Source organism: Paenibacillus sp. FA6 (assembly GCF_051550225.1).
Classification (GTDB): domain Bacteria; phylum Bacillota; class Bacilli; order Paenibacillales; family Paenibacillaceae; genus Paenibacillus_AQ.
Genome location: NZ_CP188820.1, coordinates 4,902,068 through 4,959,738, shown reverse-complemented (window position 1 = coordinate 4,959,738; position 57,671 = coordinate 4,902,068). Strand labels below are relative to the sequence as shown.

The window sequence follows — 57,671 nt, the reverse complement described above, 5'->3', positions numbered from 1 at the left end:
GTCATACTTTTCTACCACAAAAGAAACAATGCCCGTACGTGGGGCTCCCTTATCTGGACCTAGTAACGTAATACCTGGTATGTCGACCAATCCATCCATGAGTTGTTGAGTGAGATTCCACTCATGACTATATATCCTCTTAGGGGTAAGTTCAATCACCTTCTGAACTCCTACTTTCAGACCTGCAATCCCAACCGTATTGGGTGTCCCTGCTTCATAACGATCGGGTCGAACAGAAGGCTGTTCCTTCTCCTCAGACTGACTCCCTGTTCCCCCATGAATAAGCGGCTCCAGGTCTACTTGAGGTGCGATATACAGCCCTCCAGTCCCTTGAGGCCCTAACAATCCCTTATGACCTGGAAATGCCATCATATCGATATGCATTCGCTCCACATCAATATCCAGAATTCCCGCACTCTGTGCCGCATCCACTAAGAAGAGCACGCCATGTTTGCGAGCTAATGCGCCGATCTCCTCAACAGGTAATATGCTTCCTAATAAATTAGAACTATGTGTGCATACCACCAAACGTGTGGGTTGTTTCAACGCAATTTCTACATCATTAAGATTCAATTCACCTTTGCCATTGACCTTTACGTAATCCACCGTAATCCCAAGCGTCCTCTTCAGATACTCTAACGGACGACGAACGGAGTTATGTTCCACCATCGTAGCAACGACGTGATCTCCTTCTTGTAGGATACCTTTTATCGCCATATTCAGTGCAACCGTTGTATTATTAGTAAAGGCAATGTCATTAGGATTTTTCACACAGAACAGTTTAGCCAATTGCATCCTACTTTCGAAAAGAACACGACTAGCCTTAACGGCCATCGCATGACTTCCCCTCCCAGGATTAGCAGCGGACTCCTCCATAGCAACCTGCATAGCTTGGATTACAGCTGGGGGTTTAGGCCATGAGGTGGCTGCGTGATCTAAATAAATCAATTAATTCAACCTCCTCAAGACACGGAAAGACATACCTCCTCCCTACATAAAGGAAAAAACAAGATATGTCTCTCTGCATTTACAGCATTCATAACTATTGCAACAATTCCAATAGTCTCTCTAAATCCTGCTTGCTATAATAATTCAATTCAATCTTACCTTTATCTTTATTTTGTTTAATTTTCACTGTTGTTCTAAAGCGATCTCGAAGTGATTCTTCCACATGATCAATATAAGGATCGATTTTCTTCGATGTTGGTTTTTGAGTTTCAGCAGGCTTACGATCTAAATGTTTCACCGTTTCCTCTAACTCTCTAACACTCCACTCATGCTCAACACATTGTTTGGCTAACTGTTTAATGATGTCTGTATCTTTAATTCCCACAATAGCTCTTGCATGCCCCATTGATAATGTTCCACGTGAAACATATTCCTTCACTTCCGCGGGCAACGCTAGCAAGCGCAAAAAGTTAGCAATATGAGATCTAGACTTCCCAACTTTTAATGATAGCTCCTCTTGCGTTAAAGAATACTGATCCATCAGTCCTTGATAGGCGACTGCGATCTCCATCGCATTTAAATTCTCACGTTGTAAATTCTCAATTAGGGCAATCTCCATCACTTGTTGATCGCTGAAATTGCGTACAACTGCTGGTATTGTCGGTTTACCGCAATATTGAGACGCCCGAAACCGACGCTCACCGGCGATGATCTCAAATCCCTTAAGAACTTTACGAACGATAATAGGTTGTATAACACCGTGTTGACGAATAGACTCTGCTAATTCATGAATAGCTTCCTCTTTGAATTCTTTGCGTGGCTGATACGGATTGGCACGCAACTGACTCAACGGAATCTCTACAATTTTATCATCATCATTAATAGAAAGTGATGGAATTAAAGCGTCTAATCCCTTCCCCAAGCGCTTACTCATAAGAAATCACTTCCTTTGCCAACTCTAAGTAAACTTCTGCCCCTTTAGAGCGTGGGTCATACGTAATAATCGATTGCCCATGTGATGGTGCTTCACTCAAACGGACATTTCTAGGGATAACCGTTCGATATACTTTGTCCTGGAAGTATTTCTTAACTTCCTCGATCACTTGAATTCCTAGATTCGTTCGAGCATCAAACATTGTTAATAAAACTCCCTCAATTTTTAACGAGGTGTTTAGATGCTTTTGAACTAACCGAATAGAGTTAAGTAACTGACTTAAGCCCTCTAACGCATAATATTCACATTGAATAGGTATCAATACGGAATCAGCTGCTGTAAGTGAATTGATCGTTAAGATTCCAAGTGATGGTGGACAATCAATCAGGACATAATCATACATATCTTTGACTAAATGTAATGATTTCTTCAACCTTTGTTCTCTAGAAATGGTCGGAACCAATTCTATTTCCGCTCCAGCCAATTGAATTGTAGCAGGGATAATATGTAGGCCTTCTACATTGGTATGTGCGATGGCGTCTTTAGGGTGAACTTCATTAATAATGACATCATAAATGCAATTCTCTACATCAGCTTTACTAATACCAACTCCACTTGTTGTATTCCCTTGTGGATCAATATCAACGAGAAGCACTCTTTTGCCTAATGAAGCCAAGCAAGCGCCTAGATTCACGGAAGTGGTCGTTTTCCCAACCCCACCCTTTTGATTTGCTATGGCAATAATTTTGGACACTTATTTCACCTCAATAATATATTGGACTCCTCGTGTTGGTTGTGAGATATGGGTTTGCCCTATTCCGCTTCTACCACTTATGATCTCTTAGGAATTTTAATTACAATTTCATAGTGATCATCATGGTCTTTCTCAGTCGTCTTGATCGACATTCCAGATCCGGATACCATATCAATGGATTGTCTAATGGTGTTTAATGCTAAACGAACATCTTTAGAATATGATATACGCTTTGATTTCTTAACGTGAACAGTCTCTTTATAATAAGCAACTCTAGCTTCTGTCTGCTTAACATTTAATTCTTTAGCTATAATTTCTGATAGTAATTTAAGCTGTAGTTCTTCCTTTGGAAGTGACAATAGAGCACGTGCATGACGTTCTGTTATTTTCCGTTCCATTAAAGCTAACTTTACAGTTTCAGGAAGATGTAATAACCGAACCTTATTAGCAATCGTAGATTGGCTTTTACCCAAGCGTTGAGCCAGGCTTTCCTGTGTTAATTGATGTAATTCAATGAGGTTCTGATAAGCTATAGCCTCTTCAATGGATGTTAATCCCTCACGTTGCAAGTTTTCTATCAACGCGATAGAAGCCGCCTGTGAATCGTTGAAATCCCGAACTATCGCAGGAATGGTCTCAAGTCCAAGCTTCTTAACAGCTCGCCATCTGCGTTCCCCTGCAACAAGCTCATACTTATCATTGCGGAAACGAACAACAATAGGTTGGATGACTCCTAATGTTTTAATCGTCTGACACAACTCATCTATTTTGCTATCGTCAAAAATGGTACGTGGTTGATATGGGCTAGATACGATATCCCCAACCGGGATTTGCTTCACTTCATCCGCATTATTTCGTTCGGTTAGACCAAATAACTTAGAAAATTGTTCTTTCATTCCGTATATTACCACCTAGTTTCATAATAGCACTGAATCACCGCGAGCCAATCTGTTTAATCCATTTCGCTATGCCTTCAGAGCCTTCTAAACACTACACAAAGCAGAAAAAAACACTGCACTTTGTATATTTATGGACATTCTACTTTTTTGTAAGAGTCAATCTTCCGCATTCTGTTGCATGAGATTCCTTCTAACCTATTCTATCACCTTTTCTAATATAATCCTATTCTATCAGCATCATTATTTTTCATCTTTTATTGATGTTATATATGACTATATCCCGTTAAACAAGTAGAAACGGCTTCGCCGTCCTTTTTAAAGTTTAATATTCGTCTCTGCAGAAATATAAGGAATAGAGTATTACATGTATCTTATACTTTCTTATATTTTAAAGAAAAAATATGCCTTCTCCGGTTTATGGAGAAGGCATATTTTGATTTATCTATAATGTTTCACGTGAAACATTATATTGGCTTTCTATATTAAAGGGGCCTTAGCTGCAACACCTGGACTTCTTGGATATTTCTGAGGTGTGGCAGCTCTCTTTTGCACAAAAACGATATGACGCTCAGCTTCTTCCACTGGAAGAGTGAATTGCTCAACTTTACTAAGTTTACCTTTTAATTGTTTGAAACTATACGTTGCTTCTTTAACTTCTTCTGTAGGATCACTGCCTTTCATTGCAGCAAATGTCCCATCCACACGTACAAAAGGTAGACACCATTCATTCAGCAATGCTAGCTTTGCTACTGCTCTAGCCGTTACTAAATCGAAATGATCACGATACCCCTGTTTCTGTCCCCACTCTTCTGCTCTTCCATGAATGAGTTCAACACCTGTGAGATTTAACTTCTCAACGATATTTTTAAGAAAGGATATCCTCTTATTAAGTGAATCAATAATCGTTAACTGTAGATCTGGGTAACAAATTTTAAGCGGAATACCTGGAAACCCTGCTCCAGATCCGATATCAGCCAACGTCTTTATCTTATCCATATCCATGAAGAATGCTAGAGAAATAGAGTCGTAGAAATGTTTCGTATATACGGGTTCCCGCTCCGTTATCCCCGTTAAATTCATTTTCTCATTCCAACTCACCAATTCCTTGAAATACATTTCAAATTGATCTAATTGTGTTTCATTTAACTTGATTCCATGCTCCTGGAGGCGACTGGTGAACGACTGTTGTATAGAATCCATCATCTAACCCCTTGCCGCAGTTACTCGATTATAATGTTCAAGATATATCAATAGAACAGAAATGTCCGCCGGTGTAACACCCGCAATTCGAGTTGCTTGACCAATTGAAAGTGGACGAATCTTAGCTAGCTTTTGCCGTGCTTCAATAGCAAGTCCCTTTATTTCTTCATATATGATAGAATCAGGAATTTTCTTTTTCTCCATCTTCTGTAACTTCTCCACATGCATCATTTGCTTTTCTATATAACCCGCATACTTAATTTGAATTTCAACTTGTTCCTTCATTTCATCGCTTAATTCATACGGCGACGGTGAAAGTTGCTCAATGTGACTGTAGTTAATCTCAGGTCGACGCAAAAGAACCAACATACTACTACCATCCTGAATTTGAGACGACTCCGATGCTTCCAAGAGCGCATTCACTTCACTAGGTCTCGCCTTCTCTATACGTAAACGTTCAACTTCAAGCTCAACCGTTTCCTTTTTAATTAAGAATCTTTCATATCTTTCATCTGTTATCAAACCGATCTCATGTCCAATCGGCGTAAGACGCAGATCTGCGTTATCATGACGAAGCAATAACCGATATTCAGCACGTGATGTTAATAGACGATACGGTTCGTTGGTTCCCTTAGTCACCAAATCATCGATTAATACACCAATATATCCCTGAGATCGATTAAGAACGATTGGTTCCTTCCCTTGCACTTTACGTGCAGCATTAATCCCAGCGATAACCCCTTGTGCTGCTGCTTCCTCATAGCCAGATGTTCCATTGATTTGACCCGCAGTAAACAATCCTGGCATTTTCTTCGTTTCAAGCGATGGCCATAATTGTGTCGGTACCATAGCATCGTATTCAATAGCATAACCATTACGCATGATTTCTGCTTTTTCCAAACCTGGAACAGAATGCAACATAGCAATCTGTACATCCTCTGGCATACTTGTTGACAAGCCCTGTACATAATACTCTGCTGTGCTCTTACCTTCAGGTTCTAGGAAGATTTGATGCCTTGCCTTGTCACTAAAGCGGACAACTTTATCCTCAATAGATGGACAATAACGTGGCCCTGTTCCTTCAATAAGACCGGAGTACATAGGAGCACGATCAAGATTAGCCATAATAATCGCCTGTGTCTCAGCAGTCGTATAAGTTAACCAACAAGGAAGTTGCTCATTGGTGGAAGATACCGTCTCATGGGAGAAGAACTTAGGATTCTCATCCCCTGGTTGGATCTCCGTCTTGCTGAAGTCAATCGTATCCCTATGCACACGCATTGGAGTTCCTGTCTTGAAACGTACGAGCTCGAAGCCATGCTCACGTAAATTCTCTGCTAGTTTTACTGATGGTTGTTGATTATTAGGTCCACTTTCGTAAGTTAACTCACCCATAATCACCTTGCCGCGTAAATAGGTGCCTGTCGTTAACACAATCGATTTAGCTCGGTATTCGGTACCCGTCATCGTGAGGACACCTACGCATTGTCCCTCTTCAACGATCAACTCATCAACCATTCCCTGACGCAGGGTAATGTTCGGTTCCTTCTCTAACGTTTCCTTCATTGTATGCTGGTATGAGAATTTGTCTGCTTGAGCCCGTAGTGCATGCACTGCTGGGCCCTTCCCTGTGTTTAGCATCCGCATTTGAATAAATGTCCGATCAATATTCCGACCCATTTCACCACCAAGCGCATCAACTTCCCGCACAACATGCCCCTTGGCAGGACCACCGATCGATGGATTACATGGCATAAAGGCCACCATATCTAAATTAATCGTAATAACTAATGTTTTACAGCCCATTCGAGCAGCAGCTAAGGCAGATTCTACCCCAGCATGGCCCGCTCCGATCACGATCACATCATAATTGCTTCCTATATAACTCATCGTCCTACCCCCTTTATTTACCCAAACAAAATTGTGAAAAGATTTGATCAAGCAGAGAATCCCCCGCCGTATCACCAATAATTTCTCCAAGCTGTTCCCAAGCCAAACGAACATCAATCTGAATCATATCTATCGGAATAAGTTGCTCAGCAGCATCATAGGCATCTTGTAATGACTGATTTGCATTCTTTAATAAGGAAATATGTCGAATATTGCTTACATAAGTCAGATCATTCGATTCCAATTGACCGTTGAAGAATAACTTGGATATGGCATTCTCCAATGCATCAATACCTTTTTGATCCTTTATGGACATTTGAACAATAGACGCCTCATCAAAGTAACGTTTTACTACATCTATATCTATTTGGGATTGTAAGTCCATTTTATTCATAATCACAATGCATTGTCTACCACGGATTTGTTCCATTAATACCAATTCATCCTCATGTAGAGGCTGACTTGCATCTAATACAAGCAATATGAGGTCTGCCTCATTCACAGCATTCTTAGATCGTTCTACCCCAATCTTCTCAACAACATCCATCGTATCACGAATACCTGCCGTATCTAGTAACTTTAATGGAATATTATTAATGGTAATGAATTCTTCTATGACATCACGTGTCGTTCCAGGAATATCCGTTACGATCGCTTTATTATCATGTGCTAATGTGTTTAACAAAGAGGATTTCCCCACATTGGGACGACCTACAATGGCTGTCGTGATTCCTTCGCGAAGGATCTTACCTTCCTCTGAGGTCTTTAATAACTTCGTAATTCCTTCCATAACTTCACTACACTTCTCCATAATAAAAGAAGATGTCATCGACTCTACATCATGCTCGGGATAATCAATATTCACTTCAATATGAGCCAGCGTCTCAATCAACGTAAATCTTTGATTGATAATTTGCTGTGAAAGATCGCCCTTCACTTGTTTCAATGCAATAGAAAAGGCACGATCTGACTTCGAGCGAATAAGATCAATAACTGCCTCCGCTTGTGATAAATCAATTCGTCCGTTCAGAAATGCACGCTTCGTAAATTCGCCTGGCTCAGCCAACCGAATATTCTGTTGCAATAACAAGCCCATCACACGCGTAACAGAGATCACTCCACCATGCGCACTGATCTCCACGACATCCTCCATTGTAAAAGACCGAGGTGCCCGCATCACTGTTGTTAGTACCTCTTCAATCTGCTCTCCTGTGTGAGGATTAATAACATGTCCATATTGAACCGTATGTGAATCAGCTTCAGTTAGCTTTATCCGACTTTTAAATATTCGTTCTACTTCTATAATCGCTTCCGGACCACTAACACGGATGACCGCAATCCCTGCTTCTCCAACTGCTGTGATAATGGCTGCTATAGTATCACTAATCAACAATGTCACCTCTTCCTATAAAATATAAAAAGCAATGACTCTAATACACTTACCAGAGAGTCATTGCATCTATATAGATTGAACTAAAGTTAACACTCCCTAAACTCTATAGATTCTAGTGAAACCACGAATATGAGGGTTGGTCTTTAGTCTTTAGTTCATTCTATCTATTTAATCTCGTTACCTTAACGAAATGACTACACGCCTGTTAGGTTCTTCGCCTTTACTGTAGGTCTTCACCAGTTTATGATCCTGAAGCTTGGCATGAATCACCTTACGTTCTTGAGAGGACATTGGCTCAAGCACAACCTCTTTATGAGAACGAATCACACGTCCTGCCAAACGATCTGCGAGTTCCTCTAACGTCTTCTTGCGGCGTTCGCGGAAATTCTCAGCATCAAGAATAAGTCTTATATAACTATTCGATGCACGATTGGCTACAATGTTCGCTAGGTATTGAAGAGAATCCAATGTCTGGCCCCTTCTACCAATCATAAGTCCCAAATCAGGTCCAAAGATATGGAGTGTTGTTGCTTCTCTTGAATGCTGCATCTCTACCTGCACGTCTAATCCCATACTTTTACCAACATCAAGAATGAATTGTACTGCTATGGCATAAGGGTCTCCCTCTACTAGATCATGATTGCTAGAATCAAATAGAGGCTTTACCGTCTCGGCAACTGGATTTGGTGCTAATTCCGGAAGTAAAGCAAGTTCTACTTTCGCTTCCCTGACACCAATCAGTCCCAGGAATCCTTTTGACGGCTGCGAAAGTATATTAACCGTAACACGGTCTTGGCTAACCCCGAGTTTGGAAAGTCCCTTATTTACAGCTTCTTCAACGGTTTTTCCTGAAGCGATGACGTTGCTCATTTAGACCTTTTTGCCCCCTTCGATTTCTTCTTAGGATGATTATGATTTGTTTTACCTTTAGCTTGGCTTCCTTTAATATTTGATTTACTGCTACCTACTACAGCAACACCAGAAACATTAGCTGTGTTAGGATTGTTACGATAAAGGAAATAATTCTGTGCTAATGTATACAGGTTACTGAAGAACCAATATAACGGTAAAGCAGATGGGAAATTGTATGACATGAAGAATATCAATACCGGATAGACCATCATCATGAACTTCATAGCCCCTTGTTGTGGCGACGGGTTCATCTTCATCATCATTTTAGTCTGAAAGAATGTCGTAATGGCAGCTAAAAAGGGAAGAATAAATGTTTTGTCCGGTTCTCCAAGTTGTAACCATAAGAACTCACCATGACGTAATAATTCATTTCCATAAATAGAGTTATAAAGAGCGATAAATATTGGCATCTGAACAATTAAGGGTAAGCACCCCGCCATTGGATTTACCTTATTCTCTTGAAATAACTTCATCGTTTCCTGTTGTTGTTGTTCCGGGTTATCCTTATACTTTTCTTTAAGCTTAGCGAGTTCAGGCTGAATAGCTTGCATCGCTCTAGAACTTTTTACTTGCTTAATGGTTAACGGCAATATAAGTGTCCGTACAATAATCACCATTACTAATACGGCTAGTCCGTATTGACCACCGAACCAACTGGCGAACGTATCTAGTGCTGAAGCGAACCAGTAAACAACGTTTCTCTGCCAAAATCCACCTTCAAGTAGTTGATCAGTGGTCTTCGCAACTGCTCCACCTGTTCCACAACCCGCTAATACGGTCATTGCAAAAATCATCATGGTGAGGAGGATCCATTTCCTTCCCCGGCTAGTCTTCAATCGTGACACTCGATAACCCCTCTCTTAACGCTTACATTTCATAGTAAATCATATCATATTCCGAGGGACAAATAAATATAGCTTCATTGCTTCGTGGCCTTCAGAAGTGACGCTTTGCGTAACACATGCAGAATACTCTTTTCCAAGTCCTTATAGGTCATATTTAGAGCACCTTTACGTACAATAAATACGAGGTCAATGTGTTCTATCAATTCTGAATCATGATGACGCACAATTTCCTTCACCAATCTTCTCATACGATTACGTACAACCGCATTCCCTACCTTTTTACTGACTGAAATACCAACTCTGAATTGCTCTACTTCTCTTTTGCGGAACCAGTAGACCACAAATTGATGATTGGCAAATGACTTTCCATGACGATATACGCGACTGAAATCAGCCCGGTTTCGTAAACGTAAACTTTTATGCACGAGTCTCTCCCAATTTCACTTCATTATTATAATCTATCTTCCTACTTATATTATAGGCACTCTTCAGAACCCATAAACCAATCATATCATTATAGTACTTAATAGTTACTTTTCTTATTGTTAAGAAAAAAAAGACCACCTGAGTGGTCTTCATGCACGCTCACATTTATGCACTCAATATTTTTCTGCCTTTTAAGCGACGAGCAGCCAAAACTTTACGGCCGTTTTTCGTGCTCATTCTTTTACGGAAACCATGAACCTTAGCGCGTTTACTCACATTTGGTTTAAAAGTCGGTCCCATGTATTGCACCCCCTTACAGGAATTTATATCATAGATTAACCATTCTCATAATCACGAAAATGCCTTTACACATTATAACCATGTAGACACGTAAATGTCAACTTCCTACCCCTAAGTATCAACTTCCTCCAAGTCGTCTTCTACCATTATAGCCTTATTTTTTTGCCAGAAGGGGATAACGTAAGAAAATCGCCCACAGAAATATCATCACCAGCAATAATCACCTTCCGCTTCCGCCTTCTCCTCCTCGTCTATCAATTGTAGATACAACAATTAAATCCTCTCCATATTCTTTGTTGCTACTATTTGCTGCAACGAGTACATCTCGTAACTCGAAAACCTCCGCTTTCACAATTCACCCTAAATTTTATACTTTCTGCTATGTTCAAAAAGTTCTCCACAGGTCATGAAAAAATAAAATAAAAAAATAAACTTATCCACTTGTTCATAATAATATCATTTTCGATTATTTTTAGCACAAGCTGTGCATAAGTTTATTTGTATTTTACAAGATGCTGTCGAAATTTTAACATGATATAAACAATATCTTGTGGTGTGCATAAAAATTATACACAAGTTATTGGGTTTGTGGATAAAATGGCACCAATCATTGAAATTAGGCGGTTCTTTTGCTATGATGGTAATACTTTTTGATGTGAATACATGTGTTATGCCTCAATATTATCAACAAGCTGTGGATAAAGTTGTGAACAAGTTCAATTTATCCATTTTTTTATGTTTTTCCGCTTCTGAGTTTTGGGGATAAATAGATCCATATTCGTTTTATTTCGACATTTTCTCTCATGGCATACGCCAGATTTAGATGATTTAAAGGAGTGACAATATCTGTGGAAAGCCATACTTCCGAACTATGGCAGCAAATTTTATCTATTATTCAGACCAAGCTAAGTAAGCCCAGCTTTGATACTTGGTTCAAAGCAACAAAAGCGACCTCAATGAATAATCAAACCATTGTCATATCTGCCCCTACGACATTTGCTGTCGAATGGCTTGAAAGTCGCTATACCAAACTGGTGGGTTCCACTCTATTTGAAGTTGTTGGTAAGCAGCTTGATGTTAAATTTGTGATCGAAGAGACCAAAATTGAGGATCCCATGCCTTCTTTCTCCTCTCCAAAACCTCAAATTTCCCATGAAGAGTCTATGACCCATATGCTTAATCCCAAATATACGTTTGATACATTCGTTATCGGATCAGGTAACCGATTTGCTCATGCAGCATCTTTAGCTGTTGCAGAAGCCCCAGCCAAAGCCTATAACCCTCTATTTCTATATGGTGGAGTTGGACTAGGAAAGACGCATTTAATGCATGCGATTGGTCACTATGTACTGGAGCATAATCCAAACAGTAAAGTGGTCTATCTATCTTCAGAGAAATTTACAAACGAATTTATTAATTCGATTCGAGACAATCGTACGGAAAATTTCCGCAATAAATATCGTAGCGTTGATATTCTCCTCGTGGATGATATCCAGTTCCTTGCAGGTAAAGAATCTACACAGGAAGAATTTTTCCATACATTCAATGCTCTCCATGAAGAACGTAAACAAATTATTATTTCTAGTGATAGACCGCCCAAGGAAATTCCAACGTTGGAAGAACGTTTACGTTCTCGGTTTGAATGGGGCTTGATTACGGATATCCAACCTCCAGATCTCGAGACGAGGACTGCGATTTTGCGTAAAAAGGCAAAAGCTGAAAACTTGGATATTCCCAATGAAGCAATGATGTATATCGCGAATCAGATCGACACGAATATACGTGAATTAGAAGGCGCTTTGATCCGTGTAGTAGCCTATTCATCTCTGACAAATCAAGATGTAACTACTCATTTAGCAGCAGAGGCACTTAAGGATATTATTCCTTCAAGCCGTCCTCGAATGATCACAATGCAGGATATTCAGCAAAAGGTTGGAGAATACTACAACATGCGAATGGAAGACTTTAAAGCCCGTAAGCGGACAAAGGCTATCGCATTCCCTAGACAAATTGCTATGTATCTTTCACGAGAATTAACCGACTTCTCTTTACCCAAAATTGGTGAAGCTTTCGGTGGTAGAGATCATACAACCGTTATCCATGCTCATGAGAAAATAACTCAATTACTCAAGGTAGACCAAGAGCTATTTAAAGTGGTCAATAACCTCATAGATAACATCAAAAATCCAACCTGAACAAGTCCAAGCCTATGCACAATCTATACACATGTGGATAGGCTTGGCTTTATTAAGCTATTTAGACTTATACACATATCCACCGCGCCTATTACTATTACTAATAAAAGATATAAAGAATAATCATCTATAAAGAGGGTGAAAAAGGTCTACATTTCTGACCCAATTCCCGAATTTCCCCAAGGAGTGAAATTATGAAAATTAACATTCTCAAAGATTATTTAAACGAATCGATCCAACAAGTCTATAAAGCCATTTCAAGTCGGACGACTATTCCTATTCTGACTGGGATTAAAGTAGACGTGAATCATCAAGGAGTTACACTTACAGCAAGTGATACCGATATTTCAATTCAATCATTCATTCCTGTTGAAGATGATAAAGGGACGATTGTCCAAATCGAGGAAACAGGCAGTGTTGTGCTCCCTGCTAAGTTTTTTGTGGAAATTATTAAGAAACTTCCTTCTCAAGATATTCATATGGAAGTGAAGGAACAATTCCATACTTTTATTTCATCAGGTGCAACAGAGATCCAAATGGTAGGTCTAGATCCAGAGGAGTTCCCCATTTTGCCAGCTATTGAAGGTAATCAGACCGTTTCTATTCCAGGTGATCTATTGAAAAATATGATTAGACAAACGGGATTCTCTATTTCTACGCATGAAACAACACCTATTCTTACAGGTGTCCTATGGAACTTGGAAGATAATGAACTGAAATTCACTGCGACCGACCGTCATCGCCTCGCAACACGTTCAGCTTATTTGAATGCTGCGGATGTTAAGTTCAATAACGTTGTTATTGCCGGTAAAACGTTAAATGAATTAAGTAAAATTGTCCCTGATCAGAATACGCTAGTCGATATCGTCGTATCCGATAATCAGGTGTTATTCAAAATTGACCATGTTCTTTTCTATTCACGAATTCTCGAAGGGATTTATCCAGATACTTCTAGGATTATTCCGTCAACGTATAAAACAGAACTGATTGTCGATACCAAAAAATTAAGTGAATCAATTGATCGGGCTTATTTACTCTCCAGAGAAGAAAAAACGAACATCGTAAGATTACAAACGTTAGAAAATGGTGGAATTGAAATATCCTCGAGCTCGACTGAACTGGGTAAGGTACGCGAAGAATTGGAATTAATAGACTTTAAAGGGGACCCACTGCGTATTTCCTTTAACTCTAAATATATGTTGGACGTTCTAAAAGTAGTCGAAAGTGAGCAATTAATGATTGCTTTCACTGGGGTGATGAGTCCGATTGTGCTCAAGCCAATGGATGACAGCCAAAGTCTATTTGTTATTTTGCCGTATAGAACTAATAATTAAGGCTTACGCCTAATTGAATGTGAAAGGAACAATGGTATGAACAAAATTATTATCCAAAGTGAATATATAAAGTTAGATACGTTTTTGAAGTTATCTAATTGTGTATCAACAGGTGGAATGGCTAAAGCTCTAATTCAAGAGGCAATGGTCTTAGTCAACGGAGAATTAGAGGAACGACGTGGTCGTAAGTTATATCCTGGAGATATTGTGAAAGTGACGGATGAAGGTACGTTTGAGGTTACTAAGGAGTCATGATCTGCACCTCAAAGCCCACAGCTTCTCAAGCTGAAACGGCTACATCGTCCTTTTGAAGGACGATATCCGTCTCTGCAGAAATATAAGAAATGGAGTATGAAGTGAAACTTATACTTTCTTATATTTGAACATATGGGTGGAAAATGAGGAGGATACGATGTGTTTGTAAAGAACATCAGCTTGCAGCATTACCGCAATTATGAACATTTGCAGCTGGATTCCTTTGGTGATGTGAACCTTTTGATTGGTCCTAATGCTCAAGGGAAAACGAATCTACTGGAAGCTATCTTTGTACTGGCACTTACTAAAAGTCACCGCACGTCCAAGGATCGTGAGCTTATTGCCTTTGAACAAGTGGCAGCTCACGTATCTGCCACTGTTGAGAAGAGATATGGACCCCTTTTACTAGAGTTAATGTTGTCCCCCCAAGGGAAAAAAGCGAAGATCAATGGGCTTGAGCAGCGGAAATTAAGTGAATTTATCGGTTCTCTGAATGTGGTGATGTTCGCACCAGAAGACTTGGAAATCGTTAAGGGAACTCCAGGAATTCGTCGGCGATTTCTCGATATGGAGATTGGACAGGTCCAGCCAAGCTATCTATATCATTTACAGCAATACCAGAAAATATTGATTCAACGAAACAACTTTTTGAAGCAATTATGGGGTAAGGATGATACGCAGCAGGGATTGTTAGACATCTGGAATGAACAACTTGTGGAACATGGTGTTAAAATTATAAGAAAAAGGAAACAATTTATAATTAAGCTGCAGAAATGGGCAGAGACCATTCACCACGGGATTACAAACGGTAGTGAAGATCTCCAATTACGCTACGTTCCATCGTTCGGAGAAGCAGAAGAGGAAGATGAAGCTGTTTTATTCGAGCAATTTATGATAAAGTTAGGACAATTGAAAGAACAGGAAGTTAGGCGCGGCATGACACTTACGGGGCCTCACCGTGATGATGTGACCTTTTTTATAAACGGTAAGGAAGTACAAACTTACGGTTCTCAAGGACAGCAGCGGACGACAGCCTTGTCGCTCAAATTGGCGGAGATTGAACTAATCAAAGAAGAGATTGGTGAATATCCTGTGCTTTTGCTAGATGATGTTCTATCTGAGCTTGATCCCTATCGTCAGACTCAACTCATCGAAACATTCCAGAGCAAAGTACAGACATTCATTACCGCTACTGGGGTAGAGAGTCTGAATGCAGACAAATTAAAAGGTGCACATATTTACCATGTGAATGCAGGTCAGGTGGGTTCCTAAAAGAGTGGAGGGTCACGATGTATATACATTTGGGCGGAGAAAGAGTTATTCGGTCTTCAGAGCTCATTGCTATTTTTGACATATCCATTGAGAAATCATCTAAAATATCCAAGCAATTCATAACTCACGTCAAAGAGGAAAAAACATTAGTTAATATCGGTGAGGAAGAGCCTAAGTCCATCGTTGTAACGAGAGACATTGTCTTTTACTCTCCCATTTCCTCGACTACTCTTAAGAAAAGAGTTAACGTGTTCTATGCTAATGCTTAGCGTTATCGTTATATGATCTAGAATATATAGAAGTAGGTGAAGGCATGTCTATGAATGAACCAAGTTATGATGAAAGTCAGATTCAGGTACTGGAAGGTCTAGAAGCTGTTCGTAAGCGGCCGGGGATGTATATAGGATCAACTAGTGCAAAGGGCTTGCATCATTTAGTATGGGAAGTTGTGGACAATAGTATCGACGAAGCAATGGCCGGTATATGTGATCACATAGAAGTTACTATTCACCAAAACAACAGTGTGACGGTTGTCGATAATGGACGGGGTATTCCTGTAGGAGAAGAATCCAAGATGAAACGCCCTGCTCTAGAAGTCGTTATGACTGTATTGCATGCGGGTGGTAAATTCGGTGGTGGCGGGTATAAGGTTTCAGGTGGTTTGCACGGTGTAGGTGTATCGGTTGTGAATGCTTTATCCGAAAAGGTTGTTGTAACGGTTAAACGTGAGGGACATATCCATCAACAGGAATACCGACGTGGCGTGCCTCAGTATGACGTGAGAGTGATCGGAGATACGGACGAACATGGAACAACGGTTACCTTTCAGCCAGATCCTGAAATATTCACAGAGACAACGGAGTATGATTATGCGACACTCCTAACACGTATTCGGGAAATTGCCTTCTTGAATAAAGGTATTACCTTGACGCTTGTTGATGAAAGAACTGACGTTTCCAACCGTTTTATGTATGAAGGTGGAATTAGTGAGTACGTCAAATACTTGAATGAGAAGAAAGAAGCGCTTCATGAGGAGCCTATTTATGTGGAAGGTTCACGTGATATGATCCAAGTCGAAGTTGCCTTGCAATATAACGATAGCTATACGGAGAATATCTATTCGTTCTGTAATAATATTAATACGCATGAAGGCGGAACGCATGAATCCGGCTTTAAGAGCGCGTTGACGCGGATTGTAAATGATTATGCTCGCAAAACAGGCGTCATTAAAGATAGCAACTCTAATTTATCTGGTGATGACGTACGTGAAGGATTAACCGCGATCATTTCAGTTAAAATTCCAGAGCCACAGTTCGAGGGACAGACGAAGACGAAGCTTGGTAACAGTGAAGTTCGTGGAATTGTGGAATCATTATTCGGGGAGAAACTACAAGAGTTCCTAGAAGAGAACCCAGCAGTATCCCGTCGGATTCTAGATAAGGGCCTACAGGCCTCAAGAGCTCGAGAAGCAGCTCGTAAAGCTCGTGAGCTAACGCGACGTAAGAGTGCATTAGAGGTCAGTGCATTGCCAGGTAAACTAGCAGATTGCTCCTCGAAGGATGCATCTATCAGCGAGCTTTATATCGTGGAAGGGGACTCTGCTGGAGGATCAGCCAAGCAAGGTCGAGATCGACATTTCCAAGCGATTCTCCCTCTACGTGGTAAAATTCTAAACGTTGAGAAAGCTAGACTAGACCGTATTCTTTCCAATGCTGAAATTAGGAACATGATAACAGCTATGGGAACCGGGATTGGTGAAGAATTCGACATCAGTAAAGCTCGCTACCACAAGGTTATTATTATGACGGATGCGGATGTTGATGGAGCACATATTCGGACACTCATGTTGACATTCTTCTATCGCTATATGAGAAAACTCATTGATGCAGGCTATGTCTATATTGCACAACCCCCTTTATATAAAGTGGAACGCAATAAGGTCATCAAATATGCGAACACAGAGAAGGAAAGAGATCAAATCATTAGTGAATTTGGAGCTAATGCTAAATTCAATATTCAACGTTATAAAGGTCTTGGAGAGATGAACGCAACGCAACTATGGGATACTACGATGGATCCAGAAACACGGACAATGCTTCAAGTGACCATTGATGATGCAATGTTAGCGGATAATATGTTTGATACGCTAATGGGCGATAACGTAGAGCCACGACGAGACTTTATTTATGAACATGCGAAATCAGTTAGGAACTTGGATGTTTAAAAATAGGATTGAAATAAGATGAAGAGAAGGTGCTTTCAAAGCACCTTCTCTTTTTAATACTGCGGTTTACAATGATGTCAAGAGTACTTTACTTTTTTTTGGAATCTCCCATAGGATACTGCATACCGATGAATTCGCTGATACACTTCTTTGTCAGAAATATATTTTTTGAAGGGGAATAAGGCGGGAAGGGTATTTACCTCTAAAATCCAGAATGAATCCTCGTTATCTATTGCGATATCAAGTCCAAGTTCTTTAATATTAGGATATTTCTTTTGAAGCTGTTGAGCGACGGAAACACCTAACTTTTTAAGTGATTGTTGTAGGTTAAATACTTCCATAGTGTTCTTGTAAGGGGACATCAAGGTTTCGAATGTTTGGCATTGTCCACCACTATGATGATTGGTTATGACTTTATGAGGGGCTGCCACACGACCAATGATACCTGTTGTTATCCATTGATGATTAGGGCTCTTTTGAGTAAGAATGCGTAAGTCGAAAGGGCAATTGTTATAGCGTAACAAGCGAATGCCTTGTTGGATCAAATAAGTACCATTGTGGATATGGGTTTTAAGTCTAAGATGCAGTTCATTAATGGACGTAATCACTTGTGTTTCAGTAGCATAGCGAAGTTCATATATGGTGGTGTGGACTTGGTGATCATCGTTGAGTAGGAGCTTGTCGTGTGGATCCATGATATTAGGTTTTATTTGTTCAATACATAATACTCCGCGACCATAGGTACCTATGTCGGGCTTCAAGAAGACGAGGGTGAATTCATTTAGCATACGTACTAAGGCATCCGGTGAGTATTTACACGTAACAGGAATATGTGAGGAGATATGTTCATTCTGCAGGAGCACTTTGGTTTTGGCCCATTTGCTTGAGATACGCTGAATAGCCAAAAGTATTCATCCTTTCAACATTCTATTTTTGATATAACAGATCGTGAAAAATTAGGACAGGGTAGTAAAACAATGGTATACTGTGAGATAGGGATTTATTAAATATTGTATGAATATGCGGTTTAAGAGGGCAGGGCACATCACTATTTCTTAACATTAAATCAGTGTTTTTCTCCTTTTATCATATATAACGTTTAATTGTTCGGCTTTTGAGAAAGTAATATAATTAAGATTACCTTTTTTTTATATATTTCATTGATTGATTGGTTGATAGGAATTGGAGGAGGTACAGCATGTCGGAGGAATTAAACTCGCAAATTAAGGACCGGGATATCGGGGTAGAAATGCGCGAGTCGTTTATGGACTATGCGATGAGCATCATTGTAAGTCGGGCTTTGCCGGATGTAAGAGATGGATTGAAGCCGGTGCATCGTCGTATTCTGTATGCTATGAATGATTTAGGGATGACCCCGGATAAACCATTTAAGAAATCAGCAAGAATTGTCGGTGATGTTATCGGTAAGTACCATCCGCACGGTGATACAGCAGTATACCAAACGATGGTACGGATGGCGCAGGACTTCTCGATGCGTTACATGCTTGTGGAAGGCCATGGTAACTTCGGTTCGGTTGATGGCGATATGGCTGCAGCGATGCGTTATACGGAAGCTCGTCTTTCTAAGATCGCAATGGAAATGTTAAGGGATATTAACAAAGAAACGATTGATTTCCAACCTAACTATGATGGTGAAGAACATGAGCCAATGGTATTGCCAGCGCGTTATCCTAACTTGTTAGTGAACGGGGTATCAGGGATTGCCGTTGGGATGGCTACCAATATTCCACCGCATAATTTAGGTGAAGTCATTGATGGCGTTCAAGCTTTGATTAAGAATCCGGAAATTACTCCTCTAGAATTGATGGAGTATATCAAGGGACCGGACTTTCCAACCTATGGATACATATTAGGACGTTCGGGAATTCGTCAAGCCTACCAGACGGGTCGTGGATCTGTAACGATGCGTGCTAAGGCAAATATTGAAGAGAATAATAATAGAGCTCGTATTGTGATCTATGAACTTCCCTATCAAGTAAACAAGGCACGACTGGTGGAGAAAATTGCTGATCTTGTCCGTGAGAAGAATATAGATGGTATTACAGATTTGCGAGATGAATCTGACCGCAACGGTATGCGTGTAGTTATTGAATTACGACGTGATGTTAATCCGAATGTTGTATTGAATAACCTATACAAGCAAACGCCAATGCAGTCTACTTTTGGTATTAATATGTTAGCCATTGTCAATGGTGAACCGAAGACGCTTAGTCTATTTGATGTGTTGTATCATTATTTGGAGCATCAGAAGGTTGTCATCCGACGCCGGACTGAATTTGAACTCAGAAAGGCAGAAGCAAGAGCACATATTCTAGAAGGACTGCGTATAGCACTCGATCACCTAGATGAAGTTATTGCTCTAATACGTGGTTCACAAACGTCAGATATTGCACGTGATGGACTCATCAGTAGATTTGAGCTAAGCCTTGAACAGGCACAGGCCATTATGGAAATGCGTTTACAACGTCTGACCGGCTTGGAACGCGATAAGATTGAGAATGAATACCAAGAGTTGCAGAGGAAGATTGCAGAATTACGTGAAATATTAGCTGATGAATCGCTTATACTACAAATCATTAGTGAAGAATTGAATGAAATTAAGGAACGTTTCAATGATGAGCGTCGGACTGAAATTACAGTTGGTGAAGAGAGCATTCTAGATGAGGACCTTATTCCGCAAGAAGAAGTAATCATCACGATCAGTCACTCCGGCTATATCAAGCGTCTTCCTGCGAATACCTACCGTAACCAGAAGCGTGGTGGACGTGGCGTTATGGGAATGGACACGAAGGACCAAGACTTTGTTGAACATCTCTTCGTGACGAATTCACATCACTATCTCTTATTCTTTACTGATCGAGGGAAGGTATATCGACTCAAGGCTTATGAAATTCCTGATTTGAGTCGTACAGCGCGTGGCACAGCGATTATCAACCTGATCCAGATCGAACAGGGTGAGACCGTGAATGCCGTCATTCCGGTGCAGAAGTTCGAGAGTGAAGAATACTTATTCTTTGCAACTCGTCAAGGGGTCGTGAAGAAAACACCACTTGAAGACTATACGAACATCCGCAAAGGCGGTCTGATCGCTATCAACCTTCGTGAAGATGATGAACTCATCGAAGTGAAGCTTGTAACTAACGAAGAAGAGTTAATTATGGGTACGTCTCAAGGGATGTCTATCCGCTTCTCCGAAAGGGATGTCCGCTCGATGGGACGAAGTGCAACAGGGGTTAGGGGTATCCGTTTAGGAGATAATGATCAAGTTATTGGTATGGATGTCATCGATAAGGACCTGGATATCTTGATCGTTACTGCCAATGGGTACGGGAAGCGAACACCGGCTAGTGACTATCGTTCTCAGGGTCGTGGTGGTAAAGGAATTAAGACCATTAATGTGACAGAAAAGAACGGTGCGGTCATTGCTCTGAAAGTAGTGAAGAACGAAGAAGATCTAATGATTATCACCACACTTGGAACTTTAATCCGTACAAGTATGGAAGGGATCTCCACGATGGGTCGTTATACTCAAGGTGTTAAGTTGATTAATATACGTGAAGATGACGCCGTGGCTACAGTATCTCGTGTAGATAAGACAGAAGAAACAGATGAATTGCATGAGGATGAAGGTGAATTCGATGAATCTGGTTCTGTTACCGTCGTTCAGAGAACAGAATCTTTAGAAGAAGGTTCATCGGATGATGAGGATATCATTCTAGACGATTCTGATGATACGCTAGAAGATTAGAAATAAAGATTCGAAGCTTAACATTGATGTAGTAATACATCGGTGCCTAATAGTTAACCTACGAAATGACCCCGGTATTGTTACCGGGGTCATTTTTAATGGGGATAATAATATTAATTTTTATGCTGGTCTTCATATTTAGTATGCTGTAGATTGAAGGGTTTCACCCCTTATCGGGTTCAATCCATCCTTCCACCGTACATTTAATGAACTTGAATCGAATAAATCCTCACCGTCTGATATTTGGAAATGAAGATGTGCTTCACTCGAGTTGCCTGAATTACCGAGCTCCCCAATCTTATCCCCTAGTTTGACCTGATCTCCAGGATTCACTGTGACTGAGTCCTTTTTGAGATGTGCTAAGAAGCTATATTCTCCGCCATGATCGATAACGACTACGTTTCCTGCGGGTTCCTTTTCGTTCATGACACCTACCGGTTCATTGTCTGGAATATGATTGACTACCGATATAACTGTACCGTCTGCAGGCGCCAAGATGTCCTGACCAAAGGCGTAGTAACTATTATTTTTTAGTGGATCACCAGTGAATGAGTATCCGTTTTTAACCTGAACGAAGTCATATGCATATCGCTGACTTTCGTATTCATAATGGTAGTTCACGAGCATGTTTGATCCCCCCCAGAACACAAGCCAATCTCCGTGAAAAGGAAGCTCGTAGGTTGTTGTAGTTAGCATCTCATCTGTACCTGTCCAAGTGGAGAGGTTCATGATCTGGAGTCCCACGATGAAGCCTGTTTCATCGAATACTACAAAGATCCCCTTATCATGAGGGGTATTAAGCCATACTCGTTGGTCGCTACCATTGAGTTGCATAGCAGAAGCTTGTTCGAATGATTCAACCCCTTGGGTGAAGTCCTCAGCCATTTCGGCAAAATTAGCTTCGCTGATCTGCCCCTTAAATGCTGGACTGAAGCGTTCATAGATTTGACTATACCGCGCATCAAGCATCGCCTGAGGAAGCTCATCTGGTTTAAGATGGTTATCAGTGATTGTAATATCCTCCGAACTGGGCGTATTAATATTTGTATCTATTCCTCCTCCGCAAGCCGTCATTAAAGTAACAAGTGCTACCACAGCTAATATTGTCATTCTATACATTCCTGAAAGAACCAAATGGTTTAGCTTCTCTTTCATTCTTCATTCCCCCTTATATTAGTCATATGATCTTCGAACCATCTCATTGTAACAACCGAGTCTTATGTCTGGTGAAATGGTATATTAACTCACCCTTAACTTTATATAGATTTCGAATTAAGCTTCCGTTAAGGTAAGTTTTGGTTTGACGCAAAACAATCATGTTAAAATGAAGGCATATTTGGTTATTGGGAAGGGGAATGACACGATGAACGATGCATCCATTTTGCTAGTTGATGATGAGTGGTCGATTATTGAACTACTTCAGACTGTATTATACAAAGAGGGATATACCAATATAGATACTGCGGGGACGGGTGAAGCTGCAATGATGGCCTGCGAGTTGAAGAAATACGATTTAATCGTATTAGATGTCATGCTGCCTGGACGTAGCGGAATCGAAGTATGTCCCTTTCTGCGTCAAACTACGGATGCCCCTATATTGTTCCTGAGTGCGCGAACATCTGACTTTGATAAAATAACAGGCTTCGCTGTAGGCGGAGATGATTATATTACGAAGCCCTTTAATCCACTGGAAGTGGTTGCACGGATAAGATCCCAGTTGCGTCGTTACTTTGGGGCGACCCATCAACTGGCTATGGAATCTAGAATAAAGGAGTCATCTCGGCGAGTACTTAATGTATATGATTATGGAAGGTTTCGGATCGACGAAGCGGCGTGTGAGCTTCAAGTTGAAGGTATATCGGTTACATGTCCTGCGCTCGTGTTCCAACTGCTTCTGTTTCTATGCAAAAATCCAAATCAGATCTTTAGCAAAAGCCAACTATACGAGCATGTATGGGGTGAGGAATCATTAAGTGATGACAATACCGTCATGGTCCATATCCACCGAATTAGAGAGCGGATTGAAAAAGATCCATCTAATCCTAGCTTCATCATTAATGTTAGAGGACTTGGTTATAAGTTAGTTCAAGCGAACGAAGGAAGAATCTACTCATCATGAATATGAAGCGCCGGTTAACTCTTCGCTTCATATTGCAGCTAGTTATCGCTGGTATAGTCGTGCTACTGTTTGCCGCTATATGTGTCATATGGGTTGTTCAGCGTTTCGCTGACATAAGTATGTCACATGACTTCGCCTCAGTTGGACTGGAGCGACTGGTTGAGTCGTCAGAGCTAAGTGAGGAAGGTATCCGCTTTGATTCAGACTTACTTGCGCAGGTGAAAAAGAACGATGGATGGCTACAAAGTTTGGATGAGAATGGACGGGTCGAAAAATCGTACAATACGCCTGCTGACGTCCCGAAGAATTATGACCCGGGCGAACTGGTTGCATACTGGACAGGTACCGCACCATTTCCATACGATCTGTACCTCTGGATTCAAGAGAAGGATGGAAAGCTATTCACGCTCATATATGGTATTACTAACGATATATTACCTCTACTAGAGAAGATTAGTACGGATACATCTATTACTTCGGCTGGACAGCTGGAGTTACCAGCTGGAGTTGGGGGACGAATTGAAGCGCTTGGCGGCTACGTTCAATTACTAGATTCGGAAGGATTCGAGATCGCTACCTATAATAAGCCTAACGATATACCTACGCAATTCACCATTCAGGAGCTTGCGCTACGTACGATGTATAGTGATAGATACGGTTTTAATGTCTCATCTTCGTATGAGGATCATACCGGACGAACATGGTTGATTGGTCTGCCAAATGAGCGAAGCGATGCAGAGGGATCGGCTATGCTTCTGCCAGAGGAGATACAAGTTCTGTTGATTGGAATTGCTGCCATGTTCGCGGCTATGCTTATCGTATTTATCCTTCTATCGTTGTGGAATGCGCATCGCTTTGGTGTGCCGATGATCCATATGCTTGATTGGCTTGATTCCCTTGGAAAATCTAAATATGAAGAGCCCAATGATTCTAAGGGTATTCCACGTAGCCGAACTCGATCAGGTAAATGGCGACCACGTTATCGTATTTTTACTGAAGTTATGCATTCATTGGATAAGCTGTCGATCACGCTGCAGCGTGACCAGGTATTACGTCATGAGACCAACAGCTTGCGTGGGGAATGGATTGCAGGCATTACGCATGATTTAAAAACACCTCTATCTTCTATTAAAGGCTATGCACACTTATTAGCCGAGCCTAAATATGAATGGTCTATGGAAGAAGTACGCAAGTATTCTAGTAACATGCTCAATAAGTCTTCCCATATGGCTATGCTTATCAGCGATCTTGAGATGACCTATCGCCTTACAACAGGGGTTACCCCGCCAGAGTCGGATGTAATTGAGTTGAATGGCTGGTTGCGGACAGCATTGAAGCAAATAGCTATTCACCCCGAGTATGGCGAGGGGAGGATTAGGTTCATTCCAGCCGAGACGGAGGTATTGACTGAGCTATATACACCATGGCTTGAGCGAATTGTAAATAATTTGACGGCCAATGCTCTACTTCATAATTCTCCTGATACCGTTCTAACAGTAACGCTGTGGGTTGGTGAACGTGGGAAGGGAATGACCATTCAATTTACGGATAATGGCCATGGAATGGATGATGATACGACGAATAGACTATTTGAGCGATATTATCGAGGAACAGATACATCAACTACACCTAATGGATCAGGATTAGGAATGGCTATTTCCAAAGGATTAGTTGAGGCAATGAGCGGACAGATCCACGTAGCGACCTCCTTAGGAGAGGGGACAGAGATTCGGCTGATTTGGAATTAGCGTGCTCTGCACCGTATACAAAGGTTACAGACTAGTATTATATTATTTACTATAATCCTGTATTATTTAATAGAGGTTGTTCAAAAAGTCGTCTTTTGATCACGAAGGTTACCAAGAGGTGTATTCAGTACCGAGAAGATGACTTTTTGAACTCGAGCTAATAAGGATTGTACCGCTATACGATAAATAATATAATAGCCATAATTGGAATAATCAGTTGTTAACCAATAGAAAATGAAACGGGGGGTGTTAATAAATCCATGGCCAGCATGTCTGTATTGAGTTTAAAACCGGGTATCAAATTGCTGAATGACGTGTATACTCCAATGGGTTCACTTCTTTTTAATAAAGGTAAGGTGTTACTGCCTCGTGATTTAGATATTCTAGTTGCCTTTCTTGTAGAAAGTATAGAAGTTGATGAAACAGGGAAAAAGGGCACTCCAACCGAAGGAAGGCAATTAAATAGAGAGAAGACAACTATAACTAAGAAGCCTTCGGATAGCTCATCTCCTTCTGTTAGCGAACAAGTGTCATCGATTAACGCATCTTCTTTTGTTGAAGAGTATGAAAAGATGGTCAATTTAATCAAAAGTGGCTATCCCTCTGTTGTTGCAGTCGGAATTCCCATTTATGAAATACGTAATCAGCTAGAAAGCTTGATTTATTATCTAAAGGACTACGATCTGCTATCCTTTTCGCCTCGAGTAGTATATGACTATGATTATATCCATCATAATGCTGTATTGTGTGCATTGACTTCGTACAAGCTTGCCCAGTGGATTGGTCTTCCACAAAAGGATTGGATGCAAGCCGCCTTTGCTGGATTATTCCATGACATTGGAAATGTTAAAATTGATTCATCCATATTGTATAAACCAACTTCACTAACGATGAGTGAAATTGAAGAAATGCGTGAGCATACGAAATATGGATACCAAATATTAAAAAACGTTACTGCAATAAATGATGGTGTGCGTTTAGCAGCATTACAGCATCACGAAAAGGTGGATGGCACAGGATACCCTATGCGTGTTGAACTTACTAAGATTCATATTTATGCCAGAATAGTAGGGATAGCGGATATATATCATGCTATGACTTTAAATAAGGCTTATCGAAAGGGGCAGTCTCCGTATTTAGTGTTGGAACAGATTCATACGGAATCCTTCGGCAAACTGGATCCAGAGCTGGTGCTGACCTTTATTAGAAAAGTGACAGAATTCCATAATGGGAAGATGGTTCGTCTAAGTAGCGATCAGATCGGTGAAATCGTCTTCTCAAACCATAACAACCCAACTCGGCCTATGGTCTCTATAAATGGTGATATTATTAATTTGGAGCAGAAACGTCATCTTTATATAGAAGAAGTAATAAATCAATCTGGAAAATGACTATTGTAATCCTCTTTAAAATCAATATAGACCTTGATACAGCTTTGTTTCCTTAGGAAAGGGATGACAAGGCTGTTATATCAAAAAGATGATTTTAAAAACTAATAATAAAAAGACTTGCATTCATCTTCTTCGCATGATATATTATTAGTCCGGCCAATTAAACAGTGTTTAATTGAATCGGCAAGCAAATCATCGAATGAAACATAAACGAAAATAAAGCTTGCATAAACGAACCGGACATGTTATGATAGTTAAGTTGTCGCCGAGAGAGACTAGCGATTAACGAAAGAGAAATTGATCTTTGAAAACTGAACAACGAGTGAGTGGTTTTCACGAAAGTGAGAACAAAACAAATGAGAAATCATTTGGATTGAGAATGAATAATTCTCGTCAGTATGTTTCAAAATGAGCATAATCGCTCTTTTCATTAACTTGGAGAGTTTGATCCTGGCTCAGGACGAACGCTGGCGGCGTGCCTAATACATGCAAGTCGAGCGGAGATTTCAGAAGTGCTTGCACTTCTGAAATTTCAGCGGCGGACGGGTGAGTAACACGTAGGTAACCTGCCTGTAAGACTGGGATAACTATCGGAAACGGTAGCTAATACCGGATAACTTATTTCTTCACATGAAGAGATACTGAAAGGCGGAGTAATCTGCCACTTATAGATGGACCTGCGGCGCATTAGCTAGTTGGTGAGGTAATGGCTCACCAAGGCGACGATGCGTAGCCGACCTGAGAGGGTGAACGGCCACACTGGGACTGAGACACGGCCCAGACTCCTACGGGAGGCAGCAGTAGGGAATCTTCCGCAATGGACGAAAGTCTGACGGAGCAACGCCGCGTGAGTGATGAAGGTTTTCGGATCGTAAAGCTCTGTTGCCAGGGAAGAACACTTGGGAGAGTAACTGCTCTCAAGGTGACGGTACCTGAGAAGAAAGCCCCGGCTAACTACGTGCCAGCAGCCGCGGTAATACGTAGGGGGCAAGCGTTGTCCGGAATTATTGGGCGTAAAGCGCGCGCAGGCGGTCATTTAAGTTTGGTGTTTAATTCCAGGGCTCAACCCTGGGTCGCACTGAAAACTGGGTGACTTGAGTACAGAAGAGGAGAGTGGAATTCCACGTGTAGCGGTGAAATGCGTAGATATGTGGAGGAACACCAGTGGCGAAGGCGACTCTCTGGGCTGTAACTGACGCTGAGGCGCGAAAGCGTGGGTAGCAAACAGGATTAGATACCCTGGTAGTCCACGCCGTAAACGATGAGTGCTAGGTGTTAGGGGTTTCGATACCCTTGGTGCCGAAGTTAACACATTAAGCACTCCGCCTGGGGAGTACGGTCGCAAGACTGAAACTCAAAGGAATTGACGGGGACCCGCACAAGCAGTGGAGTATGTGGTTTAATTCGAAGCAACGCGAAGAACCTTACCAGGTCTTGACATCCCTCTGAATCCACTAGAGATAGTGGCGGCCTTTGGGACAGAGGAGACAGGTGGTGCATGGTTGTCGTCAGCTCGTGTCGTGAGATGTTGGGTTAAGTCCCGCAACGAGCGCAACCCTTATGCTTAGTTGCCAGCACATTATGGTGGGCACTCTAAGCAGACTGCCGGTGACAAACCGGAGGAAGGTGGGGATGACGTCAAATCATCATGCCCCTTATGACCTGGGCTACACACGTACTACAATGGCCGGTACAACGGGCTGCGAAATCGCGAGATGGAGCCAATCCCAACAAAGCCGGTCTCAGTTCGGATTGCAGGCTGCAACCCGCCTGCATGAAGTCGGAATTGCTAGTAATCGCGGATCAGCATGCCGCGGTGAATACGTTCCCGGGTCTTGTACACACCGCCCGTCACACCACGAGAGTTTACAACACCCGAAGTCGGTGGGGTAACCCGCAAGGGAGCCAGCCGCCGAAGGTGGGGTAGATGATTGGGGTGAAGTCGTAACAAGGTAGCCGTATCGGAAGGTGCGGCTGGATCACCTCCTTTCTATGGAGAATCGTTTCCTGAGACGGAAACATTCGAACACGGTGGCTTCGGTCACCGTAAGACTTTACAATGTAAAGTCGCACACTCACTCGTTGTCAGTTTTGAAAGAGCAATCTTTCAAACCGTTATTTCTCTTGTAGAAATGACTTTGATCCTTGAAAACTAGATAACGAACGAATTTGTAAGTTAGAATGAACATTCTTTTATATGTACGTTTTGTTAACTTGTTAACGAAACAAAGTGTAAAAGTAGCAGTCAAATATTCGGTTTACCGAATAGAGACTAAATTGTACGTGCGAATTTGATGTGATGATCGATCCTTTGGAAGTTTGTTTCAACCGTTCACGGGGGAAATAAACGGACAACAGAGCGAGCAGCGCAACAAATGAGCAACGTGGTTAAGCTACTAAGAGCACACGGAGGATGCCTAGGCACTAGGAGTCGATGAAGGACGTGGCGAACAACGAAACTGCCTCGGGGAGCTGTAAGCAAGCTTTGATCCGGGGGTGTCCGAATGGGGAAACCCGGCTGTGTTAATACGCAGTCACTCTTACCTGAATACATAGGGTAGGTAGAGACAGACCAGGGGAACTGAAACATCTAAGTACCCTGAGGAAGAGAAAACAATAGTGATTCCGTCAGTAGCGGCGAGCGAACGCGGATTAGCCCAAACCAAGGAGCTTGCTCCTTGGGGTTGTGGGACGTCTCACATGGAGTTACAAAGGAATATATTAAGTGAAGAGGTCTGGAAAGGCCCGGCATAGAAGGTAAAAGCCCTGTAGCTGAAAGTATATTCTCTCCGAGACGTATCCCGAGTAGTGCGGGGCACGTGAAACCCCGTATGAATCCAGCAGGACCATCTGCTAAGGCTAAATACTCCCTAGTGACCGATAGTGAAACAGTACCGTGAGGGAAAGGTGAAAAGCACCCCGGAAGGGGAGTGAAATAGAACCTGAAACCGTGTGCTTACAAAAAGTCAGAGCCCGTTCTATGGGTGATGGCGTGCCTTTTGTAGAATGAACCGGCGAGTTACGTTCCCGTGCAAGGTTAAGCTGAGAAGGCGGAGCCGCAGCGAAAGCGAGTCTGAATAGGGCGAATTTTAGTACGTGGACGTAGACCCGAAACCGAGTGATCTACCCCTGTCCAGGGTGAAGGTGCGGTAACACGCACTGGAGGCCCGAACCCACGCATGTTGAAAAATGCGGGGATGAGGTGGGGGTAGCGGAGAAATTCCAATCGAACTCGGAGATAGCTGGTTCTCCCCGAAATAGCTTTAGGGCTAGCCTCGGAATGAAGAGTCGTGGAGGTAGAGCACTGATTGGGTGCGGGGCCCGCAAGGGTTACCAAGCTCAGTCAAACTCCGAATGCCATGTACTTATATCCGGGAGTCAGACAGTGAGTGCTAAGATCCATTGTCGAAAGGGAAACAGCCCAGACCATCAGCTAAGGTCCCCAAGTGTGTGTTGAGTGGAAAAGGATGTGGAGTTGCACAGACAACCAGGATGTTGGCTTAGAAGCAGCCATCATTGAAAGAGTGCGTAATAGCTCACTGGTCGAGTGACTCTGCGCCGAAAATGTAACGGGGCTAAACACACCACCGAAGCTATGGCTTGATACATTAGTATCAGGGGTAGGGGAGCGTTGTATAGAGGTTGAAGGTGTACCGTGAGGAGCGCTGGACACTATACAAGTGAGAATGCCGGTATAAGTAACGAAAAGATCAGTGAGAATCTGATCCGCCGAAAGCCCAAGGTTTCCTGAGGAAGGCTCGTCCTCTCAGGGTAAGTCGGGACCTAACGCGAGGCCGAAAGGCGTAGTGGATGGACAACAGGTTGAAATTCCTGTACCACCGTAATCCGTTATGAGTAATGGGGTGACGCAGTAGGGTAGTGACGCGGACTGATGGAATAGTCCGTCTAAGCAGTGAGGCTTGTGTGTAGGCAAATCCGCACACTATAAGGCTGGGCTGTGATGGGGAGCGAAAATTATAGTAGCGAAGGTCATGATCTCACACTGCCAAGAAAAGCCTCTAACCAGGAGAAGGTGCCCGTACCGCAAACCGACACAGGTAGGCGAGAAGAGTATTCTAAGGCGCGCGGAAGAACTCTCGTTAAGGAACTCGGCAAAATGACCCCGTAACTTCGGGAGAAGGGGTGCCCCGGTAGTGTGAATAGCACGAGGGGGCCGCAGTGAAAAGGCCCAAGCGACTGTTTAGCAAAAACACAGGTCTGTGCGAAGCCGTAAGGCGAAGTATACGGGCTGACGCCTGCCCGGTGCTGGAAGGTTAAGGGGAGTGGTTAGGGGTAACCCGAAGCTATGAACCGAAGCCCCAGTAAACGGCGGCCGTAACTATAACGGTCCTAAGGTAGCGAAATTCCTTGTCAGGTAAATTCTGACCCGCACGAATGGCGTAACGATTTGGGCGCTGTCTCAACGAGAGATCCGGTGAAATTTTAATACCTGTGAAGATGCAGGTTACCCGCGACAAGACGGAAAGACCCCATGGAGCTTTACTGCAGCTTGATATTGGATTTGGGTACGATCTGTACAGGATAGGTGGGAGCCTGAGAAATAGGAGCGCAAGCTTCTATGGAGGCATCGTTGGGATACCACCCTGATCGTATCTAGGTTCTAACCTAGGACCGTAAACCGGTTCGGGGACAGTGTCTGGTGGGCAGTTTGACTGGGGCGGTCGCCTCCTAAAGAGTAACGGAGGCGCCCCAAGGTTCCCTCAGAATGGTTGGAAATCATTCGAAGAGTGCAAAGGCAGAAGGGAGCTTGACTGCGAGACCTACAAGTCGAGCAGGGACGAAAGTCGGGCTTAGTGATCCGGTGGTACCGCATGGAAGGGCCATCGCTCAACGGATAAAAGCTACCCTGGGGATAACAGGCTTATCTCCCCCAAGAGTCCACATCGACGGGGAGGTTTGGCACCTCGATGTCGGCTCATCGCATCCTGGGGCTGAAGTAGGTCCCAAGGGTTGGGCTGTTCGCCCATTAAAGCGGTACGCGAGCTGGGTTCAGAACGTCGTGAGACAGTTCGGTCCCTATCTGTCGTGGGCGCAGGAAATTTGAGAGGAGCTGTCCTTAGTACGAGAGGACCGGGATGGACGCACCTCTGGTGTACCAGTTGTTCCGCCAGGAGCATAGCTGGGTAGCTACGTGCGGACGGGATAAGCGCTGAAAGCATCTAAGCGTGAAGCCCCCCTCAAGATGAGATTTCCCAATTAGTAAGACCCCTTGAAGACTACGAGGTAGATAGGTTGGAGGTGGAAGCGCAGCAATGTGCGGAGCTGACCAATACTAATCGGTCGAGGGCTTATCCTAACAAATGTTTAAACGGTTGAAGTGTATACTTCATACTTTCTAACACAAATTCGTTCGTATCTAGTTTTCAGGTGATCAAACATCTGGAAAAGCTGCATGTCCTTTATGAGGACTGATATTTTCTCGCAGCGATTTCGAGAAGCATAAGCTTCGAAAAATCATGTTTGGTGGCGATAGCGGAGGGGTTCCACACGTACCCATCCCGAACACGACCGTTAAGCCCTCCAGCGCCGATGGTACTTGGACCGCAGGGTCCTGGGAGAGTAGGACGTCGCCAAGCACAAGAACCACTGTTGATGTATATCAACAGTGGTTTTTCTTTGCGTTTTTAGAAGGAATGTTTATATGAGAATGATGTATGAAGCAAATACTTTAACTGTGAGTGATCTCTTTCTCTATAGGACGATATTGTGTCAGTAATCATGCTACACTTAATATAAATAGATGGCTAGAGGAGATGAAATAAGTGAAATTATCAGTATTTACTGTATCTGTACCAGATTTGACCCCACGTGAGTTGGGTGCGGCAGCTTCAGCTGCAGGAATTGAGGGAATAGAATGGCGTTTTAAGGGAATTCCTGATGATGCTTTAGAAGAATCGCCATCCTTTTGGCGTCATAATCGTTGTTCTATTAACCCTGGGAGATGGGAAGAGGAGACTTCTGAATGCATAGATGTGGCGTCGACCTATCATCTAAAATCAATTGCTCTAGTTCCTTATTTAAATGATCTAGATCTCCAGGCAACGGAGCAAGCCTTCCAAGCCGCTTCACGCTTGGGTGCTTCATTGGTTCGAGTTGGTGTTCCTAGCTATGATCGCACTACCTCTTATGGTGATTTATATAGTTCAGCAACGCGTTACCTTTCCCAAGTACAGGAATATGCACAGCAATACCATGTAAAAGCAATGATTGAGACACATCACGTAACGATTGCACCTAGTGCAAGTCTAGCTCATCGATTAGTAGAATCATTCGATCCTACACATATAGGTGTACTGTATGATCCAGGTAATATGGTGCATGAAGGATTTGAGAACTATCGAATGGGCCTTGAATTGTTAGGACCATATTTGGCTCATGTACATATCAAGAATGCGGTATGGACACCAAAGAAACAGAGTGATCTAATCCGACCTGGTGAGGCTAATTGGGAAGGGGTATGGACTCAAATAGATAAGGGAATTGTTCCATGGCTTGAAGTGATGAGAGATTTACATTCTGTCGGTTATGAAGGGTATGTAGGTATTGAGGATTTCAGTGGGACGTATGATTCGATAGAGATGCTGGAACAAGCAGCAAATCTATTTAGGGACCTTAAAGATCAATTGTAGTCGAAGGAGGAGAGTCAATTGGACCAAGTAAGAGTAGGGATCATTGGAATTGGGAATATGGGTACCGCGCATGCTCGTACTCTGGCATCAGGTTCTATTCCAAATGCGATTCTGACAGCTGTATGTGATGTGTTGGATTCAGCAGAGGAATGGAGCCAGGAACATTTGCCGGATTCAGTACTCTGCTTTCGTGATGCTGAAGAAATGATGGACTCAGGTACCATTGATGCTGTCATTGTTGCTACACCTCATTATAATCACTCTGAGCAAGCAATTAAGGCATTTAAACGTGGAATTCATGTGCTCATTGAAAAGCCTGCAGGAGTATATACGAAACAAGTACGAGAAATGAACGAGGCTGCTGCGGAGAGTGGAAAAGTATTCGCGATTATGTACAATCAACGTACAAATCCGCTATATCAGAAGTTAAAAGATCTGATTTCTTCAGGTGAGTTGGGTGAAGTCCGTCGTACAAATTGGATTATAACAAATTGGTACCGCTCTCAAAGTTATTATGATTCAGGTGGATGGCGTGCAACTTGGAGTGGTGAGGGTGGAGGAGTCCTAATTAATCAGGATCCTCATCAGCTAGACTTATGGCAATGGACAATAGGTATGATGCCTGTTAGAGTACGAGCGTTTTGTTCCTTTGGAAAGTATAGAAAGATTGAAGTTGAAGATGACGTAACGGCATATGTTGAGTATGCAAATGGAGCTACGGGTGTCTTTGTAACGACGACAGGTGAAGCACCAGGTACGAATCGTTTAGAGGTAACAGGCGATCGTGGTAAGATTGTTATTGAGGATGGTCAATTGACATTCTGGCGTCTAAGGGAATCAGAGAAAGACTTCAACGAAAGGTATACAGGTGGTTTCGGTGAACCTGAATGCTGGAAGTGTGACATCCCCATTACAGGCAAAGAGTCAAGTCACCCTGGAATTATTACGAATTGGATCGAATGTATCACTAAGGGTACCCCGTTATTGGCTCCTGGTGAGGAAGGTATCAAAGGATTATCGTTGTCTAATGCGATGTACTTATCCACATGGATGGATGATTGGGTTACATTACCGGTGGACGAGGAATTGTTTCTAGAGAAACTTCAACAAAAAATAAATTCATCCACAGTGGATAAAGATAAAGAGGTCAGCACAAATAAACCTCCTGTGGATATCTCCAATACATTTGGTAGTTAAGATTGTTCAGATAGCGTACCACTCAAAGGTACTTGAGTGAAATTGATGTAGTATAAAGATAAGTACTCTCGGAAGATCATGTGAACGGTATTTGCAGAAGGAGAGAAGGGAAGAGGAAATATGACATCTCAAGATGGAATGTTCTACGCACCCAAGAGCCAGAAGCCAAAGGCAGTATGCGGGTCTGGTGAGTTCATGATAGGTGTTGTGGCTTTGGATCATGGGCATATTTACGGGATGTGTAATGGACTTATTGAAGCTGGTGCGACTCTGAAATGGGTATATGATCCCGATGAGAGTAAAGTGAAGGCATTTTGCAATGCCTTTCCGGAAGTGAAAGTGGCCATGTCTGAGTCACAAGTACTAGAAGATGAAGAGCTAAAGTTAGTTGCTAGCGCAGCTATTCCTTCTGAGCGTGGAGCGTTAGGAATTCGTGTAATGGCGAGTGGTAAAGATTACTTTACAGATAAGGCTCCCTTTACGACGCTAGTACAGTTAGAGGCGGGTAGAGCTCAGGTACAGAAGACGGGATGTAAGTATATGGTCTATTACAGCGAACGATTGCATGTTGAAAGTGCTGTGTATGCTAACCAATTGATTAAGGATGGAGCGATTGGGAGAGTTATTCAAGTGATGGGTACCGGACCCCACCGTTTAAATGCGAAGTCTCGTCCCGACTGGTTCTTTAACCATGACCAATATGGTGGTATTCTATGTGATATTGGTAGCCATCAGATTGAGCAGTTTCTATCTTTCGCTTCATGTAAGGATGCGAAGGTATCTCACAGCCGAATAGGAAATTATAATCATCCGGAGTATCCTGAACTGGAGGATTTCGGTGATGCGATGCTTGTTGGCGATAATGGTGCTTCGAATTATTTCCGCGTAGATTGGTTCACACCCGATGGCCTTGGAACGTGGGGGGATGGACGTACAACCATTCTCGGGACGGATGGATACATTGAACTGAGAAAGTATACAGATATTGCTAGGGATTCACAAGGGGATCAAGTATATCTGGTTAATCATGAAGGTGAGTATCGATTTGGTGTTCGTGGTCAGATTGGTTTCCCATTCTTCGGAGAATTGATCAAAGACTGTATAGCACGGACAGAGTATGCCATGACGCAAGATCATGCCTTTAAAGCAGCTGAACTATGTTTAATTGCACAAAGGGATGCTGTTACATTGTTATAAGAGGCTTAATCTGTTCGATTGCTATAACTGGGAGAAAAGGATTGGATAATCACGTATGTAATAGGAGAGATCTAACGCTGTAAGTAGACAAGTCTGCTTACAGCATTTTTGTGTGAATATAAATAGGTAACCTTTTTATAGAAAATGATACTGTTCTTGCATAGGGGCGGTGCAGCCATTTCTTCTTAAAATGACTCCGTGATAGAATAGGGTTAAATTGAAGAGATAGGTGGTGGTTGTTCATGTCATATTCTTCACAAATAGGGGATCCCTTTAGTTTTACTCATCGCTCTGAGCAACCTCTTCACGATACAGATGATAGAGATGGATTTCATTCACATACTTGCTATGAAGTATATTATTTCCATGAAGGACAGTGTACGTACCTTATTGGGGATCGGGTCTATGTACTTGATCCAGGTGATTTAATATTGATGCATGGAATGACATTACATAAGCCTAACCCCGCTTCAGACGTACCCTATATCCGAACGATCATTCATTTCGAACCATCTATGTTGGGTCAATATTTACAAGAGTCTATGGCAACTCAATTGATTCAACCCTTTGAAGAACTTCGTAACTGTCGAATATCATTATCCAAATTAGAAAAGCAAGAATTCGAGTCGCTACTGTCCCAAATGGATTCTCTGAATCGTTTGCAGGCTGGGTATGGTATGGAAAGATTTATTTTGCGATTATGTGATCTATTATATATGGTAGCTAATTTATGCCGGAATAAGGTCGAGGAAGGAAAATTACGTTCGGATAAGGAGAAACATGTACAGCATATTCTAACTTATATCGAAGAGCATTATATGCACGAGGTGGAAATGGATGAAATCTCTCAAGGCTTACATTTGAATAAGCGTTATTTGGCAACTCTATTTAAGGATATGACAGGTACTACAATCTTTAAGTACTTATCAGATCGCCGAATTAATCAAGCTAGGTTATTGTTCTGGTTAAATCCGGAACGGTCGGTAACTGAGGTGAGTAAACAATCTGGATTCAAGCACTTACCACATTTCAGTCGTATATTTAAGCAGACTGTTGGTTGCACACCAGAGATGTACCGGGGGAGAATGAAGGAAAGACAGACAGCTCAGTATGAAGGGGATGTAACTAGTCATGCTAGAAATCTCTGAGATAAAGGTTGGAAAAAATGTAACAGTTCTGTAACCGTTGGGTATAGTCTTCCAAGTATAATAATAAAGTATAAATAAGAACTATTATGGTTGGTATCCATTGGGGATAGCATCTACAGTGCGGAATACGATACTTTCGCGCGGATCGCCAATTGAAGTAAGGAGGACATTCATGCGTCTAAAAGCATGGCTGCACGCTCTTGTTCTGTTGTGTACAATAACAGTCTTTCTTTCAGGATGTGGAAGTTCCAAGCCCTCCTGGACATCCTTTGAAGGTGCAGCAAATGAAAAGAGCTTCCCTGTACCTAAGGAAGCCAATCAGAGGGATCACTCTGCAGCCAATTTAGAAATGAATGTTGCGAATTACTCTTTGCCAGGACTTAAGGAAGATGATCTGTTCCCCGCGGCCTATTTGGAGGCTATTAGTGAATGGGGATGGCTAGAGGATGAGGAAGATCAACAAGATGTAGCTCGCGTGTTTAAAAAGGATAATAAAGTGGTACAGGTTACTATACTTGATGATTATTTCGTAATTATGATGCCTAAAGCCAATGATAAATCAATGGTGAGAAGCTTGGAAGTTAAATAGAAGAAGACCTTCCCGTGTATAAGGAGAAGGTCTCTTTTTATTTAAATATAAGAAAGTATAAGTTTCATAAGATACTCTATTTCTTATATTTCTGCAGGGACGGACAACCCAAAGTGATACGAAGTATCGCTAGCATGGACTCCTTGGAAGAGGGCGGCATAGCCACTACTGCTTGTGAAAGTATGTAATCTAAGCGCAGGTATTCACTGTTTATAGTAGGAAATATCTTGAGGGTTAAATTTGATCATTCCATCTTTCCGCTGACCAGACAGACCTATAATTGTATAAAGGCGTGGTAACATAAACCAGAGGTGCCAGAATAGCATACCTATAGTAAACGAAAGGGGCGACCAAAAGGCAAGGATAGCAAAGACACATAAACTGATCCACATCGTGATTGAATTTATTTTGCGAAATAAAGGATAGCTAATGAATTGATTAGGCATGTACCCTAACCAGGGAGATTTCCTCGAGAACGCCCACCGCTTGTGGTAGTGAGAGCCTGAAATCAATAATGCTGAGCGTGAAATAACAAATTGAATCCAAAGTACAATAGGAGCAGCTAATAGAAAATAAAAGATGCTAGTCCAAGAGACCAATATCATCACTAAGATGGCTACGGTATAGGGAATGATCCAATAGATGATATTCATGTTTTTTGAGAGTGGAATTTTTTTAATGAGTTTATATTGATAAAAGGTAGCACTCGAGCCGATTTCTTCTGTCATATAGTACAACTATCCCCCTTGAGATCATCTATAATAATATATCGGCATTAATAGATTATTTGTAAAGATATTTTAAGGAATAGGCACCACTGTAGCCATATCTGAATACATATATAGGGGTAGAGATGATAATATTAAGTGCGAGTTTAAAGGATGGCTTTTTGAACAACCTCTATAAAGTTCTATGAAATGGTTTAAAATAATAGAAACTAGTTCATACTGATAGTAAAAGGGACAAGGTGGGATGGATGATGGAGAATCATACCGAACACGTCTGTATTATTTGCGGGCAAGGCAAAGAGGAGGGGATATGTATAGTATCTCAATTCATCTGTGAAACTTGCGAATCGGAAATGGTGCATACGAATGCGGAGGAAGAAAAGTATCAATACTTTATTCATCAAATGAGAAGAATCAGCATGCAAGCAAATATTAGTTGATGTTCCTGAACCAAGAGTGGCCTCTGGCTGCTCTTTTTTTGTAGATGTAGGAATATTGGAATGGAAGAGTAAGATTGTGCGCTACGTCTGAAATAAGATAAGATAGAGATAGATTACACATGGGAAGGAATCTGATGATTCATGCCTATACAACGCAAGTTATTAGAACAAGTTCGAAATGGAATCCCAAATGAGGATGGTTTGAATAAGGCAAAGGCACCGATCTATGAGGCGTTGCTTGATTATAGAAAGAAGAAGGAAAGCTCCTTCCATGTTCCCGGTCATAAGAATGGCCAAGCCTACGAATCTATCGGAGGAGCGGGAATGTTGTCAGAAGTGATGGAGATCGATGTAACAGAGATTACAGGAACCGATGATCTTCATCATCCTGAGGGTGTGATTCAAGATGCACAACAACTTGCGGCGGATTGTTTCGGGGCGGAGGAGAGTTACTTTCTTGTAGGTGGGAGCACCGTTGGAAATTTGGCATTGATTCTTACCGTGTGCACAACGCCTGGTGATATCCTACTAGTGCAACGAAATGTGCATAAATCGGTGTTACATGGTCTGATGCTAGCTGGTGCGAATGCGGTGTTCTTACAACCACAGATAGATTCACTCAGTGGGCTTGCGACAGCCCCCACAGCGGCAATCGTGGCAGCTACGCTAAAGGCTTATCCCCATGCCAAAGGCGTGCTACTTACGATGCCGAATTACTACGGCATGGGCACAGATCTTACGCCAATAGCAGAGGTTTGCCATCGGAATGGTGTGCCGCTATTGGTGGATGAGGCCCATGGTGCACATTATGGGCACCATCCAAGTCTGCCAGCAAGCGCTCTATCCTGTGGTGCAGATGGTGTAGTTCAATCGACGCACAAGATGTTATCTGCCCTCACGATGGGCTCTATGTTACATGTGCAGGGCTCAAGGCTTGACCGCGCGTTGCTACGCCAGCGGTTAGCAATGGTCCAGAGCTCCAGCCCATCATACCCCGTGATGGCTTCGCTCGACCTAGCCCGCCGCCAGCTTCACCAGGGCGGCGCGGCCACCTTCACGACGGGACTCGCCGCCGTGAGTGCCTTCAAGCGCGGGCTCGCGGAGCTCCCGCGCTTCGGGCTGCTGCAACCGCCGCAGCAGCCGAAGTGTCCCGCCTGCGTTGCCGCGGCGGGACATGATGCGCCGCCAGCTACGGCTATGGCGGGCGCATACGCGACCCAAGACCCCTTCAAAGCCGTCATTTATGACGGCACAGGAGTCTTGGGCGGATACGAACTGCAGCGCCAGCTAGAGGCGCAAGGCTGCATTCCCGAGATGAGCGACGAACGGTACGTCGTCTTACTCTTCAGCTTGGGGTCCACTGCGGAGGACGCCAAGCACCTTTTAAGTGCCCTTCAGCATATATCTATATTAGGGGTAGATGCCTATCATAACCAACACAATATGCTCGTCATGAAGGATGCTGTCGAATTTTTCACGTGGAACATTATACAGGATTCAGTTTCGACACTAGTCCCCTTTAGTATGAAGCCTGTGTCTGCTGATGCTGTCGAATGCATTCCTTTAGCACAGTGTGCAGGCAGAGTAGCGGCGGAGATGATTATTCCTTATCCACCAGGGATACCTCTGTTATATTCAGGCGAAGCTATTACCGAAGAATCGTATGAACGATTACTTGCTCTAGAAGCGGTGGGGGCAAAGTGCCATGCCGCGACAGATCCCGACTTGCATCATATTATGGTCTTCAAGAATGATAGAAAGCAGGAGTATTCATGAATATTAGAGGTAAGTTTATAACTTTTGAGGGCGGAGAGGGATCTGGTAAAACAACCGTTCTTGGAGAGTTAAGCTCCTACCTAGAAAGTCGGTCCATTCCCTATATTCTGACGAGGGAACCAGGCGGTATTGAAATATCCGAGAGGATTAGGGATGTTATCCTGGATACTGAACATACAGCGATGGATGCTCGAACAGAGGCATTGCTATATGCTGCTGCTCGTCGCCAGCATTTAGTCGAAAAGGTGAAACCAGCTCTCGATGCAGGAAAGGTGGTTCTCTGTGATCGTTTCGTGGACAGTAGTCTTGCTTATCAAGGATACGCCAGAGGTTTAGGCATGGATGAAGTATGGAGTATTAATCAGTTCGCCATCGATTCTCTCATGCCGGATGTAACCTTTTATTTAGACGTTGATCCCGAAGTGGGGTTAGCACGTATAGCGGCAAGCAAGGAGCGGGAAGTGAACCGATTGGATCTAGAGAAGATGGAGTTTCATTATAAGGTGCGGGAGGGTTATCATATTATTGCTAAGCAGAATCCCCACCGAATTATAACTATTGATGCGAAACAGACGCCAACGCAGGTTGTAAATGAACTTATTTATGAAATGGAAAAGGGTATTTTAAAGGAATTTGCGGGTTCTTTGTCAAATAATATAGATTAAGAGATAAAATAATAGGTTACTCCGCAAATGATCAGTCCATGAGGGCACTCTATTTTATAAAGAGGAGGAAATCAAAATGAAATTAATCATTGCGATCGTACAGGATAAAGACAGCAACAGGCTGTCAGGAGAACTGGTAAAGGCTAACTTTCGTGCAACAAAACTAGCGAGTACAGGTGGATTCTTGCGAGCAGGAAACACCACATTTATGATTGGAGTCGATGATGGACAAATCGATGCTGTCATGAGTGTCATTAATAAGAGCTGTAAGGTTCGTGAACAACTGGTCACGCCAGTGACTCCAATGAGTGGAACGACAGACTCGTACTTACCTCTTCCAGTAGAAGTTCAAGTGGGTGGGGCAACCGTGTTTGTGATGCCAGTAGACCGTTTTGAACATTTCTAAATAGAGGAAGTTCAAAAAGTCATCTTTTGATCACGAAGTATAGCAGGGGGCGTATTCGACATCGAATATTGAATTCAGCCGGTCTTAGCATATGCCTTCGAGGTATGTTTCCTTCGGAAACATTTCAGGTGCTCACGTAGGTACTGCAAGTGTAGGCTTCCGAAGTCGTTTTCTACGAAAACGTGTAGCTTCGCTCCTCACTCCCTTGCTTCTTTCAATCTTCTGAAGCGTTTCGAAGAAACGCAGCATCGTAAGCATACACTTTAGTGCTGAAAATCTGACTTTTTGGACTCGCATTAATAGAGGTTGTATATTTCACGCAGAATACGTACCGTCAAGGTTAACGGGATCTATCATGAAGGCAGGCGATTCCTTTGAAAGTAAATCCAGGTTTTAGGCCCTTTAAAAGCGAGGTACCTAGTACAGATGGGAACACAAAGATTATTCAACAGAAGTCTTTCTCTGATGTTATTCAACAGCAGGGGCAACAAGCATCACAGGACGAACTTGGTCGACGTTTTAAAGAAATCCAAATGCAAGGTGATCGTCTAGCAAGATCGATGACGATTCGCGAACTGAAGATATATCGGCTGATGGTTAAGCGATTCTTAGAAGATACGGTTCGTCGCGGTGTAACCATGAAGGAAACTAGAGGTTGGGATCGACGTGGGCGCGGGAAACGTTACAAATTAATAGATGAGTTGGATTCAGCTTTATTAGCGATGGCTGATGAATTAATAGAGAGTGAAGAGGGCAAAATAGCTCTTCTGCAACAAATGGGCGAAATTCGAGGAATGCTGATCAATTTAAGTTTATGAATACGGATAAGAGTATAGTGTGAAAATTATAAGCACTTATACTTCAGGAAAAGAGGATTTATGATTTATGTCTTTTAATGATATTGTGGGACAGGATGCGGCGTTACAAATGCTTCAGAATGGTCTGCGTCGAGATGCCGTGAGTCATGCGTATCTGTTCTCAGGACCTGCAGGATGTGGTCAGATGAAAACGGCACTTACTTTTGCCCAGACAATATTCTGTACCGAAAGTAAAGATAACGCCTGTGGACTTTGTCTAGAATGTCGTAAAGTTGAGCATGGTAACCACCCAGATTTACATCTAATCATTCCGGATGGCGCATCTATCAAAATTGACCAGATCCGTGGATTACAGCGGGTCTTTTCCTATCGTTCGGAATCGAAGAATCCAAAAGTATACATTATTGACCAGGCCGATACGATGACGAATCAGGCGGCCAACAGCTTACTTAAATTTCTGGAAGAACCACCTATTCCTGCGGTAGCCATTCTTATATCAGAGAATGTACAAGCACTGCTTCCAACCATTCAATCGAGGTCTCAGCGGGTTCCCTTTAGACCCATAAGTCCAACAATGATGCTTGAGGTACTTATTCATGAAGGATATCCTTCATCATTAGTTCGTTGTGCGGTCCATTTATCTTCCGGTTTGGAAGGATGCAGGGAGCTCCTAGAGCAGAATTGGTTTGCAGAAATTAGAAACGTAGTGTTACAATTAGGAAAGGAGTCTATGAGCAGAGGGAGTACGTCTCTTATTACGGCGGGAACGAAGCTGTTCAAAGCAGGGCTCTCAGAACATCTAGATATTATTTTCAACTTGTTTCATTTGTGGTTCAAAGATATGCTGCATGTGCAATATGATAGGCATGAAAGTATCGTATTTATAGATCAGTTAGAGTTCTTGTCAACACATGCAACTTCACGAACTCATGCGCAATGGGTCTCTTATATGGATCTGGCAGCAGAGGGAAAGAAGAAGCTACGCTATAATGTGAATGGACAACTCTGTCTGGAACAATTCTTGATTGGTCTGGGATAATGATTGTATGACTTCAGGAATATTATGTAGTAAGAGGTAGGGGGGTTAGTCTTTGTACAGTGTAGTGGGTGTCCGGTTTAAAAAAGCGGGCAAAATCTATTATTTCGATCCATTGGACTTTCCTATTACAAAGGACCATCACGTTATCGTTGAGACAGCGCGAGGGATCGAGTATGGAAAGGTTGTTATTGGAAAAAAAGAGGTTGGCGAATCTGATGTGGTGTTGCCACTGAAGAAAGTCATTCGTATCGCCAGTGATTCCGATGCAAGTATTGTTGAAGAGAACCAGCAGGCAGCAAAGGATGCGTTTGCAACCTGTTTAAATAAAGTTCGGGAACACGAACTCAAAATGAAGCTTGTGGATGTAGAATTTACTTTTGATCGAAACAAAATTATATTCTATTTCACAGCTGAAGGAAGAGTGGATTTCCGAGAGCTAGTCAAGGATCTGGCAAGTATCTTCAGAACTAGAATTGAGCTAAGACAAATTGGTGTGCGAGATGAAGCCAAAATGTTGGGGGGAATTGGTCCATGTGGACGAATTCTATGCTGTTCATCTTGGCTCGGTGATTTCGAACCGGTATCCATTAAGATGGCGAAGGATCAGCGCTTATCGTTGAACCCAAGCAAAATTTCAGGCTTGTGCGGAAGACTCATGTGTTGCCTTAAGTTTGAGCATGATAACTATGAAAGTGTAAGAGAAGAATTACCTTCCATAGGTAAGATGGTTGTTACCTCATTAGGAGATGGCAAAGTAGTGGGGATTAATGCTGGCAGCCGAAGTGTTCACGTACAATTGTTCGAGATTGGCAAAGTTAAGGAACTTCCAATGGATGACGTTGTCATCAAGTAGACCATAAAAGGTTACTGTTCGGGGTGGAAACATGGAGAAGAAAAATGTATTTCAGCGCATACAGGATATGGAAGGACAAGTGGATCATCTGCACAATGATTTAGGTGATTTGAAATCACTTGTTAAAGAGCTACTAGAAGAGAACAACCGACTAGCTTTAGAGAATGAGCGGCTTCGTATTATTCTGAAAAGAGAAGCTCAACTGAAGGAAGAAGGAGACAAATCTCCTATACCGCATCAGCATGTGGTGCCAGAAGATGTGGTTGGAGAGGGATATGATAACCTTGCAAGGTTATATCACGAAGGCTTCCATATTTGTAATGTCTATTACGGACATTTACGAACGGAAGGTGACTGTCTGTTCTGTCTTTCCTTTTTGAATAAATAACAATGATGCGCCGTAGGGAATTTGCCTACGGCTTTTTTTGAAAATATAATAAAGTATAAGTTTTGCTTGATACTCTACTTCTTATATTTCGGCAGAGGCGGATACCTTAAAGTGGTATGAAGAGACACAATAACGATGTAAGGATTGGGTGTATGAATATAAATAATGTCATTCTGCAAGATTCAGAAAGAGTTGATGATTTATTAACGCATGATCTGCGAATCATTCAGAGCGATGAAGTATTCAGTTTCTCGATGGATGCGGTTTTATTAGCTCGATTTGCAAGTGTTCCTCCTAGAGGACGTATATTAGATTTATGTACAGGGAATGGCGTCATTCCAATGCTGCTAACGACTCGAAGCAAGGCCTCAATAGAAGGTATTGAAATTCAACCTAGACTCGCTGATATGGCGCGTCGTAGCGTTCAACTGAACGGACTAGAGGAATCCATCGTGATTCGCGAAGGGGACTTGCGTGATCTTTATAAGGAGACCGGGCATGGTGTATATGATGCGATTACGGTGAATCCGCCTTATATGCCGTTAAATGGTAGTGATATTAAGGTTAATTCACATCAAGCCATTGCACGTCATGAGATCCATTGTACATTGGAGGACGTATTGCAGGCATGTTCGAGGCTAGTTCGTCCAGGTGGAAAGATAAATATAGTTCATAAACCCCAACGCTTAGGTGACCTAATGAGCCTAATGCGGGAGTATCGACTTGAACCGAAGCGAATTCGATTCGTACATCCTCGGGCGAATGCAGAGGCTAATATGGTATTGATTGAAGCATTACGAGATGGGAAACCAGAGGTAAGAATCCTACCTCCACTTATCGTGTATAACGAGCAGAATGAATATTGCCCTGAACTATTGGAAATTTACTACGGATCAAAAGAAGGTGAAGTATGAGTATAACCAAACAAAGCAGCTTTCAAGGAGAAACGTCACGTAGTAGCGGAGTGTTGTATCTTGTGGGGACACCGATTGGTAATTTAGAGGACATGACCTTTCGAGCAGTAAGAGTATTAAAGGAATGTGATATTATTGCAGCAGAGGATACTCGTCAGACACGTAAGTTATTGACCCACTATGAAATAACACCGCAGCTTTTATTTAGTTATCATGAGCATAATAAGGCTGCGAGTGGGCCTGAATTAATTCGGTATATAATAGAAGGAAAAAATTTAGCATTGGTCAGTGATGCTGGTCTACCAGCCATTTCTGATCCAGGTTCAGACCTTGTACAGTTAGCTATTGCGGAGGGGATTCCAGTAGTTCCTATTCCGGGTGCAAATGCTGCCTTATCGGCATTAATCGTATCTGGTCTTCCGACAGAGAGGTTTACCTTTGCTGGATTTCTACCTCGTGAGCGTAAAGATGTTCAGACGGTACTATCTTCTGTGCAGTACGCACAAGGAACGTTATTATTTTACGAGTCACCACATCGGATTATCAAGACCTTAGGATTCCTGCTAGAATTTCTAGGTGATCGGCGGATCGTACTTGCACGTGAATTGACGAAAAGGTATGAAGAAATGGTACGCGGCAGTATAGAGGATTGTCTAACATGGCTGGGTGAGCATCCACCTATTGGAGAATATGTATTAGTTGTGGAAGGGGCAAGCCGGGAAGAAGAACAGAAGAGAAAGGACGCTTGGTGGCAGGAGTTGTCTTTGGAAGAACATGTGACACGCTATGAGAGGGATGGAGAATCTCGGAAAGATGCGATGAAGAGAACTGCCACAGATCGTGGTGTATCGAAACGAGATGTTTATAATGCCTTGCTATAGAATGATTTGTTCAGGGATATAAAGGAAGGGCTGTCAAGTGAGGCAGCCTTTCCTTTATAAAAAAAGATGTCTCCCACAAGCTTTGAGACAAAGCTTGGGAAGACATTAAGGAGATATAATAAAGGTTTGAATTAACAAATTAATTATTCCTAGTATAACCTATTTTGCTTAGTTTGTCACAGGTGTTGGTATATCTGAGACACATTCATTACAAACTATTTTCCCTTTAAAGTAAATAACGTTGTCGGCGTTGCCACAGAAGATGCATGCCGGCTCATATTTCTTTAGGATAATTCGCTCACCATCAACGTAAATCTCTAGAGCGTCCTTCTCACCAATACCAAGTGTACGGCGTAATTCAATTGGAATGACAACCCGTCCTAGTTCATCGACTTTTCTTACAATTCCAGTAGATTTCATCATATTAAGTCTTGCCCCTCTCGAACGTGTGTTTAAAAATGCCATGATTCGACATAGTTCCTACTTTTATGATATTAATAATACCAACCATTACCAATTTAGTCAACATAAGAATAGAACTAAATTTCAGAAAAGGTTAGAGAAGTATTGTCATGTAGGATGTTACATAACTAATTTATAAAAAATAATGGATGAAGTAAATAATGGCTCGATGCTAAAACACATGACTAAATGCGCTATTATTCGACAATAGACGACATAATTTATGTATAAATAGTATACCAAAGGAGTGGGAAATGATATGATGCATCCTTTAAATGAAGAAAAGGTATTCAAAGATCCAGTTCACAATTACATTCATGTGGAAGATACAACCATTTGGCGATTGATCAATACAGCTGAATTTCAGCGTTTACGCCGTATACGTCAATTAGGAACATCTTATTTGACATTTCATGGAGCAGAACATAGCCGATTCTCACATTCACTGGGCGTATATGAAATTACTAGACAAATTATTGCATTATTTGAAAGAAATAATTATTCTGATTGGCCGAAGGAAGAGAAATTAGTCACACTTTGTGCTGCGCTACTTCATGATGTCGGACACGGACCATTCTCTCATTCTATAGAAGAAGCCTTTCATATGAATCATGAAGAATGGACAGTTCGCATTATTATGGGAGATACGCAAATACATGACATCTTAAGTCAGGTTGAGCCCGGATTTCCAGAAAGGGTTGCCTCTGTTATTGGAAAAACCTACCATAAACCGATTGTTGTCAATCTCGTATCCAGCGCACTTGATGCGGATCGTATGGATTATTTGTTACGTGATGCATACTATACTGGTGTGAATTACGGTACAATCGATGTCGATCGAATTATACGAATGTTAAGACCTCATCAAGGACGAATCGTAGTGAAGGAATCAGGAATGCACGCCGTTGAAGATTATCTTATGGCAAGATACCAGATGTATTGGCAAGTGTATTTCCATCCTGTGACGCGTAGCTCAGAGATCATTCTTAGGCTTATATTTCAACGTGCTAAGGAGTTATATATTAGTGGGTATTATTTTGAATTTATGATGAAGCCATTGGTTAGTTTATTCAAAGATGAAGTGACTGTTGAGCAGTATTTGAAATTAGATGAGGCTCTTATTCAGACTGCATTTATGCAGTGGAGCACGGAGAAGGATCCCATACTTAGCGAGCTTTGTAGTCGATTCATGCATCGCAGACTGTATAAATATGTAGAGTTGGAGCCGCTGGATAGAGATATGATTCATGAGATTCGTGATCAGTTCTATCAAAGCGGACTGGATCCGAAATATGATCTAATTATTGATTCTCCAAGTGATCTTCCTTATGATGTATTTCACTCGGGTGATGAAGCTAGTCAGAAGCAAATCATACTACTAGATCGACAAGGAAAACTAATGGAAATATCTGAAGTGTCGGATATTGTACGGTCCATAAGTGGTCTCCAACGTGGTAAGTTCCGCCTATATTACCCTGAACAGAAGATCGAGGCTGCCTTATCGTCGTTTTCCCCTTCTGTTGCCCGTATTTTCAAAGATAATTGAGGTTCAGAACCAATAGCAGTATTTGTAAAAAAATAAAAGTGAGAGTTCAAAAAGGAGATTTTATAATGATGTTGTTCGACACACATACGCATCTAGACGCCCCACAATTCGACGAAGACCGTGAAGAGGTTATTGCACGGGCAGTTGAAGATGGCGTAGGCAAAATGATCAATATTGGCTTTAACAGGGAGACGATCCCGTCAACGATGGAATTGGCTGAGAAATATGATTTTATCTATGCGGCAGTAGGGTGGCATCCAGTAGATGCGATAACGATGAAAGAGGGAGATATGGAATGGATTGCCTCCCTTTGTAAACATGATAAAGTCGTAGCCATTGGCGAGATCGGATTGGACTATTATTGGGATACATCACCTAAGGATATACAACAACAGGTACTCCGCCAGCAAATTGGACTAGCTCGTGAATTAAAGATGCCGATTGTGATTCATAATCGAGATGCGCATGAAGATATCGTTAGAATTCTGCGCGAGGAAAAGGCAAGTGAGGTTGGGGGTGTAATGCACTCTTTTTCTGGTAGTTGGGAAACTGCAAAAATTTGTCTTGATATGGGATTTCATTTGTCATTTGGTGGTCCGATTACATTCAAGAATGCCAAACAACCAAAAGAGGTATTAGCCCAAGTGCCAATGGACCGATTATTGATCGAAACGGACGCCCCTTATCTTACCCCACATCCATTTCGCGGGAAGAGAAATGAGTCGGCTCATGTGAGACTAGTAGCTGAGGCAGCTGCTCAAATTAAAGGTGTTGAAATCGAGGAAATTGCTCAAATAACCACCAAAAATGCCCTGTATTTATTTGGTATATCGTGAAAGAGTGAGCAAACTAGCTGAAAGAGTGAGATCGGACGACTTAATCATGCCTTATCGTTGTGTAAAGAGCGAATATTACAAAAATTTAACCATTTATTCAGAAATTTGTGGTTGATTGATGCTTTACAACATGCATCGAAACGCGATATCATCTTTTCAGTGATATAAGCTGATCGCAAATCGATAGCTTATTATTTTCTTGAACCAGTCTCGCTAAATCTCCGGACGTTTGGAGAACGGGGGAACCAATATGACCCATCAAGATTGTACGTGGTAAAGGTCATATTTGATTTCTTTTATTGGGTCTTTGGGGTGAATTCAAGGGCAGTCGCCATGAGCGGTTGACCTAAGATCGGGCAACTCTCTTTTGCCCAAACCCGACAGCTAACCTCGTAAGCGCATATGAAGAGAGGCAAACTCGTGCATGTATTTCCATTATTCAGACATGGGAAAGCCACGAAAGAGTTCCTCTAACTCTTTCTTTAGGCTTCTTTTTTGAATAAAGACAAAATTGTCATCATATCCTTATTTATTAGGGGGTGACAATCATGACGAGCAGACCGGTACATGATGCAGGATAGATATTGTTTTAGTATCCTGAACAAATTTAATTATAGTCGCGTCAATTACACATATGGTTTTTTTCAGACGGCGAGGCTATGAAGGAGGATCGGAAAGTGGGCATTTTTAAAGAAGAAACCCATGATTCATCATCATCCAGCATGACTTACGCAACACGTTGGAAGCATGAAAGTTTAAGTAAGATCTCAGTTGCAGCTATTGCCCTTATAGCGATTACCCTGACCGTTCTATTGTTTGTCAGCATTCAAGAACGCAAACAAGTGTATTTAGTGATTGATGGACATGTGAGTGCTGTAGAAACCCATCATGCTATGTTACAGGAAATGCTGAATGAGCAAGCTGTTATGCTAAGACCGGAAGATAAGGTCTCCGTGTCATTGAACAGCTCGCTTAAAGACGGCGATAAAGTTCATATTCAACGTGCTGTCGAGATTAATGTAACAGCCGATGGTCAGTCGGTTACTCGGTTCATTACGCAAGGGACTGTTAAAGATGCTGTTAAGCAACTAGGCATTACTTTGGATGTACACGACAAAGTATTTCCCGAATTGAATACAAAGATCACAGATAAGTTGGACATTAAGGTTGTCCGGATAAACAAACAGATTGTAGAGCGTGTAGAAGCAATCCCCTTTCGAGTCATCAAGACTTCCGATCCAACGATTGTGAAAGGAAACGTCAAGGTGGTACAGAATGGACAGTCTGGGGCAATAGTCCAACAGATCGAGAAAATATATCAAGATGGACAATTTGTAACGATGAGCCTGGTTGGCCAAGTAGTAAAGAGCCAAGTACAGGATCAAATTGTTGCTGTAGGTACGAAGGTAGAGCAGCCCAAGCCGATCGTCTTAGCATCTACGGTGGCAAGTAATAAGACTAGCAAGAAGGCTAAGGTTACGAATGTAAGTAAAGAGAATAATCAAGCTAGCAAGGCTGGCGTTGATTTTAAGTATAAAAAGGTGCTTAAGAATGTGTCTATGACGGCGTACTCTTCAGAAGAACCAGGTATAGGAACACGAACTGCATCAGGCACACGTGTAACGGAAGGTCGTACGATTGCAGTGGATACTAGTGTCATTCCTATGGGATGGTGGGTATACATCGAAGGCATTGGCTTCCGGCGTGCAGAAGATACAGGTGGTGCGATCAAAGGCAACAAGATCGATGTATATTATGACTCATTGCAGAATGCTCGTAATTTCGGTCGTAAGAACGGAAGAACGATATATGTGATCGGGCCCGTTAAGCCTGAACTGAACTAAACTGTTTTACAACAGCTTTCTATTCCTATACTATTAAGGTCATAATGGAAGCCATACTAAAGAAGGGGATTAATCCTCTTCTTTTTGTTGTTGTGATACTAGCCCTGAAGGGAAGAATCGTTATGATCAAAGAAATCATTGTCGTGGAAGGTCGCGATGATACGACAGCAATTAAGAGGGCCGTAGAGGCGGATACGATCGAGACCGGTGGTTCTGCTATTAATGCACGTACGATACAGCGGATTGCATTAGCACAAGAGCGCAGAGGGGTTATTATATTCACTGACCCTGATCATGCAGGTGAACGGATTCGTAAGATCATATCCAACAAAGTAAAGGGCTGTAAGCATGCCTTCATTCCTGAAGCGGATGCGACGCGTAGAGGAGACGTTGGGGTGGAGAATGCATCACCTGAAGCGATCCGACATGCACTAGCTCGAGTACATACCTCTTATGAGGGTTCGCAGAGTATGATTGACATGGAGGATCTGATGCAAGCAGGGCTAATGGTTCACCCTGATGCATCTGCCCGCAGAATGGAAATGGGTAACATACTTGGAATTGGGTATTGTAATGGCAAGCAATTTCTGAAGCGTCTCGCTATATTTCAAATTACGCGTGATGAATTCGTTAGTGCCCTCACCCAAATTGAAGAGGGAGGTTAAGGATCAGATGAATGACATAGATAGCATCGCAACACCAAAGCGAACGAAGGATATTATAAGACGGCATGGTTTCTCTTTTAAGAAGAGTTTGGGCCAGAACTTTCTGATTGATCAGAATATACTGAATAATATTGTTGATGCAGCAGAGCTGGATGGAACGAAAGGGGCACTGGAGATTGGCCCCGGAATTGGGGCTCTCACAGAAAAGCTCGCACAGAATGCAGGTACAGTAACTGCTGTGGAAATTGACAGACGTCTTATTCCGATATTGAAAGAAGTGTTGGAGCCGTATCCGCATGTTCATGTTGAACAGGCAGATGTGCTTAAAGTTGATTTAAAAGCGTTGTTTGAGTCGAATTTCAAGGATGTGTCTAAGGTCAGTGTGGTGGCTAATCTGCCTTACTACGTGACAACACCCATTCTGATGAAGTTATTGGAAGAGAAGCTTCCATTGGAGCATATTGTCGTCATGATTCAGAAGGAAGTAGCAGAGCGTATGGCAGCATCACCAGGAAGTAAAGAATATGGCAGCCTTAGTATTGCCGTTCAATACTACAGTGTGCCTAAGCTGATCTGTACTGTACCTAATACCGTGTTTATACCTCAGCCGAATGTGGATTCTGCCGTTATTCGTCTCACGGTCCGAGAACAACCACCAGTGGATGCACATGATGAGGCGCATTTCTTCGATGTCGTACGCTCCTCATTCACTCAGCGACGTAAGACGATCTCCAATAACCTCAAGAGCCGTTTTGCGCCTCCTGAAGGACGTGAGCGGATTGATGCATTGTTAGTACAAGCTGGAATTGAACCATCACGGCGTGGGGAGACACTCAGTCTGCAGGAATATGCTACTCTTAGTAATACGCTGCTAGAAGCCGGTATTGTGTGATAAATGGAACTTCAAGTGGGATGAATATGCAAAAAAGATGAACCAATAGGGAACATCGCCCATATCATGGGGTAGGGGTGATGTTCTGATGAATTTGGGCGACTTGGTTGTCCGCCGGTCGTATGGCGGCGATATTGCGTTTCGTATCGAAGAATTACAGCAAGACCACGCCATCCTGAAAGGCACGGAGTTTAGACTATTGGCGGATTCCCCTCTTAAGGATTTGGTGAAGGCACCATCGGTACTTGTAAGTGAAAAGATCCAGGAGGCTCAGGAGAGAGCGAATGAGTCTTTATCCTCTTTTTCGCGTCAGCGAGCAGAGCAATCATTACGACATCAAGCTCAAATAAGTGGGGGTAGGGAACTATCGAAGGAAATCTCCTACTTCGAAGTACCTGGCAAAGTGCTTCATTTGGATGGAGATCCTAATTATTTGCAAAAAAGCCTTCTCGTCTATGAGCAGCTTCGCGTACCCGCAGAGGGTCATTATGTCAGGGAATCAGGTATGGCGGATGCTCTATATCGGTTATTGCCACAAGTACAGCCTGATATTGTGGTGATTACAGGTCATGATGGCGTGTTGAAGCACAGGCAGAACCGAGATCTCCATAGCTTGAGTAGCTATAAAAACTCACAAAATTTCGTAGCCGCTATCCTGGCAGCTCGAAGGTATGATCGAAATTTGGATTCATTGACGATTGTTGCGGGTGCCTGCCAATCTCATTTCGAGGCATTACTTCAGTCTGGGGCTAATTTTGCTAGTTCTCCAGGTCGAATTCTTATTCATGCGCTTGATCCAGTATACGTAGCTGCTAAGGCGTCATTCACATCGATCAGAGAAACCATCAATATGAACGATGTATTAGGTAATACCATTAGTGGTAGTCAGGGTGTTGGCGGAATTGAGTCCCGTGGAAGTTATAGGATGGGTCTACCACGTCTTCATGATCTGTCTACGCTAAAAGTGACGCCATCTGCGATGTGATTTTTACAAACCTGGAATCTGTTTCTCAGATTCGGGTTTCTTCTTGTTTCATGTATTCTATGAAGCGGTAGTATAGTCCTGAAAAAAAATCGTTGACAATATAAAAATACTATTGATATAATTATTGTTTTGATTTGACAACCTGCGAATTGTTCGTTATAATGGACAAGGAAAGAGGTGGTCGTTAGACATGGCTAAAAATGCACTGTTAGAGATCAAGCACAGTCTCGATGCTCATGTAGGTCAAAAAATTATGTTACGTGCCAATGGTGGACGCCGGAAGACTATTGAGCGAACTGGTGTTTTGGAAGAAACGTACCCTTCTGTATTTATTGTAAAGCTGGATCAAGAACAAGAAACCTTTAAACGTGTTTCATACAGTTACGCAGATATTCTTACTTCTTCGGTAGAAGTGACGATTTGCGAAGATAACATTGAAACTTTGCTTGAGTATATCAAAGTGTAAATAAAATTTATAAAACCAACGACAGCCCTCCTAGTGAGGGCTGTTTTGGTTTTAAGGGATTTCGAAATAAAAGAAGGCTATGCTAAACCAAGGCCTGTCCACTCCGTTTAATGGATGGTGAATGAGAAGGTGTTCGCTGAGTTATACTATCAGGGTCATTCATCCCCATTGCAGAAAAGGAGGATTTTTAATGAGCCGTAGGAAGCGTAGTGTGATGTCAGAGGATCTCAAGAATGAGCTTGCTAAGGATTTAGGTTTCTATGACACCGTCCAGAAAGATGGATGGGGAGGAATTAGAGCCAAAGATGCAGGGAACATGGTTAAGCGAGCGATTGAGCTTGCAGAGAAGGCAGCAGCTAGAACCCCCGATTAATGTCTGAAATTAATAATGAGATCAGCCCTATGGGGTTGGTCTCTTTTTGAATTTCAAGTCGATACAAGGTAGCTTTAGGCTTGCGAAAAGGTCTTTACTCATGATGGGAAGCAGAAGTAAGTGAAATAGTTGTAGAGGGTACACTTATTTTGGGGGAAGAGCTAGGATGGAGAGAAATAGATGCAAAACATACAGTTAAAATAGGGATAACAATGAAAAGTAGGCATTCTCCAGTAACTAAATGTCGTTAATGCAACTAAAATTAGCATTAGGGCAATTCGGTAGAATCTAAGTGCACTTTATGCAATTACCGGTGATTGATTCTATATTCGTGAAAGGATCAATGGACACAGGAGTCGATATTTGTCTCGCATCCTCGTTTTCTAATTGCTTGCGGACAGGCAATCTGCTATTGGCACCAATTTCGTAGAAAGCCACTCCTAAACGAACGAATAAGCGATCTACTGTCCACTCAAGCGCCCCCAGAGACTCTTTTTCCGAAATAGCAGCTATACAGTCCGCTTACCCACTTTGTTTCACAGATGGAAGGTATGATCATCATAAACTTATATGACTTGAATGAGACAGTTTGTTATAATGTGTGAAGTTATTACGAGCGAAAACTTAAGGGTGGGTGAGCGCCATGAAAACCTATGAGAAAGCACCGGCAAAAATTAACTTGATGCTGGATGTATTACATAAGCGTCCCGACGGTTATCATGAGGTAGAAATGGTGATGACGATGGTCGATCTGGCAGATCGTTTAGAGATGGTTGAATTACCTAGGGATACAATCATTATCTCGAGTCAGGTGGGATATATTCCGCTGGATGAGAAGAATCTGGCTTTCCAAGCTGCCAGACTCATCAAGGATCGATATGATGTTAAGAAGGGTGTTCATATTCATTTAGACAAAAAAATCCCAGTGGCAGCCGGGTTAGCTGGAGGTAGTAGCGATGCAGCCGCCACGCTTAGGGGCTTGAATCGCCTCTGGGGGCTTCAAATTCCAATGCAGGAACTACAACAGTTGGGGGCAGAACTTGGCTCTGATGTCCCTTTCTGTGTGACTGGTGGGACAGCGCTAGCTACGGGGAGAGGGGAATTGCTACGTCCTATTCCTAATCCTCCACAATGTTGGGTTGTGCTAGCCAAACCGCCTATCAATGTATCGACACAGGAAGTATACACTCGATTGAATAGTAATCAGATATCGAAGCATCCGTCTGCATCCGCTATGATTGCCGCCATCCAAGCGGGTAACTTCCACGAGGTTTGTGGTCAACTCGGTAATGTTCTAGAAGATGTCACACTTAAGTTGCATCCGGAAGTACAACAATTGAAAGAAGCAATGATGAGGCTGGGTGCTGATGGTACGCTAATGTCAGGTAGTGGGCCAACGGTGTTCGGCTTAGTATCGAAAGAATCAAAAGTACCTAGAATTTATAATGGGCTACGGGGATTCTGTCGTGAGGTATATGCTGTTCGTTTATTAACCTGACCTTCACAACTCTTGTGCAAAGACGTATGAAAATGATATATTCTATATATAATATTCGGATTTAGCGAGGAGTATTTCGTGAAAAAATTAAAACGTAGCGCACGATTAGTAGATATGACACAATATTTGTTAAACAGACCACATATATTAATTCCCCTCACCACGTTTGCAGATCGTTATGGAGCAGCCAAATCTTCCATTAGTGAAGATTTGGCCATTATTAAAGAGGTGTTTGAGGATGAAGGAGGGGGAGACCTCCTAACATTCGCAGGAGCAACGGGCGGAGTAAGGTTTATTCCTAAGATGACGAACAAGCAGGCGCTTATGTATGCACAGAATTTATGCGCTCAGCTAGAACAGCGAGACCGGATTTTACCTGGAGGATATTTATATATGTCTGATTTGCTGGGAGAACCATCGCTCATGAACGAAGCGGGCAAAATTTTTGCAACGGCATTTGCAGAGAAAGAGATTGATTGTGTCATGACAGTAGAAACGAAGGGGATTCCTTTGGCCTACGCCACAGGAGCACAGCTTAATCTACCCGTTGTGCTGGTTCGCCGAGATCACCAAGTGACGGAAGGATCGGCAGTAAGCATTAATTATGTATCTGGCTCACACAAGAGCATTCATACGATGTCCTTGTCTCGACGCGCTTTAAAGAATAAATCGAAAGTGCTCATTGTGGATGACTTCATGAAGGCTGGAGGTACCATTCAAGGAATGGTGGATTTATTAGCTGAGTTTGATGCAGAGGTAGCTGGCGTCGGCGTGTTGGTAGAGTCTGGAGCTATAGAAACGGAAGAACGGTTGCTTCATGATTATGTATCCATTGCCAAATTAACAGCTGTAGATTTCAAAAGTAAACAAATTTTAGTGAGTCCTGGTAATTACTTCGAATAATGAGCCTCTTCTGAAACCTGAGAATTTTGTCGATTTAGAGGTGAAATATAGGTGGTTTTAGAGCGGAAATCGAAGAAAACTGTCGAAATATATTTTTATTTTTTAGATTCCTGTTTTTAGGATATTTTTTAGATGAAAATAAAGGATTTCCGTTTGCTGTGTGGAATTATACACCAAGTCTCTGTATGGAAAAAGGTGGTGAACACACACATGCAAATTACGGATGTCAGACTTCGACGGGTAAACTCCGAAGGAAGAATGAAAGCAATCGCATCCATTACCATTGATAACGAATTTGTTGTTCATGACATTCGGGTTATTGATGGAAACAACGGAATGTTTGTTGCAATGCCGAGCAAACGTACTCCTGATGGAGAATTCCGCGACATTGCGCACCCAATCTCTTCCGGTACTCGGGAGAAGATTCAGTCTGCTGTATTGGCAGAATACGAACGTGCGGCTATTGAAGAGGAAGAAGAAGAAGCGATTGAAGAAGGTGCTTAAGTTTTACTATTGGGGTTTGAAGAAAAGAGAGCCATAACTATGGCTCTCTTTTCTTTTTTCCTAGAATGAGATATATTCAGTAGTGAGTTCAAGAGCAGGAGGTCAAGACCCTTGAAAAGAATGGCTATAATTCTTGCCGCAGGTCAGGGCAAAAGGATGAAATCCAAATTATACAAAGTACTTCATCCTGTGTGTGGGAA

At 42.3% G+C, this 57,671-nt stretch carries 53 protein-coding genes, 3 rRNA genes and 1 riboswitch (2 of these 57 running past the window's edge); of the genes, 40 read left to right on the top strand and 16 right to left on the bottom strand.

The window, feature by feature from the left end; translation table 11 throughout:
• The 12 genes from ACP8HI_RS22555 to ACP8HI_RS22500 all read right to left on the bottom strand — a co-directional run.
• A protein-coding gene (locus tag ACP8HI_RS22555; protein WP_438348362.1) for an aminotransferase class V-fold PLP-dependent enzyme crosses the window boundary here: on the bottom strand, positions 1-948 show its 5' portion. The gene continues 192 nt to the left of window position 1, outside the view; 948 of the gene's 1,140 nt are visible here — the first part of the coding sequence; the start codon lies at positions 946-948; its stop codon lies beyond the left edge, outside the window.
• 94 nt (positions 949-1,042) lie between these two features.
• A complete protein-coding gene (locus ACP8HI_RS22550) occupies positions 1,043-1,882 on the bottom strand; it encodes a ParB/RepB/Spo0J family partition protein (protein ID WP_438348361.1) in 840 nt (279 codons plus the stop codon).
• On the bottom strand, positions 1,875-2,636 hold the full coding sequence (locus ACP8HI_RS22545; RefSeq protein WP_438348360.1) for a ParA family protein: 762 nt from the start codon (positions 2,634-2,636) through the stop codon (positions 1,875-1,877). The genes ACP8HI_RS22550 and ACP8HI_RS22545 overlap by 8 nt, the downstream gene beginning before the upstream one ends.
• A gap of 77 nt (positions 2,637-2,713) precedes the next feature.
• Positions 2,714-3,532 (bottom strand): nucleoid occlusion protein, encoded by an 819-nt coding sequence (noc, locus tag ACP8HI_RS22540; protein ID WP_438348359.1) that lies wholly within the window; start codon positions 3,530-3,532, stop codon positions 2,714-2,716.
• Between the two features lie 480 nt (positions 3,533-4,012).
• A complete protein-coding gene (gene rsmG, locus ACP8HI_RS22535) occupies positions 4,013-4,735 on the bottom strand; it encodes a 16S rRNA (guanine(527)-N(7))-methyltransferase RsmG (RefSeq protein ID WP_438351947.1) in 723 nt (240 codons plus the stop codon).
• 3 nt (positions 4,736-4,738) lie between these two features.
• Positions 4,739-6,625, bottom strand: coding sequence for a tRNA uridine-5-carboxymethylaminomethyl(34) synthesis enzyme MnmG (gene mnmG / locus ACP8HI_RS22530; protein WP_438348358.1), 1,887 nt, complete (start codon positions 6,623-6,625; stop codon positions 4,739-4,741).
• Positions 6,626-6,638: 13 nt separating this feature from the next.
• Positions 6,639-8,015 carry a tRNA uridine-5-carboxymethylaminomethyl(34) synthesis GTPase MnmE gene (mnmE, locus tag ACP8HI_RS22525; protein ID WP_438348357.1) on the bottom strand — a complete coding sequence of 459 codons (1,377 nt, stop codon included), beginning with the start codon at positions 8,013-8,015 and terminating at the stop codon, positions 6,639-6,641.
• Between the two features lie 180 nt (positions 8,016-8,195).
• Positions 8,196-8,888: an RNA-binding cell elongation regulator Jag/EloR gene (gene jag, locus ACP8HI_RS22520; RefSeq protein ID WP_438348356.1), complete on the bottom strand. Its 693-nt coding sequence runs from the start codon at positions 8,886-8,888 to the stop codon at positions 8,196-8,198.
• Entirely contained in the window at positions 8,885-9,775 is an 891-nt protein-coding gene (locus tag ACP8HI_RS22515; protein ID WP_438348355.1) for a YidC/Oxa1 family membrane protein insertase, read from the bottom strand. The genes jag and ACP8HI_RS22515 overlap by 4 nt, the downstream gene beginning before the upstream one ends.
• A gap of 74 nt (positions 9,776-9,849) precedes the next feature.
• Positions 9,850-10,200 (bottom strand): ribonuclease P protein component, encoded by a 351-nt coding sequence (gene rnpA, locus ACP8HI_RS22510; protein ID WP_438348354.1) that lies wholly within the window; start codon positions 10,198-10,200, stop codon positions 9,850-9,852.
• A 166-nt stretch (positions 10,201-10,366) separates the two neighbouring features.
• Complete coding sequence (gene rpmH / locus ACP8HI_RS22505) at positions 10,367-10,501, bottom strand: 50S ribosomal protein L34 (protein WP_068660895.1); 135 nt, start codon at positions 10,499-10,501, stop codon at positions 10,367-10,369.
• Positions 10,502-10,721: 220 nt separating this feature from the next.
• Positions 10,722-10,853, bottom strand: coding sequence for a hypothetical protein (locus ACP8HI_RS22500; protein WP_438348353.1), 132 nt, complete (start codon positions 10,851-10,853; stop codon positions 10,722-10,724).
• 496 nt (positions 10,854-11,349) lie between these two features.
• On the opposite strand from ACP8HI_RS22500, the gene dnaA reads away from it, so the two are divergent.
• The 6 genes from dnaA to gyrB all read left to right on the top strand — a co-directional run bounded on the left by dnaA (position 11,350) and on the right by gyrB (position 17,781).
• Positions 11,350-12,696, top strand: coding sequence for a chromosomal replication initiator protein DnaA (dnaA, locus tag ACP8HI_RS22495; protein WP_438348352.1), 1,347 nt, complete (start codon positions 11,350-11,352; stop codon positions 12,694-12,696).
• Positions 12,697-12,890: 194 nt separating this feature from the next.
• Entirely contained in the window at positions 12,891-14,030 is a 1,140-nt protein-coding gene (dnaN, locus tag ACP8HI_RS22490) for a DNA polymerase III subunit beta (protein WP_438348351.1), read from the top strand.
• A gap of 36 nt (positions 14,031-14,066) precedes the next feature.
• A complete protein-coding gene (gene yaaA, locus ACP8HI_RS22485) occupies positions 14,067-14,285 on the top strand; it encodes a S4 domain-containing protein YaaA (protein ID WP_438348350.1) in 219 nt (72 codons plus the stop codon).
• A gap of 159 nt (positions 14,286-14,444) precedes the next feature.
• A complete protein-coding gene (gene recF, locus ACP8HI_RS22480) occupies positions 14,445-15,557 on the top strand; it encodes a DNA replication/repair protein RecF (protein WP_438348349.1) in 1,113 nt (370 codons plus the stop codon).
• Between the two features lie 17 nt (positions 15,558-15,574).
• A complete protein-coding gene (gene remB / locus ACP8HI_RS22475) occupies positions 15,575-15,826 on the top strand; it encodes an extracellular matrix regulator RemB (RefSeq protein WP_438348348.1) in 252 nt (83 codons plus the stop codon).
• A 44-nt stretch (positions 15,827-15,870) separates the two neighbouring features.
• Positions 15,871-17,781 carry a DNA topoisomerase (ATP-hydrolyzing) subunit B gene (gene gyrB, locus ACP8HI_RS22470; protein ID WP_438348347.1) on the top strand — a complete coding sequence of 637 codons (1,911 nt, stop codon included), beginning with the start codon at positions 15,871-15,873 and terminating at the stop codon, positions 17,779-17,781.
• Between the two features lie 77 nt (positions 17,782-17,858).
• Here the strand turns inward: gyrB and ACP8HI_RS22465 are convergent, their stop codons facing one another.
• Entirely contained in the window at positions 17,859-18,686 is an 828-nt protein-coding gene (locus tag ACP8HI_RS22465; protein ID WP_438348346.1) for a YheC/YheD family protein, read from the bottom strand.
• Between the two features lie 293 nt (positions 18,687-18,979).
• Here ACP8HI_RS22465 and gyrA point away from each other — a divergent pair, with 293 nt between their 5' ends.
• The gene (gene gyrA, locus ACP8HI_RS22460) at positions 18,980-21,550 is read left to right on the top strand and encodes a DNA gyrase subunit A (protein WP_438348345.1); all 2,571 of its coding nucleotides are present in this window, start codon (positions 18,980-18,982) and stop codon (positions 21,548-21,550) included.
• A 138-nt stretch (positions 21,551-21,688) separates the two neighbouring features.
• Here gyrA and ACP8HI_RS22455 read toward each other — a convergent pair whose 3' ends face one another.
• Positions 21,689-22,705, bottom strand: a complete 1,017-nt coding sequence (locus tag ACP8HI_RS22455) for a peptidoglycan DD-metalloendopeptidase family protein (protein ID WP_438348344.1) — start codon at positions 22,703-22,705, stop codon at positions 21,689-21,691.
• A gap of 208 nt (positions 22,706-22,913) precedes the next feature.
• On the opposite strand from ACP8HI_RS22455, the gene ACP8HI_RS22450 reads away from it, so the two are divergent.
• From ACP8HI_RS22450 to ACP8HI_RS22400, 11 genes are all read left to right on the top strand, one after another.
• On the top strand, positions 22,914-23,669 hold the full coding sequence (locus ACP8HI_RS22450; RefSeq protein ID WP_438348343.1) for a response regulator transcription factor: 756 nt from the start codon (positions 22,914-22,916) through the stop codon (positions 23,667-23,669).
• Positions 23,670-23,671: 2 nt separating this feature from the next.
• A complete protein-coding gene (locus tag ACP8HI_RS22445) occupies positions 23,672-25,417 on the top strand; it encodes a sensor histidine kinase (protein ID WP_438348342.1) in 1,746 nt (581 codons plus the stop codon).
• A gap of 260 nt (positions 25,418-25,677) precedes the next feature.
• Positions 25,678-26,808 carry an HD-GYP domain-containing protein gene (locus ACP8HI_RS22440; RefSeq protein WP_438348341.1) on the top strand — a complete coding sequence of 377 codons (1,131 nt, stop codon included), beginning with the start codon at positions 25,678-25,680 and terminating at the stop codon, positions 26,806-26,808.
• Between the two features lie 432 nt (positions 26,809-27,240).
• A 16S ribosomal RNA gene (locus ACP8HI_RS22435) occupies positions 27,241-28,798 on the top strand.
• A gap of 396 nt (positions 28,799-29,194) precedes the next feature.
• Positions 29,195-32,125 (top strand): 23S ribosomal RNA (locus ACP8HI_RS22430).
• A gap of 163 nt (positions 32,126-32,288) precedes the next feature.
• Positions 32,289-32,405 (top strand): 5S ribosomal RNA (gene rrf, locus ACP8HI_RS22425).
• The 16S, 23S and 5S rRNA genes sit together here, the layout of an rRNA operon.
• Positions 32,406-32,591: 186 nt before the next feature.
• Entirely contained in the window at positions 32,592-33,458 is an 867-nt protein-coding gene (locus ACP8HI_RS22420; RefSeq protein ID WP_438348340.1) for a sugar phosphate isomerase/epimerase family protein, read from the top strand.
• 18 nt (positions 33,459-33,476) lie between these two features.
• On the top strand, positions 33,477-34,655 hold the full coding sequence (locus ACP8HI_RS22415; RefSeq protein ID WP_438348339.1) for a Gfo/Idh/MocA family protein: 1,179 nt from the start codon (positions 33,477-33,479) through the stop codon (positions 34,653-34,655).
• 120 nt (positions 34,656-34,775) lie between these two features.
• Entirely contained in the window at positions 34,776-35,852 is a 1,077-nt protein-coding gene (locus ACP8HI_RS22410; protein WP_438348338.1) for a Gfo/Idh/MocA family protein, read from the top strand.
• A 242-nt stretch (positions 35,853-36,094) separates the two neighbouring features.
• Positions 36,095-37,000 carry an AraC family transcriptional regulator gene (locus ACP8HI_RS22405; RefSeq protein ID WP_438348337.1) on the top strand — a complete coding sequence of 302 codons (906 nt, stop codon included), beginning with the start codon at positions 36,095-36,097 and terminating at the stop codon, positions 36,998-37,000.
• Between the two features lie 172 nt (positions 37,001-37,172).
• The gene (locus tag ACP8HI_RS22400) at positions 37,173-37,589 is read left to right on the top strand and encodes a hypothetical protein (protein ID WP_438348336.1); all 417 of its coding nucleotides are present in this window, start codon (positions 37,173-37,175) and stop codon (positions 37,587-37,589) included.
• A 203-nt stretch (positions 37,590-37,792) separates the two neighbouring features.
• Here the strand turns inward: ACP8HI_RS22400 and ACP8HI_RS22395 are convergent, their stop codons facing one another.
• Positions 37,793-38,317, bottom strand: coding sequence for a hypothetical protein (locus ACP8HI_RS22395; protein ID WP_438348335.1), 525 nt, complete (start codon positions 38,315-38,317; stop codon positions 37,793-37,795).
• A 248-nt stretch (positions 38,318-38,565) separates the two neighbouring features.
• On the opposite strand from ACP8HI_RS22395, the gene ACP8HI_RS22390 reads away from it, so the two are divergent.
• From ACP8HI_RS22390 to rsmI, 10 genes are all read left to right on the top strand, one after another.
• Positions 38,566-38,757, top strand: a complete 192-nt coding sequence (locus ACP8HI_RS22390) for a sigma factor G inhibitor Gin (RefSeq protein ID WP_438348334.1) — start codon at positions 38,566-38,568, stop codon at positions 38,755-38,757.
• A 141-nt stretch (positions 38,758-38,898) separates the two neighbouring features.
• Positions 38,899-40,533, top strand: a complete 1,635-nt coding sequence (locus ACP8HI_RS22385; RefSeq protein WP_438348333.1) for an aminotransferase class I/II-fold pyridoxal phosphate-dependent enzyme — start codon at positions 38,899-38,901, stop codon at positions 40,531-40,533.
• Positions 40,530-41,198, top strand: a complete 669-nt coding sequence (gene tmk / locus ACP8HI_RS22380) for a dTMP kinase (RefSeq protein WP_438348332.1) — start codon at positions 40,530-40,532, stop codon at positions 41,196-41,198. The genes ACP8HI_RS22385 and tmk overlap by 4 nt, the downstream gene beginning before the upstream one ends.
• A 76-nt stretch (positions 41,199-41,274) precedes the next feature.
• Positions 41,275-41,604, top strand: a complete 330-nt coding sequence (locus ACP8HI_RS22375; RefSeq protein WP_438348331.1) for a cyclic-di-AMP receptor — start codon at positions 41,275-41,277, stop codon at positions 41,602-41,604.
• A 374-nt stretch (positions 41,605-41,978) separates the two neighbouring features.
• On the top strand, positions 41,979-42,422 hold the full coding sequence (locus tag ACP8HI_RS22370) for a YaaR family protein (RefSeq protein WP_438348330.1): 444 nt from the start codon (positions 41,979-41,981) through the stop codon (positions 42,420-42,422).
• A gap of 67 nt (positions 42,423-42,489) precedes the next feature.
• On the top strand, positions 42,490-43,461 hold the full coding sequence (gene holB, locus ACP8HI_RS22365) for a DNA polymerase III subunit delta' (protein ID WP_438348329.1): 972 nt from the start codon (positions 42,490-42,492) through the stop codon (positions 43,459-43,461).
• A gap of 52 nt (positions 43,462-43,513) precedes the next feature.
• A complete protein-coding gene (locus ACP8HI_RS22360; protein WP_438348328.1) occupies positions 43,514-44,314 on the top strand; it encodes a PSP1 domain-containing protein in 801 nt (266 codons plus the stop codon).
• 31 nt (positions 44,315-44,345) lie between these two features.
• Positions 44,346-44,702, top strand: a complete 357-nt coding sequence (gene yabA / locus ACP8HI_RS22355) for a DNA replication initiation control protein YabA (RefSeq protein WP_438348327.1) — start codon at positions 44,346-44,348, stop codon at positions 44,700-44,702.
• 152 nt (positions 44,703-44,854) lie between these two features.
• Complete coding sequence (locus ACP8HI_RS22350; protein WP_438348326.1) at positions 44,855-45,616, top strand: tRNA1(Val) (adenine(37)-N6)-methyltransferase; 762 nt, start codon at positions 44,855-44,857, stop codon at positions 45,614-45,616.
• A complete protein-coding gene (gene rsmI, locus ACP8HI_RS22345; protein WP_438348325.1) occupies positions 45,613-46,497 on the top strand; it encodes a 16S rRNA (cytidine(1402)-2'-O)-methyltransferase in 885 nt (294 codons plus the stop codon). Before ACP8HI_RS22350 ends, rsmI begins: the two co-directional genes overlap by 4 nt.
• A gap of 168 nt (positions 46,498-46,665) precedes the next feature.
• Here rsmI and ACP8HI_RS22340 read toward each other — a convergent pair whose 3' ends face one another.
• Entirely contained in the window at positions 46,666-46,920 is a 255-nt protein-coding gene (locus ACP8HI_RS22340; RefSeq protein WP_438348324.1) for an AbrB/MazE/SpoVT family DNA-binding domain-containing protein, read from the bottom strand.
• A gap of 298 nt (positions 46,921-47,218) precedes the next feature.
• Here ACP8HI_RS22340 and ACP8HI_RS22335 point away from each other — a divergent pair, with 298 nt between their 5' ends.
• The 12 genes from ACP8HI_RS22335 to glmU form a co-directional block, all read left to right on the top strand.
• Positions 47,219-48,505, top strand: coding sequence for an HD domain-containing protein (locus ACP8HI_RS22335; RefSeq protein WP_438348323.1), 1,287 nt, complete (start codon positions 47,219-47,221; stop codon positions 48,503-48,505).
• 65 nt (positions 48,506-48,570) lie between these two features.
• Positions 48,571-49,341: a TatD family hydrolase gene (locus tag ACP8HI_RS22330; RefSeq protein ID WP_438348322.1), complete on the top strand. Its 771-nt coding sequence runs from the start codon at positions 48,571-48,573 to the stop codon at positions 49,339-49,341.
• Between the two features lie 201 nt (positions 49,342-49,542).
• Positions 49,543-49,755, top strand: a riboswitch (cyclic di-AMP (ydaO/yuaA leader).
• A 263-nt stretch (positions 49,756-50,018) separates the two neighbouring features.
• Positions 50,019-51,185, top strand: a complete 1,167-nt coding sequence (locus tag ACP8HI_RS22325; RefSeq protein ID WP_438348321.1) for a ubiquitin-like domain-containing protein — start codon at positions 50,019-50,021, stop codon at positions 51,183-51,185.
• A 122-nt stretch (positions 51,186-51,307) separates the two neighbouring features.
• The gene (rnmV, locus tag ACP8HI_RS22320; protein ID WP_438348320.1) at positions 51,308-51,850 is read left to right on the top strand and encodes a ribonuclease M5; all 543 of its coding nucleotides are present in this window, start codon (positions 51,308-51,310) and stop codon (positions 51,848-51,850) included.
• Positions 51,851-51,857: 7 nt separating this feature from the next.
• Positions 51,858-52,742 (top strand): 16S rRNA (adenine(1518)-N(6)/adenine(1519)-N(6))-dimethyltransferase RsmA, encoded by an 885-nt coding sequence (gene rsmA / locus ACP8HI_RS22315; RefSeq protein WP_438348319.1) that lies wholly within the window; start codon positions 51,858-51,860, stop codon positions 52,740-52,742.
• Positions 52,743-52,830: 88 nt separating this feature from the next.
• Entirely contained in the window at positions 52,831-53,727 is an 897-nt protein-coding gene (yabG, locus tag ACP8HI_RS22310; RefSeq protein ID WP_438348318.1) for a sporulation peptidase YabG, read from the top strand.
• Between the two features lie 190 nt (positions 53,728-53,917).
• Positions 53,918-54,193, top strand: a complete 276-nt coding sequence (veg, locus tag ACP8HI_RS22305; RefSeq protein ID WP_438348317.1) for a biofilm formation stimulator Veg — start codon at positions 53,918-53,920, stop codon at positions 54,191-54,193.
• A gap of 190 nt (positions 54,194-54,383) precedes the next feature.
• Positions 54,384-54,566 (top strand): small, acid-soluble spore protein, alpha/beta type, encoded by a 183-nt coding sequence (locus ACP8HI_RS22300; RefSeq protein ID WP_438348316.1) that lies wholly within the window; start codon positions 54,384-54,386, stop codon positions 54,564-54,566.
• Positions 54,567-55,209: 643 nt separating this feature from the next.
• Entirely contained in the window at positions 55,210-56,064 is an 855-nt protein-coding gene (ispE, locus tag ACP8HI_RS22295) for a 4-(cytidine 5'-diphospho)-2-C-methyl-D-erythritol kinase (RefSeq protein ID WP_438348315.1), read from the top strand.
• 78 nt (positions 56,065-56,142) lie between these two features.
• Complete coding sequence (gene purR, locus ACP8HI_RS22290; protein ID WP_438348314.1) at positions 56,143-56,967, top strand: pur operon repressor; 825 nt, start codon at positions 56,143-56,145, stop codon at positions 56,965-56,967.
• 210 nt (positions 56,968-57,177) lie between these two features.
• Complete coding sequence (spoVG, locus tag ACP8HI_RS22285; RefSeq protein WP_438348313.1) at positions 57,178-57,471, top strand: septation regulator SpoVG; 294 nt, start codon at positions 57,178-57,180, stop codon at positions 57,469-57,471.
• A gap of 111 nt (positions 57,472-57,582) precedes the next feature.
• Positions 57,583-57,671: the start of a bifunctional UDP-N-acetylglucosamine diphosphorylase/glucosamine-1-phosphate N-acetyltransferase GlmU gene (glmU, locus tag ACP8HI_RS22280; RefSeq protein WP_438348312.1), read on the top strand. The gene runs 1,306 nt beyond the window's last position; the window shows 89 of its 1,395 coding nt (coding positions 1-89); its start codon is at positions 57,583-57,585; its stop codon lies beyond the right edge, outside the window.

Bases quoted from the DNA above. Each gene is read 5' to 3' on its own strand.
- ACP8HI_RS22390 (WP_438348334.1), top strand. From the start codon at position 38,566: ATGATGGAGAATCATACCGAACACGTCTGTATTATTTGCGGGCAAGGC.
- tmk (WP_438348332.1), top strand. From the start codon at position 40,530: ATGAATATTAGAGGTAAGTTTATAACTTTTGAGGGCGGAGAGGGATCT.
- noc (WP_438348359.1), bottom strand. From the start codon at position 3,532: ATGAAAGAACAATTTTCTAAGTTATTTGGTCTAACCGAACGAAATAAT.
- spoVG (WP_438348313.1), top strand. From the start codon at position 57,178: ATGCAAATTACGGATGTCAGACTTCGACGGGTAAACTCCGAAGGAAGA.
- ACP8HI_RS22385 (WP_438348333.1), top strand. From the start codon at position 38,899: ATGCCTATACAACGCAAGTTATTAGAACAAGTTCGAAATGGAATCCCA.
- ispE (WP_438348315.1), top strand. From the start codon at position 55,210: ATGAAAACCTATGAGAAAGCACCGGCAAAAATTAACTTGATGCTGGAT.
- ACP8HI_RS22340 (WP_438348324.1), bottom strand. From the start codon at position 46,920: ATGATGAAATCTACTGGAATTGTAAGAAAAGTCGATGAACTAGGACGG.
- rsmG (WP_438351947.1), bottom strand. From the start codon at position 4,735: ATGGATTCTATACAACAGTCGTTCACCAGTCGCCTCCAGGAGCATGGA.
- rsmA (WP_438348319.1), top strand. From the start codon at position 51,858: ATGAATGACATAGATAGCATCGCAACACCAAAGCGAACGAAGGATATT.
- ACP8HI_RS22375 (WP_438348331.1), top strand. From the start codon at position 41,275: ATGAAATTAATCATTGCGATCGTACAGGATAAAGACAGCAACAGGCTG.
- ACP8HI_RS22350 (WP_438348326.1), top strand. From the start codon at position 44,855: ATGAATATAAATAATGTCATTCTGCAAGATTCAGAAAGAGTTGATGAT.
- remB (WP_438348348.1), top strand. From the start codon at position 15,575: ATGTATATACATTTGGGCGGAGAAAGAGTTATTCGGTCTTCAGAGCTC.
- rsmI (WP_438348325.1), top strand. From the start codon at position 45,613: ATGAGTATAACCAAACAAAGCAGCTTTCAAGGAGAAACGTCACGTAGT.
- gyrB (WP_438348347.1), top strand. From the start codon at position 15,871: ATGTCTATGAATGAACCAAGTTATGATGAAAGTCAGATTCAGGTACTG.
- holB (WP_438348329.1), top strand. From the start codon at position 42,490: ATGTCTTTTAATGATATTGTGGGACAGGATGCGGCGTTACAAATGCTT.
- gyrA (WP_438348345.1), top strand. From the start codon at position 18,980: ATGTCGGAGGAATTAAACTCGCAAATTAAGGACCGGGATATCGGGGTA.
- dnaN (WP_438348351.1), top strand. From the start codon at position 12,891: ATGAAAATTAACATTCTCAAAGATTATTTAAACGAATCGATCCAACAA.
- ACP8HI_RS22450 (WP_438348343.1), top strand. From the start codon at position 22,914: ATGAACGATGCATCCATTTTGCTAGTTGATGATGAGTGGTCGATTATT.
- yabA (WP_438348327.1), top strand. From the start codon at position 44,346: ATGGAGAAGAAAAATGTATTTCAGCGCATACAGGATATGGAAGGACAA.
- ACP8HI_RS22445 (WP_438348342.1), top strand. From the start codon at position 23,672: ATGAAGCGCCGGTTAACTCTTCGCTTCATATTGCAGCTAGTTATCGCT.
- ACP8HI_RS22335 (WP_438348323.1), top strand. From the start codon at position 47,219: ATGATGCATCCTTTAAATGAAGAAAAGGTATTCAAAGATCCAGTTCAC.
- veg (WP_438348317.1), top strand. From the start codon at position 53,918: ATGGCTAAAAATGCACTGTTAGAGATCAAGCACAGTCTCGATGCTCAT.
- ACP8HI_RS22455 (WP_438348344.1), bottom strand. From the start codon at position 22,705: ATGAAAGAGAAGCTAAACCATTTGGTTCTTTCAGGAATGTATAGAATG.
- ACP8HI_RS22400 (WP_438348336.1), top strand. From the start codon at position 37,173: ATGCGTCTAAAAGCATGGCTGCACGCTCTTGTTCTGTTGTGTACAATA.
- yabG (WP_438348318.1), top strand. From the start codon at position 52,831: ATGAATTTGGGCGACTTGGTTGTCCGCCGGTCGTATGGCGGCGATATT.
- yaaA (WP_438348350.1), top strand. From the start codon at position 14,067: ATGAACAAAATTATTATCCAAAGTGAATATATAAAGTTAGATACGTTT.
- ACP8HI_RS22410 (WP_438348338.1), top strand. From the start codon at position 34,776: ATGACATCTCAAGATGGAATGTTCTACGCACCCAAGAGCCAGAAGCCA.
- rnmV (WP_438348320.1), top strand. From the start codon at position 51,308: ATGATCAAAGAAATCATTGTCGTGGAAGGTCGCGATGATACGACAGCA.
- ACP8HI_RS22395 (WP_438348335.1), bottom strand. From the start codon at position 38,317: ATGACAGAAGAAATCGGCTCGAGTGCTACCTTTTATCAATATAAACTC.
- ACP8HI_RS22440 (WP_438348341.1), top strand. From the start codon at position 25,678: ATGGCCAGCATGTCTGTATTGAGTTTAAAACCGGGTATCAAATTGCTG.
- mnmG (WP_438348358.1), bottom strand. From the start codon at position 6,625: ATGAGTTATATAGGAAGCAATTATGATGTGATCGTGATCGGAGCGGGC.
- ACP8HI_RS22300 (WP_438348316.1), top strand. From the start codon at position 54,384: ATGAGCCGTAGGAAGCGTAGTGTGATGTCAGAGGATCTCAAGAATGAG.
- rpmH (WP_068660895.1), bottom strand. From the start codon at position 10,501: ATGGGACCGACTTTTAAACCAAATGTGAGTAAACGCGCTAAGGTTCAT.
- jag (WP_438348356.1), bottom strand. From the start codon at position 8,888: ATGAGCAACGTCATCGCTTCAGGAAAAACCGTTGAAGAAGCTGTAAAT.
- ACP8HI_RS22550 (WP_438348361.1), bottom strand. From the start codon at position 1,882: ATGAGTAAGCGCTTGGGGAAGGGATTAGACGCTTTAATTCCATCACTT.
- ACP8HI_RS22405 (WP_438348337.1), top strand. From the start codon at position 36,095: ATGTCATATTCTTCACAAATAGGGGATCCCTTTAGTTTTACTCATCGC.
- ACP8HI_RS22330 (WP_438348322.1), top strand. From the start codon at position 48,571: ATGATGTTGTTCGACACACATACGCATCTAGACGCCCCACAATTCGAC.